We start from the raw sequence: 57,671 nt of genomic DNA, 5'->3' as shown, positions 1-57,671 counted from the left end.
GATGGAGGCGTTCGAATTCGACTATATGCAAGGCACGACACAGATCGTTCACGAACCCGTCGGCGTCGTCGGCATGATCACGCCCTGGAACTGGCCGATCAACCAGATCGCCTGCAAGGTTGCCCCCGCCCTTGCCACCGGTTGCACCATGGTGCTGAAACCGTCGGAAATCGCGCCGCTAAACGCCATTCTCTTCGCAGAGATCCTGCATGAGGCAGGCGTCCCCAAGGGCGTCTTCAACCTCGTCAACGGCGACGGGCCGACCGTCGGCACTGTCCTTGCAAGCCATCCGGACATTGACATGGTCTCGTTCACCGGCTCCACCCGGGCCGGGATCTCCGTGGCGCAAGCCGCAGCGCCTACCGTCAAGCGGGTGCACCAGGAACTCGGCGGTAAATCCCCCAATATCGTGCTCCGTAGCGCCGATATGGAGACTGCCATCAGTGCCGGCGTGCGTCGATGCGTCGACAATTCCGGCCAGTCCTGCAATGCCCCTACCCGTTTGCTGGTGCCGATGGAACGGATGGACGAGGCCATTGGCATCGCCCGCAGGACTGCCGATGCCATCACCGTCGGCGCGCCTGCCGATCCCGCTACCGATATCGGCCCGGTGGTCAACCAGCCGCAATTCGAAAAGATACAGGAATTGATCGGCAAGGGAATCGTGGAAGGCGCCGAACTCGTTGCCGGCGGCCCGGGTCGTCCGGCTCATCTGAATGCCGGCTATTACGTCCGCCCGACCGTGTTTGCGCGCGTCACCAGCGACATGACCATCGCGCGCGAAGAAATCTTCGGGCCTGTACTGGCCATTCTCGGCTACGAGAGCGAGGACGACGCCATTGCCATCGCAAACGACACACCCTATGGGCTCGCCGCCTACATCCAAGGCGATCTCGCCGAGGCGCGCGCCCTGTCGCGCAAGTTGCGCGCCGGCATCGTGCGGATCAACAACTCCGCTTGGGATGGTGCCGCGCCTTTCGGCGGCTACAAGCAATCGGGCAACGGCCGCGAATACGGCAAGTTCGGCCTGCACGAATTCACCGAAATCAAGGGTGTTGTCGGCTACGCCGACAATGAAGCGATTTCTTAACATGAGCAGCCGAGAGACGAGGCAGCGTGCAAAACGGCATCCGCTTGGTCGACGGAAGACTGGACCATTGAGGAAGACGATATGCTGAATTTGAAAGATCCCACCCTGTTCGTCGAAAAGGCGCTGATCGGTGGCGCATGGCTATCGGCAGGGTCCGGCGCCACCGTCGCCGTCGATAATCCTGCCAGCGGAGACGTCATCGGCCAGATTCCCGATTGCGATGCCACCGACACACAGGCCGCCATCGCCGCTGCGGCGGAGTCCCTGCGGACATGGCGTCAGACCACGCCTACCGAACGGTCCCGCCTTCTGGAACGCTGGCACGCTTTGATGCTGGAACATGCCGACGATTTGGCGGCAATCATGACGGCGGAGCAGGGCAAGCCGCTGGCTGAAGCGCGTGGCGAGGTTCTCTACGGTGCGTCCTTTATCAAATGGTTCGCCGAGGAAGCGCGCCGCACCTACGGTATGACATTGCCAGCTCCGTCGGCCGATCGCCGTATTCTGCTGACCAAAGAGCCGGTCGGTGTCGCCGCCATCATCACCCCCTGGAATTTCCCCAATGCCATGATCACCCGCAAATGCGGCCCGGCATTGGCGGCCGGCTGCACCGTCATCATCAAGCCTTCGGAATTTACCCCCTATTCCGCCCTGGCGCTCGGCGTGCTGGCGCAGCGCGCCGGCATTCCGGCCGGCGTCATCAACATCGTCACCGGCCTGCCCAAGGCGATCGGCGCCACGCTGATGGCGAGCCCGGATGTGCGAAAGGTGTCCTTCACCGGTTCCACAGGCGTTGGTTCGATGCTGATGGCGCAAAGCGCGCCGACCGTCAAACGCCTCAGCCTGGAACTGGGTGGCAACGCCCCTTTTATCGTGTTCGACGATGCCGATCTCGATGTCGCTGTCGAGGCGGCGATCGCCTCGAAATTCCGCAATGGCGGCCAGACCTGCGTCTGCGCCAACCGTCTGCTGGTGCAGGACGGCATTTATGATGCCTTCGCCGAAAGGCTGGCGGCGCGGGTCAACGCCATGCAAATCGGCCCGGGCACCACGACTGGCACCGATATCGGGCCGATGATCAACGATGCCGCCGTCGCCAAGATTCGCGCCCATGTCGCCGATGCCCTGGCACTCGGAGCCGAAAATATTACCCCTCGAGAAACCCTGCCTGAAGGTAGCCGCTATGTTGCGCCGATGGTGTTGAAAGGCGCCACCACCGCCATGCGCCTCGCCAGCGAGGAAACATTCGGGCCGGTGGCGCCGCTGTTCCGGTTTCACGATGAGGCCGAAGCGATCGCCATCGCCAATGCCACGCCATTCGGATTGGCCGCCTATTTCTTCACCGAGAACCTGCACCGTTCGTGGCGCGTGGGCGAGGCGTTGGAGTTCGGCATGGTTGGTCTCAATACCGGCAGCGTGTCGATGGAGATCGCCCCGTTCGGCGGCATCAAGCAATCCGGCCTTGGCCGCGAAGGCGGTCCGACCGGAATCGAGGAATATCTCGAAACCAAGGCCTTCCATATGGGCGGCTTGAAAACACGCGCGCAATAAGTCTGCGATTGCCGAGAGGGAGAAAACCATTGGCCGAGAGAACCTACGATATTGCCGTGATCGCCGGCGACGGCATCGGCAAGGAAGTGATGCCCGAAGGTATCCGCGTGCTGGAGGCGGCGACCCGCCGCTACGGCTTCACGCTCAAGCAGAAATGGCATGAGTTCGCCAATTGCGACTACTACGCCCGGCATGGCCGCATGATGCCTGAAAACTGGAAGGAAGAAATAGGCAGGCCCGCGGCGATCTTCTTCGGCGCCGTCGGCTGGCCGGACATCGTACCCGACCACATCTCCCTCTGGGGCTCATTGCTGCAGTTCCGTCGTGAATACGACCAATATGTCAACCTTAGGCCCGTGCGCCTTATGGAAGGCGTGCCCTGCCCGCTCGCTGGCCGCAAGCCGGGCGACATCGACTTCTGGGTGGTGCGGGAGAATACCGAAGGGGAATATTCCTCGGTCGGCGGGCGTATGTTCGAGGGCACAGACCGCGAAATGGTGCTGCAGGAAACGATTATGACCCGTAAGGGCGTCGATCGCATCCTGAAATTCGCTTTCGAGCTGGCGCAGAAGCGGCCGCGCAAGCTGCTGACCTCGGCGACTAAATCCAACGGCATCGCAATTACCATGCCCTACTGGGACGAGCGCGTCGAAGCGATGGCGAAAGCCTATCCGGATGTCGGCTGGAACAAGTTCCACATCGATATGCTGACCGCCAATTTCGTGCTGAAGCCTCAGATTTTCGACGTCGTTGTCGGCTCCAACCTGTTCGGGGATATACTTTCCGACCTTGGCCCTGCCTGCGCCGGCACGATTGGCATTGCCCCATCGGGCAACATCAATCCTGGCGGTGAGCACCCTTCGCTGTTCGAGCCTGTGCACGGCTCTGCGCCTGATATCGCCGGCAAAAACGTCGCCAACCCGATTGGCCAGATCTGGTCGGCAGCGATGATGCTCGAATATCTCGGCGAGACGGAAGCCGCAGCCGGCATCATGACGGCGGTTGAGACGGTGCTGAAGCAACCCGCGCTGCGCACCCGCGATCTTGGCGGATCCGCCAGCACGCAGGCCTGCGGAAAATCGATCGCGGACGCGCTTTCGTGATACAATCGGAGACCAATGAAATGTCGAACATGATCGTCTTCGATCTGAAGAATCCCGGTATCGCTCGGGAAAGCCAAGCCCTTCCCGAACGCCTCGTCGAGGGCAACCCGTCCTACAAGACCTGGGAAAAGGACAATGTGGGAAACGGTCGAATTCGTTCCGGCATTTGGGAGGCGACGCCCGGCGCGACCCGCTCGATCAAGGGCGAGACTTGGGAATATTGCACCATCTTGTCAGGCGTCATCGAGCTTGTCGAAGACGACAAGGTACCGCGCCACCTGGTTGCTGGCGATACGTTCATCCTGCGTCCCGGCTTCACCGGAACGTGGCGAACAATCGAAACGGTGCGCAAACTCTGGGTCATCGTGTCACCATAATCTGGCGCGAGCCAGATCGCTACAGAGCACTGAACGCGTTAACCGTTTGCCTGGCGTCCTTTTATAAAGAAGTTGCGGCGTGGCACCCTGATGGTTCTTGCAGATCGGAGCCTGGCGAGCGCGTGACCAAGACAGGTCGGCTCGGAAGACACCCTGTGTCTGTGATGGTCTGTCCGCCGGTATCAAGATAAACGACACTTGTTTCGATAAAAATGTTCGTCTGCAACAAACGTCGTGGTCGCCTTGAAAGGAATCGAACCGCAACGCTACAATCAACATGAGCACTTGCCAATTAAATCAATGGCTTAACCTTTATCGAGTAACCTCGGTGGCCAGCACAAAAAGTGAGGTCAGACAAACTAAACCCACTTCCGTCTTCGAGGTCGAGCTCCAGAGCAAACATTACCAATAAAAGGTCTCGCCGGCGCGGCTGGTCTCGGCCCCTTGCGGATTAGGTTCAGCCAAGACTTCGACTACTCAAGGCTGTTGCGCTGACCGCATTTTAAGTTAGGTTGCATCAGGTTTTAGGGGGGATTGGCTTGCGCGTTGTACACATACCTTGTGGTCCGTTTGCCAATGCAAGCGAATTAAAGGCCTTCAAAGCAATCGACCAAGAGCTTCGGCGCACGGAAGGGCAGGGAACGGCTTTCGTCTTGACCAATCTCACGCATGCAAATCCGCGTGGCCAGGCCGACGAAATTGACATAGTGATCATTGGCCCGGGCGGCGTTGTGGTCGTCGAGGTTAAGCATTGGGACGCCGCCGCGCTAAAACAAAGCGATCAATCGGATCCTGCGGCCGAACTGATCGTGGCTAAGTCAAAGCGGGTAGCAGGAACTCTACGTTCTGTTGACTCACGCCTCGGATTTGTCCCTGCAGCCTTCTTGTTCACGCGCGAAACCGTCTCGCTTAAGAGTGGAAGCCAGCAGCAGCGACATCGATTGGGCGTTCTTGCTTATGGACTAAAGGACGTGTCCGATCTCATCGCCGGCCCCATCGCGCCGGGGTCAGTGGATGGCAATAAGGTCGCAAATGCTTTGGCGGCGCGATATAACCTTGCCGATGCTGCTCGCCTCAGGCGATTGGGTCGATTCGATGAGCTACGTCTCTTGTCCGACGAGCAGGATCGCTTTCAGCGCATTTTTACCGCCCGTGATCCTTGGACAGGGGACCGTGTTCTTCTTCATACTTACGATCTATCGGCCGCGCCGGCGGGCGAGGCTCTCGCACTGACTGCGCGGCGCGCCCGCCGCGAGTTCGATGTCATCCAGCGGTTTCAGAAATCACCGCATCTGCCGAGCCTAGTCGACACATGGCAAGCGGTCCCGAACTACGCCGGCGAGATGTTCTTTTTCAGCGTCAGTGACAGCGCTGCAGTCCCTATCTCGTTTTTGAAGGAGAAACGAGACTGGACCTTGTCCCAACGGCGAGACTTCGCCCAGCGTGCGTTATATGCACTGGCCGAATTCACTGGATCAACTGATGAAGCTCTCCTCCATCGGGCGCTCGACGCAGAGAGCGTTAGGGTGCGAGCCGATAATAGCCCATTGTTTGCCGGATGGCGGTGGGCGCGGCTCACGCCGGCTCAGACTTTAACCGAAGGCCAGAATGGCGACAACTTTGGTGCATTTGCCGCGCCCGAAATTCGATTGAATGGATTAGCTGCAGCGACTCCATCCTCTGATCTTTTCAGCCTGTGCGCCGTCCTCATCGAACTTTTCTCCGAGAACGAAGCCTCGGACGTTCGCGAGATGCTGCTCTTCGGATGCGATCCTGATGCATCGCGCCGTCCGAGTGCTAGAGACATGGCTGATCTCCTCAAAGAGCGTGATCCCGAACCGAGTGTGCAATCCGTTCAGCCGGAGGGCCTTTCGCCAATGCGATGGGACGAAGGATTTCGCTTCCAATGGAAAGGCTCCAACTATCAAGTGGTCTCAGTGTTAGGCCAAGGTAGTGTCGGCCGGACCTTTAAGCTTGAGCAGCTTGATAGTGAAAATGGGGAGCCTATCGGAACGTTTGTTGGCAAGGCAGTCTTCAATCCTGAGTTGGGCCCCGTTTCGCTTTCGGCCTATCAAAGGCTCCGCCCCTTGTCGTTGCGCAAGGGGCTGTCAAACGTTCTTGAGTGCTCAAGTAGCTGGAACGCGGATGAATTAATGAGCTTGCTCCGTTGGACTCAGGGTGCGCCTCTTAGCACTTGGGTCGGCGATATCGATTTCATCGCGCAGGTAGATGGAGCAGACTCTACCGAAAAGCTGGTAATTCATTGGTTCGAGACGCTGTGCCACGCACTTGATGCTTTCCATAGCCAAGGATGGGTACACGGCGACGTCAGTTTGTCGAACATCCTTGTAGATGAGGCCCAGGTTGTCCTCATCGATTATGATCTCGCGGGTCCAATCGGTCATCGGCCGCATAGCCGAGGTACCGTTCTTTACGCTTCACCTGAGCGTCGCGATGGCGGAGAAAATTTAGCTCGAGACGACGTTTACAGCCTCGCGGCAACGCTGTTCCACGCGATCACCAGTCGTCCACCACTGCTGGCAAGAGATGGGCTTGGATTGGATTGGACAAATGAAGAGCGAGCTGCCTTCCCAGTGCTCATTCCTCTTCTCGATCGAGCGACGGGCCCCGCTGACAGGCGGTTCTTGGACGCGGGAGCCGCGCTGCGGGATGTACGCCAGAGCGCGCACCCCGACAAACAATCTGCGTACACCACCGGTGCAGTAATGGCCGCTATCGAGCCGCTTCGCCCGAACGAAGTTGGGCGGGTGATGGACATTCTCAGCACGTATCCAGGGTCCCGATTCAGCAACGCAGAGACCCGTGGCCTTGACTCCGAATTTGCATTCGACACCTATGTACCGACCGCGCTTGATACGACTTTGCCGGCGGCAATCGTTGCCGGAGACGTGTCGCTAGTAATTCTCTGCGGGAATGCGGGCGACGGAAAGACGGCGTTTCTGCAACGCCTCGTCCAGACGCTCGGCGGTGAACCGCCGAAGTCAAGCGAGCGCGTGTGGAGGGGAAGCCTCGCGGGCCGGGCCGCGATGATTAATCTTGATGGCGCTGCCAGCTGGAAAGGGCAGTCGGCTGATAACCTGCTCGACGAGTTGTTTGGCCCTTTTCTCAAAGGCGCAGTAAACGATCGCAGAATCCATCTAGTTGCGGTCAATGATGGCCGCCTGATGGAATGGATCGAGCATGCCGAAATGAAGTTCGACGAAACGGCCCTTACCATCGAACTCGCAGCGGCGCTTAGTCACCATAGTGAGGGGCTTTCTCCTCATATCCGGCTCGTCGAGTTGAACAACCGTTCCCTCGTCGGCGGGCTCGACGAGGGACGTGGTCTCATCACGACCGACTTCGTCGACGAATTGGTCCGTCGCCTTGTTGGTGGCGATGCAGCCGCAAGCATATGGGCTCCATGTCATACCTGTACCGCTCAGGCCCGCTGTACGATGAAGCGCTCGGCCGACATGATGGGGGCAAGTAATAATCCGAGCATCCTGGCTGAGGGCGCCCGCCTGCGGGCAAGGTTGACCGATGCGTTGCAGACAGTCCACCAGCGTAACGAAATCCATATTACAGCGCGCGAGCTCAAGGCTGCGATCAGCTATATCCTCTTCGGTCTACTCTTTTGCAAGGACCTGCACGAAAATCCTGAGCTAGAACCCCACGATCCCGCAGACTACGCCTTCAATCCCGAGTCGCCAGCCCGACAGGGCGAATTGTTGCGTGAATTAGCGCGGCTTGACCCTGCGCTAGAGGGACATCCTAGAGTAGATCGTTATCTCGTCGGTCGCGGAGGTCCGGATCCCGCCCATGGAGCACAGCGGTTCCGCGACACAGCCGGGCGTCCGCTCCCATTGCGGAGCGCGCGACGTCGCGCTTACTTCGGCTGGTCGGCGGACCAGGTTGAGGCAGTCGGCGGCGATGGGTATGCCCTAACTCTGCGCGATGGTCGTCACGCAGATGAGTTCCGGCGCTTTCCGCTGCTATCAAGTGAGGAGCAGTTCTTGACCAAGCAGCGCCTCTGCAAAGGTCTTTCCCGCCTGGAGGCGTTGCCGGATCTCGCTTACCGTCAAGCCGATCGTGTCCCCATCCGGGTTGTGCCTCGAACTACGACAGAAACTGCTTTCTGGATCGAAAAATCACTCAAGCGGTTCGCGCTAGTTGCCGAGCGCTTTCACGCGACGGACGGGCTGGAGACGCTTCATCGCTATCTCACACTGCGCTACGCATCCGATGAAAGCGGAACCGATGAACTGCGTATACCACTTGAGCTTTATTGTTTGTTGATGGATCTCGATGATGGCGTGCAAATTCTCGATGCATTCTCTGACGACGTCTTTGCAAATTTAGGCGTCTTCACGAGCCGGCTGGCTCAGGAGGATGAGCGGGCGCTCAACGCCTGGAACCCGGCGGACGCCGACAAGGTCCACCATCTTGGTATCGAAAGTCGCCGGGGCCTCCAAACAATCCTCCTAACTACCGAGCGCGTGTAATGGCCAACGAAACCCGTCAGATCGTTGAATCTGTTTTAGGCAGCCAGATGACGACTCAAATTTGGACGAGCACCTACTCACCTGTATTCCCTTTCGTGCCGCAGGACTTTTCGGTTGGTGCGATCCTGCCGATGATGCTCTATCTATTCCGATGGGGAAATCGCCGCGGCAAGGGGAAATTCGCCGAGGCATACGGCGCTGGTTCTCCTCCAACCATCTCAACTACGGTAGCGAAACTGGTCAAGGACTCTACGATTGAAGGCTTTGATACCTCCACGGGTCGCGCGATTTTGGGGGATTTCCTACTGACGTCGATCCTAGAGAACCGGAGGCATTCGGAGTCCCACGACGAGCAAGTTCAGCGCTGTTTTGCCAATCACTATTATGCGTCGTGGATCGACCTTCCGAGCACCTCGGCAAATTTGCGCGGCGTTCCAGAAATGATCACAGCGCTGCTCAGCAACCAAAAGGACGGAGAAACCGTAGAGCCATTCGCGGAGCGTGGACGGTACCGAGTCGGCGCAAGAGTACAGGACAATGACCTTTTGGCATCGCTCGCGCCCGGCACCGAGACGACAGGCCCCCTTAAAAGCGACCTGAGATCGGACGAGCTTAACGAAGGGGTGCCACTTCCACTTGACCAGCTGGTTACGGTTCGTATAGCGCAGGGTTGCGGCGAGGCACCAGCCAAGGCGGTAGGGCGGAATAATCCAGGGCCAATCCCTAATCAGCGCCCGATCGCGGTGCGTGCAGCGGAGATTTTCCGCGAAGACCTCCTCGTTTTTCTCGACTGCTACGCGCGTGGGGGCGCAATGCCGCGAGCCGCACTTCTCCAGATGCTGGAATCTGCGATCGCGATTGGATTGACCACAATTCTGACGGCAACAGTGGAAATCATGAACCGCTGGGGCACATCCGGCGTGCTGCCGGCTGTCGCCGAGGCTCCAAAGTTTCCGCTGTTTGTAGATTGCTCAAGCGGCTCCGATCCAGCGCTTCGCGCCGCGTCCGAAGAGTCTGGGTTCCTTCTGCGACAGGCGCTTAACCGGCTGCCGGCGGTGCTGATGCACGCCCGACTCCTTGACCACTTCGTGCGGAGCGAGTCAGAGATTGACCGCAGAACCTGGCCCCCGACGTCGCCAGACGGAACTGACTGGCTCAATTTGCTCGGCTCCGTCCTAAACGGCACGCATGAGGAGGCACGGGAGGCACGGCGCCACTTTACACGAACGGCGCGAAAGTTACGCGATGCAGCAGAGACCGCCGAAGATCTCGAGCTGCGCGCCTTGCTCGGCGAAGAATCCAGTGCAAGCGATCCTGGACGCGCGCTCGCAGAAGCGTTGAGCGCCGCTTTTACGGGTTCCTCTAACAAAGGGACGGAGCGCCTGAACACGTTCTTGTCTTCGGCATTGATGATCGATGAGGTGAATGGGCTTGCAAAGCGTCGCAAAGTCACCCTTCATCAGACGCGGAAGAAGGGCCAAGGCCGCCGAGGCGATGCCCTTTCCTTTGTTCTGACCAATCCCGTTATCGAATATCTTGTCCATCGACACGTTCGCCGCACTGGCAAGGGGCGTAAAGAGCAACCTCTCTCCTATCCCGACTTTCTCCGTATCCTGCGCGAGCAATACGGGCTTTACATCGACCGGGCGCCGCCGAACCTCGGGGTGCCGAGCGATTTGCTCCAGCGCAATCGGCGGATGCTTGAGCGCCGCTTGCGGGACCTCGGCCTGTTGGTCGGCGTCAATGACGCTGAGCGCATGAAAAAGCTAAAGGCCCGGTACCGGGCTTGCCAGGACAGCCAGAAGATGGAAGACACCGATTGATGGGACCTCGCCACGCCGCCTTTTTGGCCCAAGCTATCGTTAATCGACTTGGAACTCCGAGCTCCGGCGCGGTCGCTTTCCTGCGATGTCTACCGTCGGAGCAAATCGATGCGCTAGCCGACAGCGAAGCGTTCGTCGTACCGGGCTGGACAGTCAATGCCGTGATTGACGTGGATGGCAGCAGACGGATCACAGCTGATCAAGCCGTCGAATATCGCGAGGACAAGGCTGACGCCGCACTGCTGATGGTCGATCCGCTCCGCGCCGGGGCTGGACTCGATGGCATTTATAGCGCAGGCCGCGAAATCGGCGAGGCTGAGCTTTTCGGTGAGGCGCTGAAGCTGGCGCGCAAGCCATTCTTCGGTCGCATGGGAGTGCTAGATGGGGCGGTCTGGCGTGCGGAACGCCTCGGCCGCCGCCGCCGCCTGAGTCCTTGGTCAAAGTTCGACTTCTACGTTAGCGCCAGTGATGATCCAGGCGGTGCCCTCGCTCGACTTGGCCTTTGGCCGGTTGCGAGTAAAGGCGACCCTTCGACAAATGAACTCGATATGTCGGCCGAACTTGCAGATCGCCTGCTCTATGTGAGCGATACGCGTGCGATCGCCGAACGGGTTCGCGCTCTCCAGTTGGAAGATGCAGGTAGCCGAGGCCCCGAGTTGGAGCGAGCGTTGCGTGTCTTGTCGGGTATGAGCCCCGAGGAAGCTGCGCGTCGTATCGAAGATCAGCCCGAACTCTGGCTCGGCAATCTGAAGCCGGGGTATGCTAGTGAGGAGTTACGCCGGATTCGCCTCACGCCCTGGCGTGATACGAAGGGCGGACTTTTAAAATGGTCTGGTTTGGCCAAAGCAGAGGGCGACGATACCACCCCTCGTCTAATCCTTGACCGCGCAGCCACCGCGAAAGATCGCGCACAACTGACCGTCCGATGGTCTAGCGACCCAGAGGATCTCGCGGCAGCCACTATCGACTATCGCGTATCAGTAATTGCCGGCGAAGACATGCTTGCTGAGCGTGTTGTGCTCCATCGCGATCATAGGACCCAACAGGTAGCGATCACGGTCGACGACTTCGAGGATCTCGAGGGTACCGAGAAGTTCGATGCGGTCGTAGAAGTTTCGGCTATCGGCCTGGAGCACGTAGCGCCCGTGCAGAGTGAACCATTCACCCTCGAGTTTGGCGAAACGATCAAGCAACTAACTAGCGCGTCCGGCCAGGAGGTCCGAACGCTCGTTGAAGGTGCGACGAGCGTGAGTGATCGCACAACATTTGAACAACTAGTAGCCGGGCCAGAAGCGGCCAAGCGCACTGTGGAAGATCGAAAGGGCTTTATTACCTGGAAGGGCGAAGCCTCGACAAAGGGAGCACGCGTACACCGACCCGCTTTGTTGCGAGCCATGGAGGTGGATTGGACCGCGCGTACTGGGACAATTGGTCATTGGGTCCAAACTGTTCGCGCTGATGGCTCCCCAATTGGCGATTTGGCGTTCGTAGAGCTAGAACCGGCGGATCGAAGCGCCACGACCGAGCGTGCACGGGAAGCGAGCCGCAAACTCGCCGGTGAACTTGGAAGCACCGGGTTGTTGGGCCGCGTGATAACTAGCGGCTGGTCGGTGGCTGACAATTATGTCAACGCCTGGGAGAAGGCGCTGGATGGTGGATCGCCGAATCTGGCAAGACACGGCACAATCGAAGTTCGAACGCAGTCAGGGCAACTAGTCGGCCTCCTCGTTACGCCGCTTCACCCCGTTCGCTTCGCTTGGCACGCCCATTACGATCAAGTGGTCGCGCATGCTCGATACGAACAAGGAATGTCTCAAAGTCAGATCCAAAAGGCGGTTGTGCCGATTGACTCTTCGTTCTTTCCCTTCGCGTTGCCAGGGACCGGGGAAACGCGCGGTTTCGTCTTTGCCGATGTGATCGGATTTCATACGATCGCGATGACGGTCGATGGAGAGCACGAACCCAAGGCAGCCACGGCCTTGCTCGCGGCTTGTCTCGGCGCTGGCGCAGTCTCAGCGCCTTCGATCGGTGAGGCCAGTGCTGCGGCAATCGCGCGCGAGCTGGGCCATTATCTCGATTGCTATGGTGGTGCGAATGGAGAGCGGCCCGATCTCTTGGCGATCCAGGCATGGCGGGCTGGCGACGGAATGACGGTCGCACGAGCTCTGGGAAGCGCACTCTCGGCGCGTGGATTGAACGGTGACGATGAGGCGGAGTCGCCTTTGTGCTTTAGCCTCGACCTGTTCCATGCCCCACGCTCCTCTGGCGCCGGGCAATTCCTATCGACGGTCGGCCAACGCCGTCGCGCAGGTGGCCAGGTTTTGGATCCACGGGATAGGTGGCTAGCCGAAACTGCCTCGCGGCCTGGCGAGGTACTGGTCCCGCGCCTGCGCTGGGCAAAGCAGGAAGAGCCCGAGCTCGAAGACACGGCGTCTTGGGGTAAAATGCGAGCCGCACATATTAGCTTAGCTTTCGATTTGTTTGAGACAAGCTTGGAAACGGTTCCCACCACAATGATTTCAGATGCTCGGCCCTATCACGGCTGGGGTCTTCTGCGGACGCTTGAGAGACGCGTCGTACCCGATGAGGAAATGGTTTGGATGACATTCGCCGCGCCCGAATTGAGCGGGGAGCCAAGCCCCGACAATCGCAATGCCAGTGATCGCCTACGTCGCGTTGATCGCGCGACTGCACGCTCCACCGCAAGAGCGTTGGGCGGATCCAACGAACATTGGCCCGTTCTTAAAACTCGGTTGTCGGCGGCGGATCGCCTTAGGATCGAGCGCTTGCACGAACATAGCGACTGGGTAGTCACGCTAGATCGTAACGCCGCACTGGACTATTTTGATTCCCCACAAGAGAGTCCTGATGCCTATGAGCGTTTCGTCATCGATACCGTTCCTGAACGCTCTGACCTGACGGCGATTCAACTCGTCACCTCGACGACAAACTTGGGCGCTGTTCGCGACTTGGTAGATGAGGCGCTCGGCGGTATGGGGCTGAGCAGCAGCGAGCGGAACAGCAGATTCCTCGTCAGCCAGCTGAAGGCGCTGAGTGGGAGGCTCGCTATTAGGCTTGCCGATGGCGGTACGAGGACCGGAGAATTGGTCGCTTTGGCGCTAATGTATGCACATTGTGTGGCGGCAGGCGAACAGCGGGGGCCATGGCTAAATATGGAGCAGGGTGTCCTAATCCCTGTGGACGAGATCGCCGACCACGCACCGATAGTCCAGATAGCGATGGAGGAAGGGGACAGCGCCCGCCGCGCAGACTTCATCCACGTGAGCGCGCCAAATCGCGGACCCCTGGAGTTCCGCTTTGTCGAAGTGAAGCATCGACAGCATTTGCGGACGGCACGCCAACCGGATATGCTCTCTCACATGGTCCTCCAGACTAGCGAGCTACGCAATCGCTGGATGGACTGGTTCTTTGGTGAGTCTCTGACCCCACTCGACCGCGTCGTGCGGCGGGCTCAACTTGCGAAATTGATGCGCTTCTACGTTGACCGCGCGGGCCGGCACCGACTGTCGCCTAGGGCCCTTGCGCGGCTAACAGGTGAAATTGATCAGATGGTGCTGAAGGAGAGCTATTTGCCGGGGACAGTCTCCGACCCAGATGTCGGCTATGTCTTCTGCCCAGAACACCGGACGGGTCAGGTCGAGCGCATTTATTCCGATCGCAGCGAGACCGCACTGTGGCTCTTCGGACCGACAATTCTACCAGACGAAATTGGGAATTCCGGCGGGCGCATGATGTTGCCGTTAGTGCCGGAGACCGGCGACCCGGCTGTAGACAGTGTGGTATCCGCTGCCTCCTCGTTGTCGCTAAACGGCTCTGAAGCGACAAGAGATGTGCTTGATTCGAAACCACGAGGTGACGAATTCTATCCCTTGCCGATAAGCGCAGAGGCTGCAGGCGCGATTCCCCTTGATCACGTCGAGGCGAGCGTGATCCGCGCTACCGCTATTCGCCCTGGGAGCCAATCCGACGTCGCAGGAGCCCCGAAGCCGGGAATTGAGACGTCCGACACGCCACCGGTATCCACGTCCGGGATCTCATTACCCGTCAGTGACCCGGCCGAGATATTTCTCGGGGAGACACTGACCCAAGTGCCGGTAGATTGGACGGTCTCGATCCGTACCAACCCGCACCTGATGATGGTGGGGTTGCCAGGCATGGGTAAGACCACCGCCCTAATCAACATATCCAAGCAATTGGAGGCTGCCGGCATAACGCCTGTCATATTCTCCTACCACGACGATATCGACGAGAAGCTCACCGCAGCACTCGGCCCTTTTCGCACAATTGACTTCGATGGATTGGGCTTTAATCCGTTGCGCGTCGATTCGCCCGGTCCTACAGCTTATATCGACGTAGCGGGCACTCTGCGCGACATCTTTGCATCAATCTTTCCGGATCTTGGCGAAATACAGCTTGAGGAACTGCGCGGAGCAATCAAACAAAGCTACGACGATCTCGGCTGGAACGATCGAAATAGTGATCGCCCCAACCCACCGCGGTTTAGAACATTCGTCGATATTCTGAAGTCGCGCCCGAAGCCGAACCACAATCTTCTAGCTCGACTCCAAGAGCTGACGGATTACGGTTTCTTCGATGGAGTAGACGGTGAAGCAAGCATCCTAATGGATCACCGCCCAACGCTCGTTAGAGTGCACCTGAGCACAAATGACATCGTTCAGCGGGCCTTCTCAGCTTTTGTGCTTTACAGCATCTACAAGGATATGTTTCGGCGCGGCGTTCAGAACGGCCTTACCCACGCGATCATTTTCGACGAAGCGCATCGGGCCGCAAAACTCAAACTAATTCCGCGATTTGCAAAGGAATGCCGGAAATATGGTCTGGCGCTTGCACTCGCGTCCCAGGGCGTACGAGATTTTGACGGAGCGCTGTTCGAAGCTGTCGCGAGTTATCTTGTGCTACGCGTCACCGAGGCCGACGCGCGGACCCTCGCACGAAACACCGGATCAACTGCTGAACAGCAGCGTACTACGGACCGCCTAAAGGCACTTGAGCCTTATCACGCGATGTTTTTTACTGCATCAAGCACGAGGCCGAGCATTTTGAGGTTGACCGCGTCCTGACTCAATTCGAGGGAGTGCGCGGGGTCTCCTGAGACTTCATCATGAGTTTCAGCGGTGGCGGACGTTGGGATGGCCGCAGTCGCCGGCAGGCGAAACCTTTGCATTCCCGGCGTCGTCGGAAATCTCTGAACTGTTGCACGCTGTCGGATTACCTCGCACTATTTCTGTACCCCAAGGCGCTTCACTATTGCGATAAAATCATCTATGAGAAGGTAGATAACTATATGCACCTATATGCATTGGCGGACGTGAATGGCTGGTTTGTTGAGCACTGCGGAAGTGGCGGAACGTGTGGGAATTCATCGCGACACGCTTCTGCGCTGGTTGCGCCAAGGTATCGTGCCAGAGCCGTCGCGCGACAGAAATGGCTGGCGCTCGTTTTCAGAATCCGATGCCAATGCCGTCCTCGCCTACGCCACTCAAATCAAGTCATCTAGTGGAGCTGTTACCTCCCCAGAGTTTTCGAAAGCCGACTTTACATTGGATCAACTAGACTGGGACTTCGCTGGCGCGAAGACAAATTACCTCACGCACTCCATCCATCCGTATCCCGCCAAGTTTATCCCGCAGATTCCCAACGCTCTTATTCAGGAGCTCTCCAAAGTGGGAGATACCGTCGGAGATATCTTCTGCGGGAGCGGCACGACTCCTGTGGAGGCACTCACCCTTAAGCGACACGCCGTCTCGCTAGATGCAAATCCTCTCGCTTGTTTGATCACGACCGCCAAGACTAGCGCGCTGACAGACGCGGAATTGGAAATCTTGTCCCGCCTCATCGACAAGGCTCAAATTATGGGTGAGAACTTCTCGACGGCTATCGAGGAGGAGCTGTTTCCCCGTGAGCTTTTCAAGTCTAAAGCGTGGCGGCCATCATTCAATAAGCTCAATTTTTGGTTTGCAGAGCACATCATAGAAGAGCTGGCTGAGATCCTCAGCTGGTGCAGGGAAATAAGAGCATCGGCTGCCCGAAATGCCGCATTAACGGCATTCTCAGCTATCGTTGTTGCGGTCTCGTGGCAGGATTCTGATACTCGATACGTTCGACGCGACAAAAAACTTCCCAATGGGGAGGTGTTCAGAAAATTTGCAAAATCACTGGCGCAGGTTAGGCGAGCTGTTGCTGAGTTGTCTGATTTGATTGAGCCGCGGTTCAACAACGTCATCCAGCAAGCAAACTTACTGGATCGCCCCCACATACCCGTTTTGGATCTTATGGTGTGTTCACCTCCATATCCTAACGCTTTCAGTTACCATCTTTACCACATGACACGCATGATTTGGCTTTCTATGGATCAGCCTACTTTCAAGCAGAATGAGATAGGAAGTCATCGAAAGTACAGCAGTCCGGGAAAAAACGCGGCAACAGCCGACACTTTTCGTACTGAGTTCGCGCGTATTCTTGAATGGCTCGCAGGTTTCCTTAAGCCGGGCGCTCACGCTTGTTTCGTTGTTGGTGATTCCACCCTCAAGGGCGAGATCATTAAGAACGCGGATCTAATATCCGAGATTGGCGCGGCTAGCGGATACCGCGAGGTAGGACGGATAGTCAGAACTATTCAGGCTACAAAGAAGTCGTTCAATCCCGCGATCGGCAAAATTAAACAAGAGGACATCCTGGTCCTTGAGCACACTGGGGGCGCGAGATGAGAACCGTCACATGCCGGATTAAAGAATATATCCAGCCGTTTGAACGGGTTCTCGCTCTGAAAGAGTTAGAGGCGATCACTAAGTCATCAGTAATACCTGTCATCAATAGTGACGTCCCGCTAAGCGTCAACGTGCAGACGGACGTCTCGGTCTCTGAGTTATCGCAAGCGCTCGCGTACTGGGAGATTGTTGAGGATGATGAGGAACAACGCGTGACTGACCAGTCGCTGCGGGAAGCCACCGTGAACGTAGTCCGAAATGGGATTGACCTTGAGCAACTGAGAAAGTCGCTGCCTTTCGGAGATCAGGTTGCTTTGCCAAATCGTCGTTGCCTTCGCTACGGCACCCACGGCATACATGAATATCGGGGGAAGTTTTTCCCGCAGCTTGTCAGGGCGCTCATCAATATCTCTGGCACCTGCAAAGGTGGAGTTGTCCTCGACCCGATGAGCGGGAGCGGAACTACAATCGTAGAAGCTGTCCTTAGCGGCTGTGAAGGCTTGGGGCTTGATATGAACCCCTTGTCTTCACTTTTGGGACAGACGAAAACTGATCTTTTATCAGCCGACCCGCAGCGGATCGTTGTAGAATATCAGAAAATTCGATCTACGTTGCTGGAGCCTGAGCCTCATATCCTGCCTGTCCTTAGCTACCTAAATACACTTCCCGAAGCAGATCAGAAATATCTCAAGCAATGGTTCGCCGAGGAGGTTCTTGCTAGCCTAGATGAAATAGCGGAACTGGTACGAGCGACTGAATACGCTCCAGCACGCAATCTCATGCTGATATCCCTAAGTAACATAGTCCGGTCCATCTCTTGGCAGAAGGATGACGACCTCCGAGTACGGAAAGACATACGTCTTGATGTCGAGATCGATCCCAAAAAGGAGTTTTTGGAAGAGCTTGGTCGTTCGGTCCGAGCTGTCCTAGCATTTCTATATCAGGATGGCGGCCGCCCTAAGCCGAAACACACGATAACGCCGGGCGATGCAAGAAAAGCGGCAGAGATTTTTTCCGGCTACAAGGGGCGGGTCGATGTGGTCATCACATCTCCGCCGTACGCCACCGCGCTACCATACCTCGATACGGATAGGCTGAGCCTATATTATCTGGGTTTGTTGGAGAAGTCCGATCACAGGCGTAGAGACCTAGAGATGATTGGAAACCGAGAAATCGGTGAGCGTAACCGACTCGCATATCTTCAGGATTTTCGTGAACGAAGCGCAGAGCTGCCCGACAGCGTTGTCACGCTCATTAATCGCATTGATACAGCAAATCGAACGAGTAACGCGGGCTTTCGTCGCAAGAACCTATCGGCGCTCTTGGCAAAATATTTCTTTGACATGAGAGAAGTGCTGCAATCGACGCTGGAGCTTCTAAAAACGGGTGGGCACGCGTATCTAGTCGTTGGCAACAACCATACCGTGGCTGGCGGAGAACATGTCGATATCGCTACAGCATCATTGCTTTCAGATATTGGGGTTTCGTTGGGCTTTGTAGCATCCCCCTCTATATCAATGGAGATGCTATCTTCTCGGGATATCTTCAGAAAGAATGCAATGAAAACTGAAGAGATCATCTGCTTGAAGAAGCCAGATTAGAGGTACCCGAATACCTTAAGCGAGTTCCGAACGGTATTGTCGCATCTGGCGAGGTAGTCCACATGCTTGGGGCTGCCCACAGGTACGATATCGACATAGTAGGAGAAGCCAGCCTCTCCGGTGCTACGCTCGATGTACAGAATGTCACCGATAGATCCAGCTGTTCGGAGACTTTCACTACGCAGACGAAGATCTCTTTTCAGGGGATTGTACCACAGGTGGACAGGAATAATTGCCCCGCCCAGACGAACCATTACGCCAGCTCGGTCCATTTTTCCACGACCTTCGCCGTCCTTTGCTTTGTCCCAGTCCGGGTCTGTAACGAACTGATCTGGCCATCCCCAGAATAGGGGATCCATATTGCGAGCGGCAAGTGGAATAAAAATTTCAGGCGATCTTCTTGTGGTGCCTTCCGAGGTCTGACCAACGCCGACATCAGTCTTTTGAAGCGTCATCAGGAAGACGGTGTACTGGCCGGGCTGCGCCGCAACCGGCGGACTGACTTCTACTTTCAAACCCGGTTCGTCTTCTGGCTCGTCTTCTAATTCGTCAAGTGCGTCAGCAGATTTCACGACCGGGGCAGACCGCACGGCGTGGCGGGCAAAAAGCGATTGCTCGCTTGTCGCTAAGCGAGCTTTCCCGGACGAGGACCGGATCTGTAGTTCGTTAGGGACAAAGCCTTCCGCGACCAAGCGCTTCAGTAACTCCGCGGTGAGGACGTAACAGAGTCCCTCGGCCGGTTGGCTCCAGACACTCAGGGTCGCCAAAATCGCATTGTATAGGGCCGCATCAGGTTTCGAATTTAAATCAAGCTTGGTCTTAAGGCTTGCCTCATAGTTTGTGAACAAGCCGCCTTCAGTTAGGTTTCCTGATCCAACGACGACCTCGGCCTCATTTGCATTGGCAAACAGATACACCTTCGGATGAAATGTCGAGCTATTCGCATTCTTAAACGCGAACAGAGAGGTAGATCCCTCCGTCGCTTCAATTAGATCAGCCAGGCCCTCGGACGAGGTGCCTCCAGCGTCAATACCTGCCGTAATCTTTATGGTATGACCCTTCGCATGAAACTTCGCCAAGTCTTCACGGATGTGTTTGGTTCCTGAACGCTTCACAAACGCAACAGCTGCCCGAAACTCTGTCCAGCGCTCATCGCGGAAGCCGTCTCGGAGAAAGTCGCCGATTCTAAATTCGTGATCGGGATGTGCAACAAAAGATGGATTCATATTCCCTGCCCTTCTTGGAGTAGGTTTACTTAGGACTGAATGCTTAAAAAAGCTGCAAGGCTGCGTTGTAAACTTGCCGGCCGAACCGACGTTCTCCCTGTTTGTTGAGCTGTGAGCCAATGGCAGGTGCTTACACATTAGTGCACCCAGGCATTTTAAAAGCGCATTACGCAGAGTCACCGTGAATCAAATGTGCCGACGAACTCGGCCGGTGCGCCGGGATGAGGGTGGAAGCACAACTCGATGGGAACGATCGGCCCGTTGACTTTTGTGACAATCTCAATCGCTCTGGTGATCAGACGTTCTGGAAGTTCGCCATAGAAAAGGTAAATCGCGCGAGGCGACGGTATTCAGATAGCGTTATAATGTCCTTACATATGCCGTTCAGCCGCGCAGAACCAGGTTTCACCTCAATCATGGCATGATTGTTTTCCATCGATCCCGGGATGTGGATCAGCAGATCCGGCGAGGCGAGACGGGCGCCGGTTGCCTTGATCAGAGCTTGTCCTTGTTTATCGACTTCACCGTTCTATATGAACGGAGTGTCCAACGGCCAGATCTGTCGGAGTTGGTGATACAATTCATAGCAATATACGCGTTCGCGGACTATGGGATCGCCTCCATCAGCTGGTAGATGAAAGTAGAGACCTTCGATCGAAGTCGTAGCCTGACAAAAAACTTCGTTGAGTCGCTGCACCTTAACCTCAACGCTGACAATGGAGATTGGCCGACGCCGTGCCGGCGGCCATGGCTTGGCCTTCAGAGATCACGCATCACTGGGAGCCAAGCGAAACAATGTGCCAACTACGGGCATGTGGATCCAGAGTTCCGAGCAGCGTCGTCCGCTAGCTGTTTCAACCGCGCTCGCATAGGCAGCAAGCTGCGGCGCGTGACCAACAGCCCGTTCCTCCCAGAGTTCAAAACGGCCGGGAAAGCTTTTGTGGTCGATAATAGCGAAATCAATCTCGATTTCGACCAGCATGTCGATGCGACCCTTGAGGACTTGAGCGGCTACCGGAGCGATGACTGGCACCTCCGCGGTTCCGCTCCCCGACGGCCATCGCCTGCGGCGCCAATCGGTCAGTCTCTCGCTGGCGATCAGCGCATCATCCGCTTTAAAGCCAGTGGCGTTCCAACGCTTCAAGATAGATGACGCGTCTTCCAGCCGCTGGTCTCGGTCGCGGTCTGGATCATCATAGCCGATGATTGAATGGAGGGCTTCGCCCAAGGCTGCTATATCGGTGATCCCGTCAATCGGGAGCCTTCCGCCGAGATCGACCCTTTCGATGACCTTCCAGCTTCCACCGTCAGCTTCGCTCGGTTTCAGGAACAGGGGCAAGCTGACCGGCGGTTCGGTCGCCCGCGCCCGAACGAAGGTGTGCGGCGTATCACGTTCCATCGCCACTCCACTCGTCGCAAGAACCCTTACATCGACCGTGAAATTCTCGTTGCCGATGCCGAGCTGGTTATCGTCACTCTGGGGAGGAACAAGATATGCAGCGGCCTCGGGTGCATTAAGCAGGCTCAGCCAGTTCAGAGGTCCTTTAGCTGGCGGAGCAAAGATCAGATAGTCGCGGGCGCGGGTCGCGCCGACATAGAGAAGCCTTGTGTCTTCCTCGACAGCGCGTTGCAATGCGCGCCGGCCTGTCTCCGAGTTGGTAACCTCCACGTCGATCGCGCTGCCTTTTCCACTCTGGCCATAAGGCCACGGCCAAAAGCGGATCCACCGCTCCGACAGAGGGTTTCGCCAATCGAGGTCGCCGGTCGTCTCAGCGACCGGCTCGAACAACCGTGCCTTCGATTCCCAGGAAAGGCCGGTTAGGACCGTCATTGGCCATTCGAGGCCTTTCGATCCGTGATAGGTCATGACCTGAATCGCATCACTGGCAAGGCTCGGGGGCCGCTTCGGCTCGGCGCCTTCGAGCGCAAGCAGGAGTCCCTGCAGTGTCGCCGGCGAGCCGGATGCCGCGCACTCCCCCTCATAGGCACGCGAGAAGCCGCGCAAGGCCTCGAGGTCATCGAGGCGCATCGCGGTATCGCCCCAGCTCTCGATATGGCTCAGTACCGCTGGCAAGGCGAGTACGGCATCGACCAGTTCAGCCGGCGTGAAATTGAGCAGTTCACTCGCGAGCCGTACGAGCGCGTCCGATATCGGCACTTCGGCCCGCAGCGCTGCGTCGGCATCGTCAGAGGTAGCAGCCTGCAGCCATACATCGGAGCCGGCATCATCGGCAAAGAAACGGGCGAGCTCGGCGAGGGCTAGGCGATCCGTCGCGTCAGCCACGCGGCGACAGGCGGCGAGTACGAATTCGACATGTGGCGTACGTGTGAGCCCTAGGCGTTCGACTGCGACTGGAAGACCGGCACGGCTGAGGGCGGCAGCAAAACGGCCGACATCCGTGTTGGAACGGCAGAGAATGGCAATGTCGCCCGGCGTGATCGGCCTGTGATCGTGCTCGTCGTTCTCGACAAGCCAGTTGTCGGCCTCTGCCAAGCTTTGCCGGATGCCCTCTGCAAGGGCTTGTGCCTGCTCTTCGACCTTGCCGATCAGCCACCACCAGCCGGCCGAGGGTTTATCGAAGCCAACGTCCGATCGTGCCGCATCCGTAAATGCGTGCTGTGCAGCTGGCAGCCCCATCCGTTCGAAGACCGGCGTGAACATCGCGTTGAAGAGATCGACCAGGCTTTTCCGGCTTCGCCAGGACTTGGACAAGACCGGATTGTCTTCAGGCCTTCCGCCTGCACCGAGGAATGCGGCCTGGGTCAGCTCGGTGTCTGCGCCGCGAAAGCCGTAGATGGCCTGCTTCGGATCACCAACCCAGGTGCTTTCATCGACCAGCTCCCCGAGAAGCGTGAAAACGGCAAGCTGGAGGGGACTCGAGTCCTGGAACTCGTCGACGAAGACACGGCTGACGCGCTCCTTGAGCCTTGCGGCTAAATCCGGCGTCTTCAGGATTTCCAGCGCAAGGGCTTCCTGATCGGTGAAATCGAGCAACCCACGCTCGGCCTTCCAATCCTGATAGGCGATTAACGCCTCGGCTGCGCAATCAAACGTCTCGGTGATAAACTGCTCGCATTCAGATCGGAGCCGAGGATGTTCGCTGTGCCGTCCCGCTGCAGCGATCAGGCGGGTCAGCGTCTGATTGTAAGGCTGCCCGTCCTTGGTGGGCGCGCATTTCACCTTGGTCAAACGCGCCCAAGTCGACCAGCTCAACATTTCGCCGCGCAAAATACGTTCATGCGCCGCTCTGATCGCCTCGACCGAATCCGCTCCCGTGCTGCTCACGACCGCGGGCCGCATGTCGACGGCGTCGTTCAAGGCACTGGCCAATGCGGCATCCAGATCCGCGCCGTCTGCTGCCGGAGGCGGAAAGCATGCCAGAAAGGCCTCAATTGATCGCTGCGCCGACGAGGCCAACTGGTCAGCCTCAATTCCGTTTGCCCGCGCGAGGGTCGCGATACCGCGCACCGTCCGGCGCCAGTCAGCTGGTTCTCCCGTGCCCGGTGCACGAGGATCATTGTAGCCGAAGTGGTCGGCGAGCTCGTTCAGGATCTCGGCACGTGCGGCGATTGCCGCATCCGCGGCCACGCTGAACACCAGCGACATGTTGGATTCGCCGATGACATTGGTCGACGGCGAGCGCCCCAGGTCGATGGCAAATTCGTTGACGATCTGGCTGCAGACCGCGTTGACAGTGCCGAAGCGCGCACCCAGCAACTGGGCAGCTGCGTCCGCCTTGCCTTGCTCGAACAGTTTGGCGCGGGCCCGTTCGACAAGTTCATCTGCCGCCTTGATCGTGAAGGTCGTCGCAAGGATCTGTTCGGGCGTGCGCACCAGGACCTCGTCGGCGATGTCGTTGACGATCCTGGTCGTCTTCCCAGCGCCGGCGGCGGCGGTAATCGTCGTCAGTCGCGACATCAAACAAGCTCCTCGTAGACGCGACAGAGGCCGCGCAAATTGCAGAACCGGCAGGGTTCTTTCACTGCTTCAATGGCAAGTCCAGCGGGTCGCAGATCACCTGTGTCGGGGAAACCGGCTGCGATCAGAGTCCCATTCGTGGCGAGATCGTGCCAGAGACGCCAATCGTTTGTCACATGGCCAAGCGTGGCGAGGTCATCGATATCCGCTTCAATAGGGTTGCCGGTCAGAATGGAGCCCGGACCGGCGACGATGCGCCGCTGGCGCAGCAGAAAATAGCCTCCAGGAGCACCTGTCCCGTCGCCGGCCGAGAGCCCGCGATAGACGGCTAGCTGGATGGCACGCCCGGACGCGACTTCCTCCCTATATCGTCGTTCGGAGCGGGTCCATTTGAGGTCTAGAACTGCGATCCGGTCGCCGCGACGAACCAGGAGGTCGAGCCTGCCCTGAAGCAGGAGCCGCCCCTGGATACCTTCCCGATCGAGTTCCGAACCGACGATCTCCAGACCTTGAGCATGGAGCAGGCGAACAAGCGCCTCCAAGGCACGTGGCACCATTTCGCGAGCGGCCGCGAGTTCGCCGGCATGTTCGGGCTGAAGGAGCGGCGCTGCGATCTCGGGAAGCAGGCTTTCGAAATGCCTGATTGCTTCCGTCCTGATACCGGCTTCGGCCGGTGGTGCGCCCGGAAGGAGCAGCCGGCGGGCGATCTCGTGGGCCAGATTTCCGAAGAGCTGGTCGGTGCCTGGGATTTCCGCAAAACGCCCCGGCCGAAGATTGAGAATATCCTGGGCGAACCAGCTCAATTGACAGCTCAACATCCGTGTCAACGAAGTCGCGCTCTCGCGACGGGTGTCGGCAAGGCGTGTCGTTCCCGGCGGTATCGTCCAGACCGGAACCCCGGCCGGCGGCTGCATTTGGCGTTCGGAAAGCTGTCGGGTGAGCATTCTGCCGGCAAGCACAGCATCAGGTTCACGCAGAAGCCGTTCGGCTTTGAAGCTGATCGTCGAACCGCTTTCCTTCAAAAGAGGCCGCAAACGGTGCGCCATGGGATGAAGCGTCGTGTGCTCGTCACGCGCAAGTGCTGGACGCACGAGGATGACGCTTTCATTCGCACGCCGGATGACGCCGCTATGGGCCGCCTCTATTCGACTCGCGATCGCGGGCGACACTTCTATCTCCACTCCATTGGCAATGAGAGCTTCACGCTCGGCATTGTCCCACGGCGTGATGGCAATCTTCTCGCCAGGACCGACAAAGTTCCACCAGATGACGCGCCGAGCCGAGGACCACAATGCTCCCGGCGTTTTGATGGCACGAACAGCGCCAGCTTCCGCGAAATGGTCCGGATTGGGAACGCCTTCCGACAGGACTTGCAAGACAACCCGCTCGAGAAGGAGGGCGGGAATGACCGAAAGCTCCAGGCGACTCAGGGCGTCAGACACAGCGGCTGCAGCATTCGAGACTGCCATCAGCAAGCGGTGGCCCTCGCCACCGTCCGAACGCATCGCCCAAGCGGCCACTCTCCCGCAGATCGCCATCGCCTCCGACAGTGGAATCCCCTCGCTTCTCGCAAAGCGCCCGACCTCCGTCCATGCTCGCCATTCCGCGAGCGTCGTGTCGGTTTTCCGGCGCGCTGTATCCGCGTCGGATTGCGTATTGATTTCGAGCAGGCGACCCTCGATTTGGGCCCATGCTTCCCGCCAGACGCGGCCACCGATGCCAGGCTCTTCGCCGAGCGCGCGCGCGAGCCGACGCGCTACCCAGGCCGCAACAGGAGGCCGCGGAAGGAGGAAGAGGTTCAGAAGCACGCGGGGGTCGAAGGGCTGCCACGCGGCGGCAAAAGCCAAAGGAAGGACCTGCAGCGCTCCGCGCCAAGGCGATGACGCGGAGAGTCCGAGGGCTGGAACGCCCCTTGCCCGTAAGGCATGGTCGAGGAGCGCGGTATCGCCGTCCGAAGCGAGAATGACCGTTCCGTGGAGGTCCTCCGACGGCACGGCAGCCAACCAGTCCGCGACCGTTTCAGCCGCCATGAGTTCCGTATCGGCTTCAACCATTGTGAAAGTGCCGTCGCCGGCGAGTGGTTGGGCGGGCTCGCCTGACAGGACCCTCTGCACCATGCGCAGGTCAGAGTCCTCTGTCGCCAGCTCAGGCTGCTCGTAGTCAAAGATCGTGATCCCGACGGCCTCGAGAGCCGCAAACATACGAGCCCATAGTGGCGGCAGAAGATCGCGCCGGTCTGCCAGACCGATTTGGCGAATTCTCAGGCCAGGGCGCGTTCCGAGGACTTCGAGCAAAGCAATGGCGCGGTCTTCCAGGCCCGCCGGCAATGTTGGCTCGACTGCCTCTACCGCAGCCAAATCGTCGAGCCGGGTGCTGCCGATCGCTGTACCACGCCAGCTGCCGCCCACCAGCGTGTCGCGCCACTCGAGGATCGTGGCGGCCGTAGACCAGGGATCTTTCGAAAATGACGAGGCCCAGAAACGGTCGCAACCGCAAGAGCGAAGCTTTGCAAGATAAGTCGAAATACGCACCGCCTTCGAAACGCTCGGCGCAAGCATTCCGAGCTGCGTTTCAAGCATCTGGACCAGGCCAAGGGGACCGACAATGTCTTTATCCAGGGATCCGGCCGCCTCGTGCGCATCCGGGTAAATTCGACCATCCACTGCCAAGCCGAAAATGAGTTGCATTTGCTGATTCCCGATTCGCCTACTACAGATTGCACGAGGCCTGCTCGGTAGGCGAGACCTACCGTGGTCTGAAACACAGAAAAAGCGGCGTATTGAAATCCCAACCATGCTTCGACGGAAGATGGCGTCAGTAACGTGAGGTAGCGGATCAATTTCGGCAAATACACCCGAAGTTGGGATTGATTACCTGTCACGATCTCCCGTCAAATATCAAAAGCTCGTTAGGTACACGCAGTCAGGATTTAATAGACTGTATGAAGGATTCACAGGTCAACCGCGTGGTGGTGTCGAAATTGATGGGGCGTCCGGCATGCCGAGCGGCGCGAACCTGGATAGGTGCGTAGAGCCCAGCTTTGGGGCCCCGCTCCGATAGGCGCCGCACCTCTGTTACTCTGCAAGCGCAGGCAGAAGTGATCGCAATCAGGCGCGAGACGGCCACCGCCGCGGCGATGGCACTTACATGCGGTGCGGCCACGCTTGCCCCAGCAACCTCGGCCGTTCCGCAAGTGCCAACCTCGTTTTGAAGTTGATGATAGGCGCTTTCGTCGGGGATGACATTCCCATCGGTCGTATCCGCTTGCCCCTCAAAGTGTCTAGCGATCGATCGCTGAGCGTCGAAGATCGTTACGCGATAGCGATTAAAGTCGGATGCTTTCCGGCCGAGCCCCGCATCAACAATGCACTCAAAGCCGGTTTGTGCCATGAGCCTACGCGATGCAATTTTGTCGACACCGCAAAGCGCGATACGCGGATCATCGTCTTCCAGCACGTCTCCCGCTAGAAGCCTTCGATCAACGCGACGAACAGCGAACCCCCTCGCCTCAGCCCAGGCGGCCGCAACCTTGGTCTTGAGCTCGCCGTAGGCTTCGGACCTGACCAGCACCGAAGTCGCCCAGTTTTCTTCACTGACCTTATCGCGATCCTGCAAAACCAACTCGACGTCAGATGGGTCAGCGTAGGGCAAAGCCGCCAGTGCCCAGAGAAAGGCCTGACCGAGATTGCCGAGGCCGACCAACCATATGGCGCCAGGCAGGAACACGTCGGCGAAGACCGGCGGCACTTCGCCCGCCGCAGTTGGCCATAGGTCGACCTCCTTGGAACCCTCCACGGCACGACCCCGTACTGCATCAAAAGCGGCACCGACAGCGAGCGCCCCTGCAGCAATCCCTGAAAGCGGATTCCGGCCATCGTCGCAAGGAGTGCATCTCGGAGCAACCCCAGCACGCCAGCCACTCCACCACATCCAGATCCAGCCCTCCTCGGGTGGTTGAGGGGTTGCGCCGATCCGGATTCTCTGCGCTGGCGGTCCTGCGAAAGTTGACGCACCGACGAGTTCGGCCGCATCAGAAAGCGTTTGCGCACCGAGCGGCAGCGTCGAATTCAACCGCTGCTCGACCGCCCCGACGAGACGCACACCGCCGACAAAGGTGCGGCTGCCTACCGATACTGCCGTTAGTATCGCAGCGTGGGCCGCTGGTGTCATAGCATCGTCGCCGACCACGATTTCCAGCGTTAGGCGGCGCAGGCGCGCCTGTGCTTCATCGAAGGTAATACCTTCACTATCAACAAGAATTTTGGAGAGTCGTGCAATCTGTCTGTCTAACGCCACGGCCACCACCCGATGTGTAGCGGCGACGGACGTTCGCTACCGCGATCACGCCATTGCCGAGCACCACGATATTCGTATACGCCGATACTTCCGGGCATTGTGGCGCGTCCGGCAAAGTGCGGCAGGATGATCGCGATGTGGCCGATCTCCGCCACAATGGGATTCGCTTTGTCGGAGGCGCTTTGGCCAAAGCCAGCCGGATGAACGTGGACGTCAGCAACGACTTCACGACCTGTATCGCGGCAGTGCGTCCAGAGAGCTCCGAGCCGGCGTCCATCGATTTCAACGATGCCGGTATCCAGCGCATGCGGGTCGATGTCATCATAGAAGACGAACTCTTCGATCCGGCGTTGTTTGTCCCTCCTACCCAGAAGGAAGGCGCCACTTTCGCGCCGGCTGTAGGTCCGGCGGTGGAGTTCCGCGACACCGGCAGTCCAAATTTTGCGGTCACACAGGATTTCAGGCGGTGGCCCGAAGAGGCTGCGCGCGAGCGTTGCTATTAAGGATGCCATAGAGGTCCTCGAAAACGAAAGAGAGGTGACGATCGGGTCGCCAAGCAAGGTGCGGGAACATCCCGGCGTTGTCGCCGTGCGGGCCAGTCATGCGATCCCAGGGGCGGTACACCGTGTCAGAACCCCAGTGCTGAAAAGTTTTCTGCACGCGAGGACCGCCTTTTGGCCGCATGGTGGGCGACAAGGGGCAGTTCCGGGCATGATCCCAGATCTGCACCTGCGGAGCCACCGCCGGGTAGTTGGTGAGTTCGGCGCGAAAACCGTACTCGCTCGTTCGGCCATCCGGCTCGGTCGCCGTGATGGCGAAGTCAAGTGTCGGAAAAGAAAATACGATAATGCGCCAGCGCCCTGCATCGCAACCGCTGAGGAACGCGACTTCCTGAAGGTCGGCCGCAACGCGGGCGGCGCTCGGATCGGCGATCATGTGGAAGCCCCGTTGGCGATATCGCCACGAACGAGATCGAGAGCGAGCTCGCGATGGCGACCGGCCAAATGGCCGACGTGCTCGGAGCCCGGCAACTCCTGTTTCTCTCCGTGGCGCGTCAACTCGAACTCAGTCGCCATGCTCGGGTCGATATTGAACACCTTGATCGCCCAAGCGAGGACGGCTTCGACGGTCGCGGAACGCTTGAAGCCGCGCCTCTCCTCGCGAGCCTGATAGTAGACCGTCACGACGACCTCGCCAGCGTGGTGGACGTGGTGCCGACGCTTGTGCGGATAGTCGGAGTCGACCACCACAACTTCGGTGATCGGCTCTTCATCGCCCTCGCGGATCAGAATCAGTTCTTCAACCGAACAGCCGCGCTCAAAGGCAATGAGATCAAGAATAATAGTTACCCGATCACCAAGGTCGAGTTCGATTACTTTCTCGTCTCCGTGACCAGTCTTCACGGGAACCTTGACCTTCAGCGCCGACGCACTCTGGGTCAGGTCGTCATCAACAATATCCGTCATTGAACAGTCTCCCGAGGCTCGTGGCCTCTTGCTTCGCCATGGAGACCATCCCCATCCGGCACCTCTTAAAGATGGGGCCAACGCCGCCGTTCGTCAATACCACTATCTAATCTTTTACACGTGTTTGTGGTAAACACACATAATGTCAACTTGACAAACACAGCCGATAAGCTGCAGTTTACAGCAATGTCAGACATGGAACTTTATCGCCGTCTTGGTCGGGCGGTTGCCAAGCGTCGCGACGAACTCGGCATGACCCAGGCCGAGGTCGCGACGAAGCTTGGCCTATCGCGAGCGTCGCTCGCCAACCTCGAAAGCGGCAGACAACGGATTATGGTGCACCAGCTCTTTGCACTTGTACATGCGCTCAAGCTGAATTCCATTCTTGAGTTAGTACCTGAAACATGGACACCGGCTGAGCCGCTTCCCGAAATAAAGGTGACTGGTGGCACCGTACTTAGTCCGCAACAGCAGTCGTCCGTGGAGAGCCTTTTAGCCTCTGCATTTGCGGAAGAGGTTCTAAGGAAGCGAAATCCATGACCAGAAGCGCTGAAAAAGAAAAGGCGACGCAAGCCGCGCGGCAATTGCTGACCAAATTTTCAGTCAAATCTGTACCTGTGCCACTGGAGCGGATCGTGAAAGCCCTGGGCATCCGCGTCGAATACGCACCGCTAGACGGCGAACTATCGGGCCTCGTTTATGTGCGCGAAGGCCTGCCGATCGTTGGCATAAATACGCTTCACGCACCAAACCGTCAACGATTCACCCTTGCCCATGAATTGGCCCATGTCCAACTTCACGGACCGGAGCTGGAAAACGCGGTGCACGTGGACCGAGGATCGCTACGGCGCGATGCTATCTCCGCCGCCGGCACCGACCCAATCGAAATTGAAGCGAACACTTTCGCCGCCGAACTTCTCATGCCTCAGGACCTTCTGCTGGCGATCCTGGATGGCCGATCGATTGACCTCGAAGACGACGAAGCAGTCGCCGGGCTTGCTAAGCGGTTTCGCGTGAGCGAGGCTGCAATGCGTTTTCGACTAGATTCCTTGGGAGGGGCCGGGTGAGCTTTGTCCTCTACGACGTCGAAACGACCGGATTGGCGAAACACTTCGACCAAATAGTGCATTTCGCAGGTGTGCGAACCGACGCCGACCTGAGGATCATTGACCGCATACAGCTACGCTGCCGGTTAATGCCTCATATAATTCCGTCTCCTGAAGCGTTACACGTAACGGAGCTCGGAATCGATCAGCTCACTGACCCATCGCTTCCTTCTCATCTGGAAATGGTGACTGAAATCCATCGGGTGCTTCAATCATGGCGCCCGGCACTTTTTCTCGGCTTCAACTCCTTGTCCTTCGATGAGGAGTTTTTACGCCATGCTTTTTACCAGTGCCTCCAGGACCCCTATCTCACCAACACACAAGGTAGCGCACGCGCTGACGTGCTCGGCCTTTGCCGACTAACAGCAGCGCTACGTCCAGACGTCTTGCAGCCTGCGTTGGACGAGCACGGGCGTACTGTGTTCAAGCTGAAGCCCCTGGCGGAGGCAAACGGCCTGACGGTAGCATTGGCACATGACGCAATGGCGGATGTGCTCACGATGCACGCGCTGTGCAATGTTATTCGGACGCGCGCTCCAGAAATCTGGTCGCAATTCATGCGCTTCAGCCAGAAAGCAAGCGTTGAGGCCTTCGTCACCGACGAAGACGCATTCCTAGTGTCGGAGATGGTCGGCAACCAACATCGCACACGCATCGTTACCCGTATTGGACAACATAGCGAGCAAGCGACACGCCAATATTGCCTTGATCTCACTGCCGACCTTGACTTGCTCGGCAGGCTTTCGGACGATGATCTTGTTGTACTGTGCAAGTCACCGCAGCGGCCGATTGTGACGGTACGTACGAATGCCGCGCCAACGCTTTGGGCACTCTACGATGCGCTGCCCGAACACTTTGCGCCCTTTGACGAGGCGGAAGTGCTTGAACGCGTCACTAGCCTCCGGGAAGATCGATCCTTTCAAGATAGACTCCGCCGGGCCGCGCAGGCAGCTCAGAAGGTATATCCACCCTCTCCCCACGTCGAGGAGCAACTCTACCAAGACGGATTTCCGCCGCCGCAGGACAAAGCTCTCATGGCACAGTTTCACAGTGCCCACTGGGAGCAAAAGGCGGCCTTGGCACGCAATTTTCAAGACCAACGATATCGCCGCCTAGCGCTGCGGCTAATCTATTTTGAGCGTCCTGATCTAATGTCTGTCGACCTGCGTCAAACCTGGCAGACTGAACTTCATGATCGCCTAATGGCTCCAGTCGAGGCGAAATCCCGATGGCGTTCAATTCCCGCAGCGCGCCAGGAAGCTGAACGATTGATCTCCGCCGGGCTCGATGGCGAGCAACTGATCCGTCAGCGCCAGTTCCTACACTACCTAGACACCGAAGCCAGACGGATCGCAATGGGCACGGCAGCGTAACGCTTTATCCTGTCACGCATCCCGGAAGGCGGTGAACTGGAGATGGACCGAACCCCAAAACCTCACCCTCCGCTTCGTCTCGCGCATGCCGAGATCGCCGACGATCCGGCACGCAGCCCGCGAGGTGTCATCGAGCGCTTCGTTCGGTAACTGGAGCAAATCTGGTGGCACGGGGGATTCCGATTTTTTGTGAATCATAATTCACTTCCTTTATGACGAAGCGCCGCCTCCCCATGGTCGAGCATGCTGATACGCTGTCGCTGAAGGCGCTGCGGGAATTGGTGACGGGACTTGTGGCGCGGGCCGATCGGGCAGAAATCCGGATTGAGGCGCTCGAGGCTGACAACCGAAAGCTTCGAGAAGAAAACGACCTGCTCAGGGTAGAGAACACGCGGCTGAAGGTCGACAACCAGCTTCTGCGCGATGAGATTGCGCTTAAAAACCTGCCGCCACGCCCACCGTTCAGACCATCGGGCATGGAGCAGGCAACGAGCGACAAGGCGGTGCCGGCGGCCGAAAGCCTGCGCGGCGTCGCGGGCCGAAGGGCGACACGGGAGCGCCACGCGCGAAGAGGTGCTGCCTGCCAGAGCCCCACCTGGGTCGCGGTTTAAAGGCTACAAGGATTGCGTGGTCCGGGATCTGGTTGTGCGGGCCGAAGTGGTGCGGTATCGCCGCGAATGCTGGGTGACACCGGAAGGACGCACGATCATTGCGCCGCTGCCAGCAGGGATAAAGGGCGGCTACGGCGCCAGTCTGCGTCGCTTCTGCCTGATGCTTCATAGCCATGGGCAGGTCACAACGCAGCGATTGACGACCTTGCTGAACGATGTCGGTGTCGAAATTACAGCGTCATCGCTAGCGATGATCGCGACCAAACGCCAGGTCATCCGGTTTTTGACGCAGCGGCTGGATGGCTTTCATGCCGAGGATGCCGCCGTGCTGCATGCGGGCCTGGTCTCGGCTCCCTTTGTCACGGTCGACGATACAGGTGCCCGCCATGCCAATCGCAATTTCCATACGACACAGATCGGAGGCGAACATTTCACCGCCTTCCGCACAACGCCGTCGAAGTCGCGGCTGAACTTTCTGGCCCTGCTGCGCGGCAACTATCAGGACTATGTTCTCAACGATGCCGCCTTCACCTTTCTGGAAACCCGTCAGGTGGACCCCGCCCTTCTGGCGCGTTTGAAGACATGCGAACCGCGGCGGTTTGCCAATCAGGTTCCGTTTCTCGAGTATCTGGCCGCCAATGGTATCGACATCTTCGACAAGGAAATAGTCCGCCCGTTTGCCGAGGCCGGCATCTGGGGCGCTATCCGCCATCATGGTCTGGTCGGCAATGCGGTAATCGTATCCGACGATGCCGGACAATTCCGCGTCGGCACCCATGCGCTGTGCCGGATCCACGCAGAGCGGTTGCTGCACAAGCTGAAGCCGGCGACGCCGCGGCAGGTGAAACACGTCGAAACCCTGCGCGATCTTGTCTGGCACTTTTACAAGGCTCTGAAAGCCTATCAGCGAAGACCTGATCCCCGTGCAGCCCGGGGCCTTCAGGCCCGGTTCGATCGGATCTTTTCGCTGCGAACCGGTTATGGCGACCTCGACAAACTGCTGTTTCGACTGGGTCGCCGCAAGGCCGAACTGCTGCGGGTTCTGGAGCGGCCTGAAACCCCGCTCCATACCAATGCGTCGGAAAGAGATCTGCGCGGACTTGTCATCAAGCGAAAGATTTCCGGCGGCACGCTCAGTAGCAACGGTCGGCAGGCGCGCGATAGCATGCTGATAAAGACCTGCCAAAAGCTCGGCCTGTCGTTCTGGCACTATCTCGGCGATCGGCTGGGTATCAGTGACGAAGATCATACTGTTGCACCCCTCGCCTCCCTGGTTGCAGCAAGCGCCTGAACGCTCTCGGCCCTTCGAGCGCCCTGCTCTACGTCAGAAATGCTGATTGTGTCGGCATAGCCACCAAATCAGCCCCGCTTATCTTCGTTCGCAAATAAAGTTCCCCCGTTTCTGTTCCGTTAACCAAATGAATTAACGCTATTCTTTTTCCATAAGGAACCTAAATCGCCATTTTTTTCCGTAACTCATACAACGTTTTGCGGCGGCTCTAACCATCGATAAGTACTGGTTATCGATGGTAGATTGATTTTGCCCCGCAAATCAGGAAGGATCGGTGCAAATCGCGGTCCTGGAGACCGCCGAAACAGTTTTTTGGAGCGTCCGTGACCAAACTCAAAACATCACTGACCGCCGTCGAGCGTCGCGCCGAGGAGCTCGACACGATCGCCGCCGTGCTGCCGCTGGAACGCCGCGACGAACTCGCCGAGCTGCTCACCGACCACGACGTCGAGACGCTGCGCCATCTCGTCAACCAGGGCATGGGCGACAACACATTGCGGGCCCTGACCTCCGATCTCGCTTACCTCGAAGCCTGGGGATTGGCGGCGACCGGGTGCACCCTTCCCTGGCCGGCGCCCGAAGCACTGCTGTTGAAATTCGTCGCCCATCACCTCTGGGACCCGCAACACCGCGAGACCGATGCCGATCACGGCATGCCGGCCGATGTCGACCAAAACCTTCGAAGCCAGGGGTTTCTCAAGTCCGTCGGCCCGCACGCGCCAGCCACCGTGCGCCGGCGGCTGGCCAACTGGTCGACGCTGAGCAAATGGCGCGGTTTTGACGGCGCCTTCGCCTCGCCTGCCCTTAAATCAGCCATTCGGCTGGCGATCCGAGCCGCGCCAAGACAACGTCTTCGCAAGAGCGCCAAGGCGGTCACCGGCGACGTGCTGGCCAAATTGCTGGCGACCTGCGCGACCGATAGCCTGCGTGATCTGCGCGACCGGGCGATCCTGATGGTGGCCTTTGCCTCCGGCGGCAGAAGGCGGAGCGAAATCGCCGGGCTGCGCAAGGAGCAGTTGACAATCGAGCCGCCGATCCCGGTCGAGAATGGTACCCCCCTCCCCTCCCTCGCCATCCATCTCGGTCGCACCAAAACCAGCAGCGGCGAACAGGACGACGTCGTCTATCTGACGGGCCGGCCGGTAGAGGCACTCAATGCCTGGATGGCGGCGGCGAAGATCGAGAGCGGGAGCGTGTTTCGGGCGATCGGGCGGTGGGGGACGGTTTCGCGGCGGGCGATCGATCCGCAATCGATCAATGCGATCCTCAAGCAGCGGGTCGAGATGGCCGGATTGGATAGTGGAGAGTTTTCGGCGCATGGGTTGCGCTCAGGCTATCTGACCGAGACGGCGAACCGCGGCATTCCCTTGCCCGAGGCGATGGAGCAGTCGCGCCACCGTTCGGTGCAACAGGCATCAAGTTACTATAACAGCGCAACCCGGCGGGAAGGTCAGGCGTCGCGTCTTCTCGCCTAATCGCACATGATCACAGGCATGGCCATCGCGCGCCTTCGCCTTAATACGCAAGCAATGCATTGGCGGCTTGGTCTAGCGGGGATCGCGCTAGCCATGTTGGGCTATGGAGTGTCTTGGCTCGCGCTGCTTTTTCTGCCTGATGTACCCACCGCTTTGCGGGAGTCTCCCGGGTTGTTGTGGGATCTCGACTGTCCCTGGTCGCTATCGGTTGCCGCACCTCACAGCGAGACGACGTTCTCGATCCTGGGCAACACCGGTTGCGCAATGATTGTCTTGGCGGCTTGCTGGCTTGCTATGGATTCGCTCCCGCGTTTGCGAAAGATGTTTCGGCCAGTAGTCGCGGTCGGCTCGATGTCGTTGACGGTCTATGTGCTGCACATTGTGGGAATAGCCTATCTCCTGCGCGTTATGGGAATAGATTCGGCTGGAGAAGACGGGAGCCTGTCTATGCTCCTTGGCTTCGTCGTGGCTACAAGCACTTTCGCGGTGCTTTGGCTGCGCGCCTTCCAACGAGGACCGATGGAAGTACTGATGGGTAGGATCACAGATCTCGCGCGTCACATCCTCTAAGCACCACGTCGCCCCGACTCCGATCTACCCTTGTAGGGTGCTGTGATACCGACCTGCCTTCGTGCCCGACGCGCGCAGTGACGGTCAAGTGGGCCGACGATCAATCGCGACGCGACCTGCCCTTGACCGTCACGAGTACAGCGCCAGAGTGTTCTGGTCGGAGGCGCCTTAAACCGTGCCGACATTAGATTCCGGGGAGGAGCTCGCCACCAGCAGGCGCGCGCCCGGCTTAGATCGATTGGCGAAAAGCCGGCCGCGAAGCCACGAGAACGGCGAGCCCGACAACTGTGTAGAGCCCAACCGCCTCCGCGGCTTGTGCTACAGTCCGGTTTTCCACCGGCGGATCGCATATGGCGTAGGCTGCCGATCCTGCCAGTACAGGCATGGCGAGCAGCCATGTGCCGATGATACCCGGGCTGAATAGCGCGAATATTAGTGGTGCCGAAGAGCGCCTTCGCTGCCGTCAGCGCGAGCTGCGGGATCACCGTTCGAAACCGCGACGCCGGTCCAGTGAAAAGGGACAGCACCACCTGGAGGATCCGGGAACTTACCGCGACCAGCAGTGGGAATACCTGGCGGCCCGGACCCGGTACCAACTCCGCCGCCTCGCCCATAGCTGCGAGATCGCCGCCGATGTTGATCGTGTTTGCGCTGAACAGCAGCGCCACGAAGGTTGTTACGGCCCAGGTCGGATAGATCCGGCACATGCTGCCCGCAATTCCGCGTCCCGTGCGACCCGTCCTGGCTCTACCGCAGCGAGTAGAGGAACAACATCGTCTATAGCATGTCAAGCAAGCGCCCACCTGCTAGCAGGTAGCTATCCCGCTGGGATTATCGTCGGTTTCGCCAATGATCCGCCCTGACCCAACTTCTCGAACAGTGTACTGCGCGGCTGTACCCGCCTATGCCCCACAACCAATGGGCTCCGAGTTTCGACCCAATTCGACTGGGATGACGGAGATTCGTTTAGACAAAGCTGACAAATCTCAGTGGGATGGGCCTGTCTCTGCCTCAAATGATATGCGCGCATAGCCTCGATGGGGACGGCTGGCGATCAGGCCCACAAGGAGCCCGCGGCGAAGGGACGCGTCTTCGCGAACTCTGAAGTCTCAATTTGGCTCTCTCGCGAGCTGAATGTTTGCGCTCTGCCTCGAGGCGAGACTTGTTCCACGCGGCGCATATGTAACTCCGACATAAACTAACTTCGAAAAACCATTAAATTCCCGTAACTTAGGTCGGTGGTCAGTTGACCACCGAAGAAAACTAGTCTCGGCGTCGCGAAAACTTTTGAGTAGCACTATCAATGACGATGAGCAAAGCTTTACCCGACCTTCAACCTGCCCTGTCCGTTCGCCTTTAGCAACGCCATCAGCATCGGCCCAATCGCGAATTCGCCCTTTTCGCTTCGCCGCGTCAGGTCACGAAGATAGCCCCCGGCCGAATTAATGTGGCCGCCTCGCTCCAGGATGCATGCCATCACGGTCGCGGCGTTTTCCGGACCCATCATATTGGCGGCCTCTTCGTAGGCCGATGGACTGACGCCTAGCATCGATCGAACGATGACGGCTGCGGCCATCAGATCGCGCCAGTTGCCGATTAAGCCATCTGGCCCATAGGCAAGGATTTCCGGGCAGGCTTGCAGAACCAGGCCGAGCGGGAAGGACTTCAGTCCGCCACCATCATTGCGGACCCCCGGCCGTCGACTTTGCTCTTCCTCCTTCTGCGCGAAGGGATGGCCTGTCTCACCCCTTCCCTTCGCGGCCGTCAGAGACCCTCGGTCGTTGTCTGGCTCAGCTATCGCCCCCTGCTTCGTTTCGAAGCTTGGTTCAAGTTCAGAAATAGATTCGGGTTTTGAACTCTGTATGTGACGCTCTATATAATTGGCATTGCCGCGCTGTTTTGTTGATTTAACCTGGTTTTCCAGCCGGTTAAGAATATCTGTGCGCAAGGCCGTCAATTCATCCAGCAACAGTTCAAGCTGAGCTGTCGTCGGCGATCGCGGCAGGCCTTCGATCAGGTCCCGGAATTCGCGGTGTAGGCCTTGCCAATCCCCGGGGATCTCCTCTTCAACTGCCGCTTCGATCAGTTTTGCAATGTCACGGCGGCAAAGGGTGATGCGTTCACGCAGACGCTGGACATGCAGCCGCTCGGCCATCACTGCGGCCGCAAGCTGTTCGATCTCCTCGGCACGAGCAAGCAGTGGCGCGAGCGAGAAGCCAAAAGCTTCATCGATCTCCCCTGCGCTGTCCCTGCGGACATAGCGCTTGCCATTGGGGCTATCCTTACGCACCAGAAGACCTGCCTCGACGAGGGCGGCAAGATGGCGCCGAACGGTCTGTTCGGCCATGCCATGCGTTCTGAGCGAAAGCTGGATATTCGACGGGAAGACGACCAAGCCGTTTTCCTGGGCCAGTTCATTCTTCGGATAAAAGGTCAAAAGCGAGTTGAGCACGGCAAGCGCCCGATCGCCGATGCCAAGCAGCGCCTTTGCCTCGCATAGCGCGCGAAACAATTTCCACTTATCGACCGACTGATCGGGTTTGATCTCCCTTGCCATGACCTGATTTGCAAGCATGCCAAGCGTCATCGACCGCCGCCCGAAGGGCGTTACACTTCCCGTGTGCATTGTCTTCACCTCTCAAAAAGGCAAAAGAAATCCACTCACCAACACGGCGCTAAAATCTCTTGACGAGGATTCGAGGAAATGCGATTCTATTCTTGCTACAGAGACAGAAGGGCTTCCGCGACGGCGACGTTGAGGGGGCTCTTTTCTTTTGCGGTTTATTCTCCGTGTTTCAGTTGGTTCTCAACCTTGTACGCTTGATACAGCGCTGGCACATGCTCGAGCACGAACTTCGCAAAATCAGGCATCGCCTTCCTGTCAATCGTGATTTCCAGTTTGACCTTGCTCTGCATCACCTGTGCAATTCTGGTGCCATCTGGGGTGGCCATGACCTCAGGTAATCCGCGCGCAATTCGACTGGGCTTCAAACTAAGGATGACCGCCTTGAACCGTTCTGCCGATGGCAGCGCTTGAACTTCCTCCGACATCGCATATTTCGACACGTCGGCCGGAGAAGGCGCTTTCTCGATCAGTTCCGCAAGTTGTTGCCAACTCGGCCGCCCAACACCAGGAGCCGCACCAATAGCATCAATCAGTTCAGAGGGGAGGGCGTCCACGAGCAGAAGCATCTTCGACAAATTGCTCTTGTCGATCGACATCGCGGCGATGACAATCTCTCTTGAAAACTGCCTATTCAGGTGATGTGCGAAGCGCGCCTTTTCGATGAAGGTAAGATCTTCGCGCTGATTGTTTTCCTGACCCTGCGCTACGACCAGTTGCTCGTCTGTCAGTTCGCGAACAACCGCCTTGACCGGGATTCCGAGCTCTGAAACTGCGCGCAGCCGGCGGTGGCCGAAAGCAATCTGATATCGGGCGGGCTGGTCCGGATGAGGTCGTACAAGGATAGGGACCTGCTGTCCTTGCTCGCGGATCGAAGCAACGAGCCCTTCGATGTCCCCAGGCATACGATCCTGCACGAAAGACGGCTCAATTGACGAGGCATCCAACTCTATCACTACCTGCCCTTCAGCAAGACGCCGCTCGATCTCTTCGGCACGGCTAAGACGATCGTTTTGCTCTCGCAGCGCGTTTCCGATGTTCGCTGTGAGCTTCGTTGCGGGATCGCGCTCCTTCCTTGCCACCCCGAGAAGCGGCATGGATCGATTCTTTGCTGCCCTGTAGTCTGCGGACGACGTTTCGGGCGCGTCTGTTGAGACGCCAAGGATGTGCTTCCGGCTCATGTGGGTCTACCCCATGCTTTTTTGATCAGTGTTTCGATTTCGTCGTTGACGGCATTCATCGCCTCCAACGCTCGGTCATAGGTCGAACGGGTGAACTGGCCACGCTCGATTTCAAATAGGGTCTGGTTTGTCAGACCAGCATCCGAAACCGCGGTGGTTTTAAGCATTGGAAAATTTAGAACATTTTCGCCGAAAATAGACCGCAGATAACCGACCATCTGATTTTGCGGTCCATCGCTCGGTTCGAAACGGGTTATCAAGTAGCGCATCCAATTAAACTTGAACTCTGCGCCAGCGTTCTCGATTTCGCGCAGAAGGTTTGATGTCATTGCCAGAAACTGGTTCATCGACATCACGTCCAGCATCTGAGGATGGACAGTGACTAGGATCGATGTTGCGGCAGTCAGAGCCGAAAGCGTGAGGTAACCAAGTTGGGGAGGGCAGTCGATCACCACGACGTCGTAGTTGTCAGCGATATCTTCGATCACCTGACTGATACGACCGTAAAAGAGCGTGTCGCCTTCCTTGCGCTTCATCAGCGCACGCGGCGTGTCGTGCTCGAATTCCATCAGCTCAAGATTGCCCGGGATCAGGTGGAGATCAGGGATATACGTTGCTCGGACAACCTGCTCGATAGGAACCTGCTCTTCATCGTATCTGATGGCGCCGTAAAGCGTCTGGTTCGGACCAACGTCGGTTTCCGGTTGGCTGCCGAAGAGCGCGGAAAGACTCGCCTGGGGATCCAGATCTATGGCCAGGACGCGATATCCGCGCATAGCGAGATACTGTGCCAAATGCGCGGCGGTGGTGGTCTTGCCAGATCCACCTTTGAAATTCATGACAGATATAACTTGGAGCTGCTCGCCGTTTCGACGATGCGGCAGGTAGCGACGGTTCCCGCGTCCGACCCGGTCCATATGCTTTCGAATCGCATGGATATCTTCAATTGAGAACATTCGCCTGCCACCGGGGCTCATGCTAAGATTCAACTCTGGCATCTCCGACGCGGTCTGGCGCAAATAGGACTCGCCAACGCCCAGCAGCTTAGACGCCTCGGACGGCCCGAATGTTCGAATGCCCTTCTCGGAATGCGGTGGGAAGACCTTAAGATGATGTGCTTGAAGTTGGCTGGAGAGAGCGTTGGCATGACGCTCCATCAAGGCTGTCAATCCTTCAATTACAGGTACTTCTTTTTCGGCGGCCTTCGCCATATCAAAACCCATTTGTTGCCACTGGCGGTATTTTTCGCGAAACTAGTAAAGTTCCGCCACCGGCAATAAGCGCCGATTCGAATTTTTGAGCAAGGGCTTTTAGGTTAACGAAAGGTTAACGCGAAACCCCGGTACACGCCAAACACGAGAACTTTTACGTTCTTTATCTATGGTTTAGCAAGGCCGATATCCCGGTAAGTTCATGATCTGTTTTACTGTGAATCCTGCAACCTTCCCTGTCGTTTCGGCGCATAGGGAGAGCATGACCCACCGTTCGCACGGCGGAGACTCCATCCGCCTCGAAGAGCTTAGCCGGTTCGTACAACATTTGAGCGTATGCGCTGCGTACGGGGCTCATTTGCTCCGCTCCCTGGATTGGGGGTTCGCCTCACCTGCAGTCGTCGATCGCGGAGTCTGCGACACAAAGATCGGGGGACGGCACCCCCGCGCCTGCATGCGTTCCCAGACTTCCTTGGCATGGCGCTGAATGCGCTTCGAAGTGGTTTCCATGTGATTCTTCACAACGTTACAGGGTGGCTCTGATTTCCATCGTGACGGTTTTTATACCACATGGTGGATATCTTCCGTCGCTGTGTAACCGTCTTGCGTCGACGAGTCAAATACAAAGGACATTTCCCAAGCTATGAAACACCAAATCCATCGGCGCAGGCCGGTCGTGGCCCTCAATTGGCCTTGCCAAGTTGTCGCTTGGGACGGTAACGCATTTCCAGTCCAATCCCGCGAACAGCACTGAGAACTGTGCTGCCGTCAGATGCATCGCGCCGTCCTGCACTCGAGGCCAATGGAACTCGCCATCCTCAAGCCGCTTGGCAACCCGGCACACGCCGCTGCCATCCCAGAAGATCAGCATGCATTGCGGAAGTCGACTGGATTAGTGGCGATCATCACCTTTACCACACCCGACGTACCAACATTGAGCCTTCAACGCCCGGATAGCGCGAGACAATCGTTGCGTCATCGGTGCCAGAGGCGATGCGCAACGTGGCTCCATCAATTTGCAAGTTGATAGCCGCCTCCGGAGAAGCCTTTCTTGGCGAAAGTGCCTGCCGCGCCTTCTTTGGCTCCGGCTTCTCGGGCGGCACGACGACCGCTGGCGCAAACATCGGACCTTCCCAGCACAGAATCTCCGCTGGCTTTCACGGCGAGCCGCCGCCATCTGAACAATTGCTTAGGCGTCAACCCATGCCGGCGTGCCACAGAGCACGCCGTCACGCCAAGGCTCGCAACTCTCCGCAATAATCCGCGCCTTCTGATCGTCGCCCCATTCTCGACGACAGCAATTGCCAGTGAACACCTCAATCCGGCGTACCAGCTCACCTTGGATTTAAGCGTAAGCTCGGGAATCGACACATGTTTAAACCCTCTCACGAGGCTGAACATGAATGATCAAGCGATGAGCCAGACGATGGGGGATCAGGATAGTGTTTACCGGCATTCTCCAGGGGCGATATGGCTGCATTCGACAAATTTGGAATATGTCGAAGCGCGACCCTCTCCCAGCGAGTTTGTAGGATTCTACAACTTCCCCTCAATTCCAGTCTGTGCTGATTTCCAGCCGCCCAACAATGACGGAGAAAATCATGCAGATTCTCGCGCTCTCGACACCACGGACGACCCTAGAGGCGCATCTCCTACACATCCACTACCAACTTCGTGCTCGGATCTTTTCCGATCGCCTGGGTTGGGAAGTGGACGTAATGGCCGGGTGCGAGTCCGATCGTTTCGACGCGCTTCGGCCGACCTATGTGCTCGCAGTCGCAGAGACGGGCGAATTGGCGGGGTGCGCGAGGCTTCTTCCTGCGCTCGGACCGACAATGGTGGCCGACGTTTTCCCGTCGCTGCTCCCCGACGGCCAACTCAAGGGGCATGCCGCGATGGTTGAGAGTTCTCGCTTCTGCGTCGACACGAGAATTACGGAAGGGAGGGGCGACGGTTCGGTTCATGAAGCGACGCTCACCATGTTCGCTGGCATCATCGAATGGTGCATCGCTAGTGGCTATACGGAGATTGTCACGGTGACCGATCTTAGGTTTGAGCGAATCCTCGCTCGCGTCGGATGGCCGCTGCAGCGTTTGGGCGAACCCAAGAAGATTGGCGTGACGATGGCCGTCGCGGGGACACTGGCCGCCGACGCAGACACCTTCCTCAGGCTTTGCCCCTCCAACTACCATTCTGAATTCGCCCCCTGTCAGCCAGGCGGCCTAAGGAGAAATCCGTGAACCAGCTTCGCTCTCACCCTCGGCTCGTCCGCAAACTTCAGGAGGCGCTCGGCGATCAGCTTTGTGTTGCCCTGGACGACGCGAACGTAGTCGAAATCATGCTCAATCCGGACGGCAAATTATTCATTGAACGGCTAGGTCACGGTGTTGCGCCTGCGGGCGAGATGTCATCCGCTGCAGCGGAGATGGTGATCGGTACAGTGGCGCACGCGCTTCAGTCAGAGGTCGGCACGGAACAGCCAATCATCTCCGGGGAGCTGCCAATCGGTGGCCACCGCTTCGAGGGACTGTTGCCTCCCGTTGTCACCAAGCCTGCCTTCATAATCCGTCGCAGGGCGTCGCGCCTCATTCCGCTCGAAGACTATGTTCGCACCGGCGTGATGACAGAATACCACGCCGCAACGATACGCAGTGCCATTTCCACGAGGCTGAACATCATCATTTCTGGGGGGACGGGCTCGGGCAAGACGACGCTTGCGAATGCGGTGATCGACGAGATCGTCAAGTCTGCGCCGGAGGATCGACTCGTCATTCTTGAGGATACCGCGGAAATCCAATGCGCGGCCGAGAACGCCGTTCTCCTCCACACCAGCGATTCGATCGACATGGCCCGGCTCTTGAAGAGCACTATGCGCTTGCGCCCCGACCGGATAGTCGTTGGCGAAGTTCGCGACGGCGCGGCCCTGACGTTGCTCAAGGCCTGGAACACCGGCCACCCGGGCGGCGTGGCGACCATTCACTCGAACACCGCCATGTCGGCGCTGCGTCGGCTTGAACAGCTGACCGCCGAGGCAAGCCAGCAGCCGATGCACGAGGTGATCGGAGAGGCCGTCGACCTGGTCATCTCGATCGAGCGGACGCCGCGTGGCCGGCTTGTTCGCGACATCATCCAAGTCGAGCGGTTCATCAACGGACGGTACGAGATCGAATCCGATCAGTTCACCGAAGAACAGGAGGCGCGCCATGTCGCGTGAGCATACCCTCATCGCCGCCGCGCTCTGGGCCGCGCCAATCGTATTTGCCTCGGTCGCGCCGGCGCTTGCCAGCTCCGGCGGCAGCCTCCCATGGGAAGGACCGCTGCAACAGATCCAGGAGTCGATCACAGGCCCGGTCGCGGGTGCAATCGCGCTGGCAGCCGTGGCCATAGCCGGCGGCATGCTCATCTTCGGCGGCGAGCTCAACGATTTCGCGCGGCGACTTGTGTATGTCGTTCTCGTCGCCGGCATCCTGCTCGGCGCTACCAACATCGTCGGCCTGTTCGGTGCGACCGGCGCTTCGATCGGGCTAACCGATGCGCAGATCACGTCAATTGGTGCGAACGGAGGAGGGGAGGGAGATCATGGCTGAATCCCTTTCCGGCCTGCGGCGCAATCGCATCCACCGCGCGCTGTCGCGCCCGAACCTGCTGATGGGCGCCGACCGGGAGCTGGTTCTGATCACCGGCCTTGCGGCCGTGATCCTGATCTTCGTCGTGCTTACGGCCTATTCGGCACTCTTCGGCGTCGCTGTCTGGGTCGTGATCGTCGGGCTGCTCAGGATGATGGCGAAGTCCGACCCACTGATGCGGCAAGTCTACATCAGGCACATTTCCTACAAGCCCTATTACAAGGCGACCACTTCGCCGTGGCGACGGTACTGAGAAGGCGGCCATGGTAGCTCTCAAACGCTTCCGGGTGACCGGCCCGTCCTTCGCCGATCTCGTTCCTTATGCCGGCCTGGTCGACAATGGTGTCCTCCTCCTGAAGGACGGAAGCCTGATGGCAGGCTGGTACTTCGCTGGCCCGGACTCCGAAAGCGCGACCGACCTCGAGCGCAACGAGCTGTCGAGGCAGATCAATGCCGTTCTGTCTCGGCTCGGAAGCGGCTGGATGATCCAGGTCGAGGCCATCCGTATTCCGACAGTCGACTATCCATCAGAAGATCGATGCCATTTCCCCGACCCGGTAACCCTCGCAATCGATGCCGAGCGTCGGGCGCATTTCGCGCGCGAGCAGGGGCATTTCGAGAGCAAGCATGCGCTAATCCTGACCTACCGGCCCCTCGAGTCCAAGAAGACTGCTCTCAGCAAATACATCTATTCGGACGAGGAAAGTCGGAAGAAGTCCTACGCGGACACGGTGCTATTCGTGTTCAAGAACGCGGTGCGAGAGCTTGAGCAGTATTTTGCCAACACTCTTTCGATCCGGCGAATGGAAACCCGCGAAACGGTCGAAAGGGGAGGGGAGCGAATCGCCCGATACGACGAGCTGCTGCAGTTCGCGCGGTTCTGCACCACCGGGGAAAGCCATCCAATCCGGCTTCCCGATGTTCCCATGTATCTCGACTGGATCGCCACTGCGGAGCTTGAGCACGGACTGACGCCAAAGGTCGAAAACCGTTTCCTCGGCGTCGTTGCGATCGACGGTCTGCCGGCCGAAAGCTGGCCCGGTATTCTGAACAGCCTAGACCTGATGCCGCTGACCTATCGGTGGTCATCGCGTTTCATTTTCCTTGATGCCGAGGAGGCCCGGCAAAAGCTCGAACGCACCCGCAAGAAGTGGCAGCAAAAGGTCCGGCCGTTCTTCGACCAGATATTCCAGACACAAAGCCGGTCAGTGGATCAGGACGCCATGAGCATGGTGGTCGAGACTGAGGATGCGATCGCGCAGGCCTCGTCGCAGCTGGTTGCTTATGGCTATTACACGCCAGTCGTCGTGCTGTTCGACAGCGATCGCGAGGCACTCCAGGAGAAAGCGGAAGCGGTCCGCCGGCTGATCCAGGCGGAAGGTTTCGGGGCGCGGATTGAAACGCTCAACGCCACTGACGCCTATCTCGGCAGCCTGCCGGGCAACTGGTATTGCAACATCCGTGAGCCGCTGATCAACACCAGCAATCTCGCCGACTTGATCCCGCTGAACTCGGTCTGGTCCGGAAGCCCGATCTCCCCATGCCCGTTTTACCCACCGAATGCCCCGCCCTTGATGCAGGTTGCGAGCGGATCGACGGCGTTCCGTCTGAACCTGCATGTCGATGATGTCGGCCACACACTGATCTTCGGTCCGACCGGTTCGGGTAAGTCGACGCTTCTGGCTCTGATCGCTGCGCAGTTTCGCCGGTACGAAAATGCGCAGATCTTCGCCTTTGACAAAGGCAGTTCACTTCTGCCCCTGACGCTCGCAGCCGGCGGCGATCACTATGAGATCGGCGGCGACAATGCCGAAGAGGGGAGGGCGTTGGCCTTTTGCCCATTGTCCGAACTTAAAAGTGATGCCGACCGGGCTTGGGCGACGGAATGGATCGAGATGCTGGTCGGCCTGCAGGGCGTCACCATCACCCCAGATCATCGCAACGCCATCTCTCGGCAGATCGGCCTGATGGCGAGTGCATCCGGTCGCTCGCTCTCGGATTTCGTCAGTGGCGTGCAGCTTCGCGAGATCAAGGACGCGCTGCATCACTATACCGTCGATGGCCCAATGGGCCAGCTCCTCGATGCGGAAGAAGACGGCCTCACACTCGGCGCCTTCCAGACCTTCGAGATCGAGCAGCTGATGAATATGGGCGAGCGCAATCTCGTGCCAGTGCTCACCTACCTGTTCCGCCGGATCGAAAAACGTTTGGATGGGTCGCCGAGCCTGATCGTGCTCGACGAGGCGTGGCTGATGCTCGGCCACCCTGTATTCCGCGACAAGATTCGCGAGTGGCTCAAGGTGCTCCGCAAGGCGAATTGCGCCGTCGTTCTCGCGACCCAATCAATCTCCGATGCAGAACGATCCGGGATTATCGACGTGCTGAAGGAATCCTGCCCTACCAAGATTTGCCTTCCGAACGGCGCCGCCCGCGAGTCTGGGACGCGTGAATTCTACGAGCGCATCGGCTTCAACGAGCGGCAGATCGAGATCGTCGCTACCGCCATGCCGAAGCGCGAATACTACGTCGCCACGTCAGAAGGCCGGCGGCTCTTCAACATGTCGCTTGGGCCAGTCGCGCTGAGCTTTGTCGGCGCGTCGGGCAAAGAGGACCTCAAACGCATCCGCGCACTGAAATCCGAACATGGCCGCGACTGGCCGATCCACTGGCTTGAAACGAGAGGAGTTCACGATGCCGCATCGCTACTCAAGTACGTATAGATGGTTTGCATGCCTAGCGGCCGCCACGCTCACGATCGTAACCGCAGGTCCGGTGCAAGCCGGGACAGCCACCGGCGCTGCGACGGAATGGACGCAGCTCGCCAACAATGCGCAGCTCGTAGATCTCATGAAAAGCTCCGGCATCCAGGTCGACAATCAGCTGACTCAGATCAGCCAGCTTGCAGAGCAGATCCAGAACCAGCTGAAGATCTACGAGAACATGGTGCAAAACACTGCGCAGCTTCCTGACCATGTCTGGGGTCAGGTCGAAAGCGATCTCAACCAGCTGCGCAGCATCGTCGACCAGGGACAGGGCATCGCCTTTTCGATGGGGAATGCGGATGACGTTCTTCAGCAGCGGTTTCAGAGTTATGCCGATCTCAAGACGAATTTGCCTGACAACGCGACGTTCTCCTCGACCTACCAGTCCTGGTCGAACACCAACCGCGACACGATCGCCAGCTCGCTGAAAGCGGCGAGCCTCACGGCCGACCAGTTCGATAGCGAGGAAGACACGATGTCCTCGCTGCGGTCGATGTCCGAAACAGCTGACGGGCAGATGAAGGCTCTGCAGGTCGGGCACGAGATCGCAGCGCAACAGGTCGCACAAATGCAGAAGCTTCGCGGTCTCGTCTCCCAACAGATGACAATGATGGGAACCTGGCTTCAGACGGAACAGACCGACAAAGACCTGGCGCAGGCGCGGCGGGAAAAGTTCTTCAACGCCGAGGTCAAAAGCGTTCCGGAAGGCCAGAAAATGGAACCGCGATGGTGAGCCGCTCCGTTCTGATTGCCTTGCTGTTGGCTGTCGCCGCTGCATCGTCTGCAGCGACAGTGCTGATCGTCAATTCCCGAAACACCGGAATACCTGCGCTCACCGAGGAGCAGCGCGCCGTCCGGGAAAAATTCTTCGGCTCCGACAAGGATCTGCCGCCGATCAAGGAAGGCCAGGAGATGCGCCCGAGATGGTGAATGTAACTGTTGCGCGTTCTTTCCTGATTACAGGTCTCTTTTTCCTCGCCTATGCTGTTCCCGCATTCGCGCAGGAGGGGCAGGTCCTCACGGAACTGGAAAATCAGGTCTCCTCCGCTGCGAAGGGGTGGGAGACCACCATCATGGAGGCGGCGAAATCCCTATTCTGGATTCTCGCAACGATCGAGATCGGAATTGCGGCCGTCTGGCTGGCGATCCAATCGGCCTCGCTGGACAGCTGGTTCGCCGAACTGGTGCGGCGGATCATGTTCATCGGGTTCTTCGCATTCGTTCTGAGCCAAGGTCCGACCTTTGCGCGAGCGGTGGTTGATAGTCTTTTCCAGATTGGCGCCGGTGCTGGTTCAGCGTCGCCCGCGGAAGTGTTCGATGCAGGCATCCGGGTCGCCTCGCAGATGTCGGAGCAGGCACAGTTCGGGGTGTTCGAAGACAATGCGCTTGCGATCGCGGCGGTGTTGGCGATGGGCATCGTCGTTATCTGCTTCTCACTGGTCGCAGCGATTTTCGTGTCGGTCATGGTTGAGATGTATGTCGGCCTGCTCGCCGGCATGATCATGCTCGGACTGGGCGGCTCTTCCTTCACGAAGGACTTTGCCATTCGCTACCTCGTCTATGCCTTCGGCGTCGGCATGAAGCTGATGGCCTTAGTGATGATCGCCAAGATCGGATCGAACGTCCTGCTTGGCCTTGCCCAAGCGCCCACCGCGTCGTCCGATCAGTTCGTCACGACCTTGGCCATCGCCGGTATCTCCGTCGTCGTCTTCATCATCGCGATGTATGTCCCGAACATCATCCAGGGCGTTGTCCAGGGCGCATCGGTGTCCGGAGGAATGGAAGCGATCCGCCACGGCGGGCAAGTGGCGTCTTTTGCGGCCGGTGCTGGCTTCCTCGCCACCGGCGCTGCCGGCGCGGGATTTGCTGCGGCCCAAGCAGCACGAGCTGGCGGTTCATCCGTTGCAGGTGCTGCTCTTCGCGGCGTGGGCGCGAGCTTCTCTTCCGGCGCGCAAGCAGCCGGAGCTGCCGCGAAGGAAAAGGCAATTGGCTCTCCCGGCGCTTATGCCGGGTCCATTCTCGGACTGGCCAATGCGAAGCTCGATGAACAGCGCGCCGGTCATAGCGGACCGAAACCTCCTCCCGAACGCAACGACAAACCATAATCGAGACAAGGGAAGAATAAATGGCAGCGAACCGCGCCCCGGAAAACCCGTATCTCGCCGCCCGCCAGGAATGGAGCGAACGCTATGGCTCCTATGTGAAGGCCGCAGCCGCATGGCGCATTGTTGGTGTCCTCAGCCTGGTCATGGCCGTCATCGGCTTCAGCTACGCGATGTATCTGAGCACGCAAGTGAGGCTCGTGCCTTACATCGTCGAGGTCGACAAGCTCGGAACCGCAGTCACGGCAGGCTTTCCGGAGCAGATCGAGTATGCCGATGTCCGCGTGGTGCGCGCCACACTCGGTAACTTCGTCACGAGCTTTCGCTCGATCACGCCGGATGCGGTGGTGCAGAAGCAATATATCGACCGCACCTATGCGCTTCTTCGCACCTCCGACCCGTCGACGGAGAAGGTCAACGCCTGGTTCCGAGGCAATTCTCCGTTCGAGAAGGCGAAGACTTCGGCGGTTGCCATCGAGGTCAACAACATCGTGGCGCTCTCGAACCAGACCTATCAGATCGACTGGACGGAATACGAGCGGGACCGCAAGGGCAAGGAAACCGGCACGCGGCGGTTCCGCGGGATCGCAACGGTGACGCTCACCGCGCCACAGGATGAGGCGACGATCCGCCTCAATCCGATCGGCCTCTACGTCCGAGATTTTGACTGGACGGCACAGCTTTAAGGGCAGGGATTCTTTCAATGAAAAAAACGGGATTGATCGCAGCCGCCGGCTGCATAGCCGGACTCTTGCTTGCGGCGGGCGCGCAGGCGCAAAGCATGACGAGCAACGAGGTGAAGGGAACAAATCTTTCCAGGAAGTGGCGTGGCACGCCGGGACTGGTCACGACAGGTCCGGACGGAAAGGTGATCTTCCTGTTCGGCGAAACGCAACCTTCCGTCGTCTGCTCGCCGCTTCAGGTCTGCGACATCGAACTTCAGGGTGGCGAGATCGTTCGCGACGTCCTCGTCGGCGACACCGTGCGCTGGAAGGTGGAGCCTGCCACTTCGGGGGCCGCAGGCGGACAGGCCATCCATCTGATCGTCAAACCGTCGGAGCCAGGCCTTCTCACCTCGATGGTCGTGACCACATCACGGCGCACCTATCATATCCAGCTCAAGTCCCATCCCAGCCAGTACATGGCCCGCATTGGTTTCGAATATCCGGAAGACGTGTCGACCAAGCTCGCCGACATCAACGCCCGTCTCGAAACCGGCGGCATTCCTGGCACCGCGCCGGACAAGCTGAACTTTTCCTATTCAATCAGCGGCGGTGCTTCGTGGAAACCGAAGCGGGTCTATTCGGACGGGGTGAAGACCTACATCCAGTTCCCGAAATCGATCTCCGGACAAGACGCGCCGGTGCTCTTCGTCGTCTCCGGCGGTCAAAATCGTATCGTCAATTACCGGATGAAGAACGACATGATGACTATCGACTATGCGATCGACAGGGCAATCCTCGTTTCCGGAGTCGGTTGGCGGCAGCAGAAGATTACCCTTCGGCGGGGAGGCTGAACCATGCGGAAGCTATTCGCATTCTTCATCGCGGTCGCGCTGCTCTCCAGCTGCCAAACGGCCGACGACGCGCTCACCACCAGCTCGACCCCTGTGGCCGTCACCGGACCGGCTGCAAGCGCCATCGCCGGCGACATGGCAAGTCGTCTGGCTGAACAGATCGGCCCGGCAGGGGCTACGACCACGATCAAAATGGAGACGGACCCGTCAGAGTTCGCGACCGCCCTTAAGGCGGCCCTGAAAGGGTGGGGCTACACGGTCGTCACGGACGGCAAAGTCGCCAAAGACGTCAAGCCGGTCGAGCTTGCTTATGCAATCGAGGGCTTCGACGGAGAGGTGCTAGTGCAGGTCACGACGCCTTCCATCGCTCTTGGCCGCGCTTACACGCCGACGGCGGCCGGCGCGACGCCGGCCAGTCCCCTTTCGATCATGCAGCGCAACTGACGGAGTTTAATATGGTCCAGTCGCTCCAGCTTGGCACCTCCAGCCAAGCCGACGATCACCAGGGCATGCGGCGGCTCAACCGCCTGCCGATCATCGTCGCCATTATTTTCATCGTGCTGTTCGTCGGCGTCGTTGTGATTGGTCTGTCGCTGCGCGGGCTTTCCTTCAATCGTGGCGACATCGAGAGCGCTTCCAACAGCCCTGCGACCAGTTTCGGCGACCAGCTTAAGCGGGGTGTCACGGACGGCATTATCGGTGACCCAGAAAAGCAGGAGGTGTTTCAGCCAACACCCCTCGTCATGGAGAAAGAGGAAAAGCACGGGCCGGTCGTCGAGCGCCGACCAGAGGAGCGACAAGACCGTCGACAAAGGCTCGAATCCGAAGAGGAGTGGAAGGCTCGGCTGAAGCGAGAGCAGGATGAGCAATACATCCGGGAAGCGCAGCGCCAGCGAATGGCGCGTCTTCAGGCTCGTTCCACGGCGCTCGATTCGCCGCTGAAGGTCGACATGTCCGATGTCGAGAAATCCGCAAACTCCACCAACGACACCAGCCGTCAGCCGACAAATGTCGCAGCAAACAGTGCATCAGACCTTTTTGCCGGCGCCATGAAATCCGGCCTGATGGGCCTGAACGTCGATCAGAACGGGCAGACCTCGAAAGAAGATTTCTTCAATCAGGACATCAAGGATCTCGGCTACCTGCCGAACCAGGTCGTGCGGCAAATCTCGCCCTACGAATTGAAGCGCGGCTCAGTCATTCCCGCCACCTTGATCACAGGCCTTAATTCCGATCTACCAGGGCGCATTACCGCTCAGGTCAGCCAGAATGTCTTCGACAGCACGACCGGCTATTGGCTTCTGATCCCACAGGGTGCAAAGCTCTTTGGCCGCTACGACTCCAAAGTGTTATTCGGCCAGGAACGTGTTCTCGTCGTCTGGACGGACCTCATTTTCCCGAATGGGTCTACCCTTCAAATCGGCGGCATGGCTGGCACGGACGCCGAAGGATATGGGGGCTTCGAGGATAAGGTCGACCGCCATCTCTGGAGGACTTTCGGTTCGGCGGCGCTGGTGGCAATCATCGGGACCGGGATCGATATGTCGATGCCCGAAAGTTCGACGCTGGCGACGCAGGACACCGCCTCGGATGCAGCACAGCGAAAATTTGCCGAATCATTCGGTCGAGTAGCGGAAGAGACGATCTCGAAGAATCTGAACGTTCCGCCGACGGTTCGGATCCGGCCGGGCTACAAGTTCAACGTCATGGTCGATCAGGATATTGTTTTTCCATCTGTCTATGGCGACCGCTAACCAGTTAAGGACCTCATATTTTCGATTGTAGCTGAACGTCGCAAGTGCATTCCGCGCTGCGGCGCAGGTGTGACTAAAAATCTCTACAAAAATCATCTTCTTTAGATCAGAAAGAGTTGAATACTTGGCAGAGGTCAATAGACCTAAGCGATGCAACGAACGTGGATCTGCTACGCGTAGAAGCAACTGCCGTATCGTCCAATATCCCATGTGGTTCCGGCTGGCCGAACGGTGGCAACCGGTACCTCGCGGCGTCAGAACGGCGCGACGAGTGGGAGGCTTGCACTGTCGAAAAAGGAGAAATGTTAGTGGACGGTGACCTTCGCTCTCTCATCGATATGACAGAAGCTGCGCATGATGAGCGTATGATCAAAAGTGCTTTGAAGACATTTGCGCACGCATGCGGCCTCGACCGTTTTGCTTATCTGCAAACTGAGGGTTTGGAAATCCGCACATTCAACACCTATCCGGAGGAATGGCAGGGCGTTTATCTCGAAGGCCAGTATTCCCGAATCGACCCGGTCGTTACTGAAGCCAAGCGTCGCATGGAGATGTTTTCCTGGACGGCCGACGATTGGCCCGCTCGTGGAACCTCCGAACTCAGGCGCTTTCGGGACCAGGCGATCGACTACGGCATTCGGAGTGGGGTGACAATCCCCGTCGAAGGCAGTTTCGGCTCCACGATGATGCTGACGTTTGCATCCTCAGCCCAAACGGCAGACGTTTCAAAACTGCAGGATTCGCAAAAAGCGATCCGGGCGGTTCTGGCGATCCACTACCGCCTGAAGATCATCGCTGCGACGACGATTGTGGCCCCGAAACGGTTGCTTTCACCAAGAGAAGCAATGTGCCTCATGTGGGCGGCAAAGGGCAAAAGCGCTCCGGAAACTGCAATGTTGACAGGGATCAATCCGAGGACAGTGCAGCACTATCTCGATAAAGCGCGCGAAAAGCTCGAAGCGGCAACCGTTCCGCAACTTGTCGCAATTGCTAAAGATCACGGTTTGGTTTGACCGTCATTCATGTTATCGAGTGGAACCTCGGGGACGTAGCCTAACGCATCGATGATTTCCGAAAGTTCTTCTTGCTGGACTTCGGATTTCCTTTGGCGCGCGACATACTCCTCCTGCAGGCTCTTGAGCACGTCGGCGGAGATTGATGGGTCTTCCGTCGCGCGAGTCCATTCCTGATAGACAGCTTCGTCGGCGGCGATCAGGCGGCGGTGTTCGAGAATTGCCGAGACAGCCAACGCCTCCAGCTCCGACTGTTGCATCGAGCTGAAGCGCGATTTTCTATCCGTTTCTCGACCATTTGCATCGGATGAGCTCGCTTTGTTCACCCGCTTCTCCCAAAATTTCATTCTCTCACCAAGTGGCGCCGCGAAGGTTCGCCTACATCAAATGGGACACCGTTACATCCGAAATCTCTGAGTTGAAAAAAGCGCTGATGCTTATGTCGACAACCAAACCCATTACCCGCCTCGCATTGGCGGGCATTTGCGGCAAAGACTTTTACATACTTTAGTTGATAAACTCCCAGTGTGTAAACGGCGATCTTTCGGCGCATGGACATGCGCAAACTGGTCGGCTCGAATTTCGCCCGCCTGCGTCGGGAGAAAGGCCTGACACAGGAAGAGGTCGAGGCGCGTTCTGGTTTCAGCCAACAATATCTTAGTAGCCTCGAGCGAGGTCGGCGCAACCCTACTGTGATTACGCTTTATGAACTGGCTCAAGCCTTGGATGTCAGCCACATCGAATTAGTTCGACCGATTGGTGAGACCCGAGTTGGTCCGCAAGCACGCGCATAATCTCGCAGGCAACAGCCTCAATCCGCCCGGAGACAACGAGAAATCGTCGGAGCTAGCTTCCGGCATTGAGATTTGTGCACCCATCGTATATATTCTCCCTAAGGAGAATAATTATGAGTAACGCTCTTCGTGAATACACCCCCGCCGAAGCTGCAGCCGTCAGCGAGATCGCTGTGAAGGCGGTACACAATGCCATCGACAAACGCATCCTCTCAAATCGACTGTCCCGCACTTCTGGCCGAGCGCTCACCGACGAAGATCTGCTTCGTTTGAAACTCTGGTACGGTGTCGGCTCGATCCTTTCAGCAGAGCGTCGCAAGCGTTTGTTCGATACGATTGACCAGAACCCCCATGCAGATACTGTGAGGGCCGACGACTATCTGATCGTTGATGTCGCGAGAGCGAGGGAGCACTTGGCCGCGCGCGGGGAAGCGCTTAGGGAAGCTGACAAGATCATCCATAGCGTGAAAGGCCTGGTTGGCGGCGAGCCGGTCTTCAAAGGTACGCGCGTTCCGGTCCGAACAATCGCTGCAATGAAACTGCAAGGCGCTGCCACGGACGAGATCGTCGAAGGCTATCCGGCTCTCACCGCGCGCATGGTGGACCTCGCCGAAATCTGGGTAGCGGCTCATCCTGCCCGTGGGCGGCCACGAAAGTTGTCGGAACAGGGATTGAAAGTAAAGTCGGTGAAGCGCTTGCCTCTGGGAAAGGCCGGTACCGAAAAGCCCTCGGGCACGGTTTCGTGAAGTTTCTCGTCGATGAATGCCTTCACACATCGCTCGTGGCCGTGGCTCGAGATTACGGCCACGATTGCTTTCACGTTAATTGGCTAGGCCTGAGCGGAGAGACCGACTGGGATCTAATGCCACGGATCGTCGCGGAAGATTTTACCTTCGTGACGAACAACGCTCGTGACTTCAGGAAACTGTATGCGAGAGAGGCCCTGCATGCGGGCTTGGTAATCATCGTTCCGCAAGTTCTGCCGGGACAGCAGCGGGAATTGTTCGCGTTCGTTCTGCAGGAACTCGCCTGTTCTCCGGACCTAGTGAACGAGGTGATCGAGATCGAGATCGAAGAGCACGAGGTCCTGCTGACGCGTTATGCGCTGCCAGAGTGAAGGTCAATTCCCGCCTATGGGCGGTTTGATTGGAATTCCCGCTCACCCAACGCCTCCATCGTCCCTTTTTCTCGGCAGGACGGGGCTTGGACATATGTCGATTTCAGAGCTGCAGGCTCTGCGGTGCGATTAAACCGACAAGGCCTTTGAAAAGGAGTATGATGACCAGTGTGCGAAAACGAACCATCGCCCAATCATCTTCAATCCCCAGATTGTTCCGCACTGGCAATGGTTTAGTCGACTTATGTCGAAACCGCACAGACTGCCTGTGCGTGTGGCCAACCCCGGTTTCGCGCCGTAGTTTCAGCAAACAATCTGGCGTTTGGTAATACCCAGGCTCCGCGGATGGAGCCGCCATGACGAGCTTCGAACAGTCCAAGATTTATAACACCCTCCTGAGGACCGTCAGTCCGCAAAGCTTCGCTCGCCTCGTCGACGAAATGGAGCGGGTGGACCTGCCCGTAAGATACGTGTTGGTCGAAGACGGCGTCGCGCCGGATTCATCGAGTCCGGATTGGGTTCAGTCGTCGCGACGAGTTCTGACGGCGAGTCCATCGAGGTCGGACACGTCGGACGGGAAGGCGCGTCAGGCATGCACGTCATGCTCGCGGTTCCGGCGACGCCGGGGCGAACCTTCATGCAAGTCTCCGGCTCGGGTATTCGAGTGCCCATCGGCGTTTTCACCGATGCCGTTGCGTCGGACGCCGAGACTCGCGACTTCGTTCTCCGTTACGTCCACACGACCGTTCTGCAACTCGCCCATTCGGCACTCGCTAACGCCCGATACAGCATGCAGGAACGCCTCGCCCGCTGGATTCTGATGTGTCATGACCGCCTCGATGGCGACGATCTTCCTGTGACCCATGAGTTCCTGTCGCTGATGCTCGGTGTTCGGCGCTCAGGAGTGACTGATCAGCTTCATATTCTTGAAGGCCGGCATGCGGTTCGATCAACGCGCGGAAACCTCCGAGTTCTCAGCCGGCAGAAGCTTCTCGACATCGCCGGTGGCTGCTACGGCGTTCCGGAGCGGGAATATGAAAAGGTGCTTGGCCTGCCGTTGCGGATGAAGTAGCTCAAGCAATCGGCTTAATTGCGTCCTTGAATGGCAGCGTCAGCAACAATACGCGGATTGGGAAGATGGATTCTAAGCACTCGTACGGTGCGACCAACTCGAAAAATAGCCGCATTTCTTGTCTGCTCGCGAATGGCTGCAACGCTATTGCTGACCACCAATGCGAGATAGATCGACCCTTATCCCCGCAGTGCCAATTTTCTTTTCGTCCGAAGGTTCTGCCTCTGTCTGCGGCGGAGCCCCGGCATCCACTGTACCTGCCTCCGATTTATCGGCCCGCGCTTGCTTTTGATTGGCGAGTGCCCCGCCGGGGTCTTCCGCCTGAAACACGCTCACGCCCTCGAACTCACCACTCTTCCATGCGTAAATCGCATCCTCGAAAATCTGTGGGAAGACGTCTTTGTTCGTGGGGTTGCCATACCATTTCGCAACGATCCTGTGGACCTTGGCGAACATTGCCGTGCCTTTGCGGAGGTTCTGGCATGCATCGACAAGGTCCGGTTTCAGATCCGCCGGTTCCTTGACGCCAACGCCTGCGGGAAACTGTGTCAGGCCGACGCGGACGACCGCCTGACCAGCATATTGGCGCACGATCGCCATCGCCTCGTCTGCCGTTCTGGCTTTCGGCACGAGGATCAGTCGGCCGCCCGATTTGACGGTGACGGCGAGGGGATCATCCGAGCCCGCTGCCATCACGAATTGCTCGACGATCGCGAGCTCGAGGGAAGGGTCGGCACATTCTTTGATCAGGGCGGCGTCGAGCATAGG

The 57,671-nt window shown here is 58.3% G+C and carries 46 protein-coding genes and 3 pseudogenes (1 of these 49 cut by a window edge); 34 read left to right on the top strand and 15 right to left on the bottom strand.

Features of this window, described 5'->3' with window-relative positions:
• The 9 genes from NE851_RS08000 to NE851_RS07960 form a co-directional block, all read left to right on the top strand.
• A protein-coding gene (locus NE851_RS08000) for an aldehyde dehydrogenase family protein (RefSeq protein WP_254956455.1) crosses the window boundary here: on the top strand, positions 1 to 1,090 show its 3' portion. Its footprint begins 350 nt before the window's first position; 1,090 of the gene's 1,440 nt are visible here — the last part of the coding sequence; its start codon lies off the left edge, out of view; its stop codon occupies positions 1,088 to 1,090.
• A gap of 81 nt (positions 1,091 to 1,171) precedes the next feature.
• Positions 1,172 to 2,641 carry an NAD-dependent succinate-semialdehyde dehydrogenase gene (locus NE851_RS07995; protein ID WP_064653357.1) on the top strand — a complete coding sequence of 490 codons (1,470 nt, stop codon included), beginning with the start codon at positions 1,172 to 1,174 and terminating at the stop codon, positions 2,639 to 2,641.
• An 89-nt stretch (positions 2,642 to 2,730) separates the two neighbouring features.
• Positions 2,731 to 3,744, top strand: a complete 1,014-nt coding sequence (locus tag NE851_RS07990) for a tartrate dehydrogenase (RefSeq protein ID WP_254956991.1) — start codon at positions 2,731 to 2,733, stop codon at positions 3,742 to 3,744.
• Positions 3,745 to 3,764: 20 nt separating this feature from the next.
• Positions 3,765 to 4,121, top strand: coding sequence for a cupin domain-containing protein (locus NE851_RS07985; RefSeq protein ID WP_064653359.1), 357 nt, complete (start codon positions 3,765 to 3,767; stop codon positions 4,119 to 4,121).
• 512 nt (positions 4,122 to 4,633) lie between these two features.
• Positions 4,634 to 8,626, top strand: a complete 3,993-nt coding sequence (locus NE851_RS07980) for a protein kinase domain-containing protein (protein ID WP_254956428.1) — start codon at positions 4,634 to 4,636, stop codon at positions 8,624 to 8,626.
• Complete coding sequence (locus tag NE851_RS07975) at positions 8,626 to 10,449, top strand: methylation-associated defense system protein MAD7 family protein (RefSeq protein WP_246647855.1); 1,824 nt, start codon at positions 8,626 to 8,628, stop codon at positions 10,447 to 10,449. Before NE851_RS07980 ends, NE851_RS07975 begins: the two co-directional genes overlap by 1 nt.
• 161 nt (positions 10,450 to 10,610) lie before the next feature.
• Positions 10,611 to 15,551 (top strand): ATP-binding protein, encoded by a 4,941-nt coding sequence (locus tag NE851_RS07970; RefSeq protein ID WP_254956423.1) that lies wholly within the window; start codon positions 10,611 to 10,613, stop codon positions 15,549 to 15,551.
• 252 nt (positions 15,552 to 15,803) lie between these two features.
• A complete protein-coding gene (locus NE851_RS07965) occupies positions 15,804 to 17,198 on the top strand; it encodes a DNA methyltransferase (protein ID WP_254956421.1) in 1,395 nt (464 codons plus the stop codon).
• Positions 17,195 to 18,799 (top strand): TRM11 family methyltransferase, encoded by a 1,605-nt coding sequence (locus tag NE851_RS07960; protein ID WP_254956419.1) that lies wholly within the window; start codon positions 17,195 to 17,197, stop codon positions 18,797 to 18,799. The genes NE851_RS07965 and NE851_RS07960 overlap by 4 nt, the downstream gene beginning before the upstream one ends.
• On the opposite strand, the gene NE851_RS07955 is transcribed toward NE851_RS07960, so the two are convergent.
• The 4 genes from NE851_RS07955 to NE851_RS07940 all read right to left on the bottom strand — a co-directional run bounded on the left by NE851_RS07955 (position 18,796) and on the right by NE851_RS07940 (position 28,240).
• Positions 18,796 to 20,025 (bottom strand): phospholipase D family protein, encoded by a 1,230-nt coding sequence (locus tag NE851_RS07955; RefSeq protein ID WP_254956417.1) that lies wholly within the window; start codon positions 20,023 to 20,025, stop codon positions 18,796 to 18,798. The genes NE851_RS07960 and NE851_RS07955 overlap by 4 nt on opposite strands.
• A 766-nt stretch (positions 20,026 to 20,791) precedes the next feature.
• The gene (locus tag NE851_RS07950) at positions 20,792 to 23,944 is read right to left on the bottom strand and encodes a UvrD-helicase domain-containing protein (RefSeq protein WP_254956415.1); all 3,153 of its coding nucleotides are present in this window, start codon (positions 23,942 to 23,944) and stop codon (positions 20,792 to 20,794) included.
• Positions 23,944 to 26,739, bottom strand: a complete 2,796-nt coding sequence (locus tag NE851_RS07945) for a PD-(D/E)XK nuclease family protein (protein WP_254956412.1) — start codon at positions 26,737 to 26,739, stop codon at positions 23,944 to 23,946. Before NE851_RS07945 ends, NE851_RS07950 begins: the two co-directional genes overlap by 1 nt.
• A gap of 127 nt (positions 26,740 to 26,866) precedes the next feature.
• Complete coding sequence (locus NE851_RS07940) at positions 26,867 to 28,240, bottom strand: BilD N-terminal domain-containing protein (RefSeq protein ID WP_254956411.1); 1,374 nt, start codon at positions 28,238 to 28,240, stop codon at positions 26,867 to 26,869.
• Positions 28,241 to 28,377: 137 nt separating this feature from the next.
• Between NE851_RS07940 and NE851_RS07935 the strand changes: the two genes are divergently transcribed.
• Entirely contained in the window at positions 28,378 to 28,743 is a 366-nt protein-coding gene (locus tag NE851_RS07935) for a hypothetical protein (RefSeq protein ID WP_254956409.1), read from the top strand.
• Here the strand turns inward: NE851_RS07935 and NE851_RS07930 are convergent.
• Both NE851_RS07930 and NE851_RS07925 read right to left on the bottom strand, forming a co-directional pair.
• Entirely contained in the window at positions 28,700 to 29,176 is a 477-nt protein-coding gene (locus tag NE851_RS07930; protein ID WP_254956407.1) for a DUF7665 family protein, read from the bottom strand. The genes NE851_RS07935 and NE851_RS07930 overlap by 44 nt on opposite strands.
• The gene (locus NE851_RS07925) at positions 29,173 to 29,706 is read right to left on the bottom strand and encodes a hypothetical protein (RefSeq protein WP_254956406.1); all 534 of its coding nucleotides are present in this window, start codon (positions 29,704 to 29,706) and stop codon (positions 29,173 to 29,175) included. The genes NE851_RS07930 and NE851_RS07925 overlap by 4 nt, the downstream gene beginning before the upstream one ends.
• Before the next feature lie 195 nt (positions 29,707 to 29,901).
• On the opposite strand from NE851_RS07925, the gene NE851_RS07920 reads away from it, so the two are divergent.
• Genes NE851_RS07920 through NE851_RS07910 form a run of 3 tightly spaced genes read left to right on the top strand, consistent with a single transcriptional unit; the run spans position 29,902 to position 32,185 of the window.
• Positions 29,902 to 30,246 (top strand): helix-turn-helix domain-containing protein, encoded by a 345-nt coding sequence (locus NE851_RS07920; protein ID WP_254956405.1) that lies wholly within the window; start codon positions 29,902 to 29,904, stop codon positions 30,244 to 30,246.
• Positions 30,243 to 30,773, top strand: a complete 531-nt coding sequence (locus tag NE851_RS07915; RefSeq protein ID WP_097614791.1) for an ImmA/IrrE family metallo-endopeptidase — start codon at positions 30,243 to 30,245, stop codon at positions 30,771 to 30,773. Before NE851_RS07920 ends, NE851_RS07915 begins: the two co-directional genes overlap by 4 nt.
• Positions 30,770 to 32,185, top strand: coding sequence for an exonuclease domain-containing protein (locus NE851_RS07910; protein ID WP_254956403.1), 1,416 nt, complete (start codon positions 30,770 to 30,772; stop codon positions 32,183 to 32,185). Before NE851_RS07915 ends, NE851_RS07910 begins: the two co-directional genes overlap by 4 nt.
• Before the next feature lie 12 nt (positions 32,186 to 32,197).
• On the opposite strand, the gene NE851_RS07905 is transcribed toward NE851_RS07910, so the two are convergent.
• Positions 32,198 to 32,383 (bottom strand): hypothetical protein, encoded by a 186-nt coding sequence (locus tag NE851_RS07905; protein ID WP_254956402.1) that lies wholly within the window; start codon positions 32,381 to 32,383, stop codon positions 32,198 to 32,200.
• A gap of 35 nt (positions 32,384 to 32,418) precedes the next feature.
• Between NE851_RS07905 and NE851_RS07900 the strand changes: the two genes are divergently transcribed.
• The 4 genes from NE851_RS07900 (at position 32,419) to NE851_RS07885 (ending at position 36,132) form a co-directional block, all read left to right on the top strand.
• Positions 32,419 to 32,796, top strand: a complete 378-nt coding sequence (locus NE851_RS07900; protein WP_254956400.1) for a hypothetical protein — start codon at positions 32,419 to 32,421, stop codon at positions 32,794 to 32,796.
• Between the two features lie 16 nt (positions 32,797 to 32,812).
• On the top strand, positions 32,813 to 34,087 hold the full coding sequence (locus NE851_RS07895; RefSeq protein WP_254956398.1) for an IS66 family transposase: 1,275 nt from the start codon (positions 32,813 to 32,815) through the stop codon (positions 34,085 to 34,087).
• Positions 34,088 to 34,410: 323 nt separating this feature from the next.
• Entirely contained in the window at positions 34,411 to 35,562 is a 1,152-nt protein-coding gene (locus NE851_RS07890) for a site-specific integrase (RefSeq protein ID WP_254956396.1), read from the top strand.
• An 18-nt stretch (positions 35,563 to 35,580) separates the two neighbouring features.
• Positions 35,581 to 36,132 (top strand): DUF418 domain-containing protein, encoded by a 552-nt coding sequence (locus NE851_RS07885; RefSeq protein ID WP_254956394.1) that lies wholly within the window; start codon positions 35,581 to 35,583, stop codon positions 36,130 to 36,132.
• Between the two features lie 1,321 nt (positions 36,133 to 37,453).
• Here the strand turns inward: NE851_RS07885 and repC are convergent.
• From repC to NE851_RS35310, 6 genes and pseudogenes are all read right to left on the bottom strand, one after another.
• Positions 37,454 to 38,758: a plasmid replication protein RepC gene (gene repC / locus NE851_RS07880; protein ID WP_254956392.1), complete on the bottom strand. Its 1,305-nt coding sequence runs from the start codon at positions 38,756 to 38,758 to the stop codon at positions 37,454 to 37,456.
• A 155-nt stretch (positions 38,759 to 38,913) separates the two neighbouring features.
• On the bottom strand, positions 38,914 to 39,936 hold the full coding sequence (repB, locus tag NE851_RS07875) for a plasmid partitioning protein RepB (protein WP_128408794.1): 1,023 nt from the start codon (positions 39,934 to 39,936) through the stop codon (positions 38,914 to 38,916).
• Positions 39,933 to 41,147: a plasmid partitioning protein RepA gene (gene repA, locus NE851_RS07870; protein ID WP_027691186.1), complete on the bottom strand. Its 1,215-nt coding sequence runs from the start codon at positions 41,145 to 41,147 to the stop codon at positions 39,933 to 39,935. Before repA ends, repB begins: the two co-directional genes overlap by 4 nt.
• Before the next feature lie 727 nt (positions 41,148 to 41,874).
• A pseudogene (tnpB, locus tag NE851_RS35455) lies at positions 41,875 to 42,053 on the bottom strand (IS66 family insertion sequence element accessory protein TnpB); the annotation flags it as partial.
• A gap of 5 nt (positions 42,054 to 42,058) precedes the next feature.
• Positions 42,059 to 42,271 carry a hypothetical protein gene (locus NE851_RS07865; RefSeq protein ID WP_245458276.1) on the bottom strand — a complete coding sequence of 71 codons (213 nt, stop codon included), beginning with the start codon at positions 42,269 to 42,271 and terminating at the stop codon, positions 42,059 to 42,061.
• Positions 42,272 to 42,353: 82 nt separating this feature from the next.
• Positions 42,354 to 42,548, bottom strand: a pseudogene (locus tag NE851_RS35310) (hypothetical protein); the annotation flags it as partial.
• Between the two features lie 200 nt (positions 42,549 to 42,748).
• On the opposite strand from NE851_RS35310, the gene traI reads away from it, so the two are divergent.
• From traI to NE851_RS07800, 13 genes are all read left to right on the top strand, one after another.
• Complete coding sequence (gene traI, locus NE851_RS07860) at positions 42,749 to 43,387, top strand: acyl-homoserine-lactone synthase (RefSeq protein ID WP_063473646.1); 639 nt, start codon at positions 42,749 to 42,751, stop codon at positions 43,385 to 43,387.
• The gene (trbB, locus tag NE851_RS07855) at positions 43,384 to 44,361 is read left to right on the top strand and encodes a P-type conjugative transfer ATPase TrbB (RefSeq protein WP_130692274.1); all 978 of its coding nucleotides are present in this window, start codon (positions 43,384 to 43,386) and stop codon (positions 44,359 to 44,361) included. The genes traI and trbB overlap by 4 nt, the downstream gene beginning before the upstream one ends.
• On the top strand, positions 44,351 to 44,734 hold the full coding sequence (locus NE851_RS07850; protein WP_128408797.1) for a TrbC/VirB2 family protein: 384 nt from the start codon (positions 44,351 to 44,353) through the stop codon (positions 44,732 to 44,734). Before trbB ends, NE851_RS07850 begins: the two co-directional genes overlap by 11 nt.
• Positions 44,727 to 45,026 (top strand): conjugal transfer protein TrbD, encoded by a 300-nt coding sequence (locus NE851_RS07845; RefSeq protein WP_027681723.1) that lies wholly within the window; start codon positions 44,727 to 44,729, stop codon positions 45,024 to 45,026. The genes NE851_RS07850 and NE851_RS07845 overlap by 8 nt, the downstream gene beginning before the upstream one ends.
• A gap of 10 nt (positions 45,027 to 45,036) precedes the next feature.
• Positions 45,037 to 47,493, top strand: a complete 2,457-nt coding sequence (locus NE851_RS07840) for a conjugal transfer protein TrbE (protein ID WP_164015671.1) — start codon at positions 45,037 to 45,039, stop codon at positions 47,491 to 47,493.
• Positions 47,465 to 48,268 (top strand): P-type conjugative transfer protein TrbJ, encoded by an 804-nt coding sequence (gene trbJ / locus NE851_RS07835; RefSeq protein WP_128408799.1) that lies wholly within the window; start codon positions 47,465 to 47,467, stop codon positions 48,266 to 48,268. The genes NE851_RS07840 and trbJ overlap by 29 nt, the downstream gene beginning before the upstream one ends.
• Positions 48,265 to 48,465, top strand: coding sequence for an entry exclusion protein TrbK (trbK, locus tag NE851_RS07830; protein WP_128408800.1), 201 nt, complete (start codon positions 48,265 to 48,267; stop codon positions 48,463 to 48,465). The genes trbJ and trbK overlap by 4 nt, the downstream gene beginning before the upstream one ends.
• Positions 48,459 to 49,640: a P-type conjugative transfer protein TrbL gene (gene trbL, locus NE851_RS07825; protein ID WP_254956963.1), complete on the top strand. Its 1,182-nt coding sequence runs from the start codon at positions 48,459 to 48,461 to the stop codon at positions 49,638 to 49,640. Before trbK ends, trbL begins: the two co-directional genes overlap by 7 nt.
• A 20-nt stretch (positions 49,641 to 49,660) precedes the next feature.
• Complete coding sequence (locus NE851_RS07820) at positions 49,661 to 50,323, top strand: conjugal transfer protein TrbF (protein ID WP_254956961.1); 663 nt, start codon at positions 49,661 to 49,663, stop codon at positions 50,321 to 50,323.
• Positions 50,324 to 50,340: 17 nt separating this feature from the next.
• Complete coding sequence (gene trbG / locus NE851_RS07815; protein ID WP_128408803.1) at positions 50,341 to 51,153, top strand: P-type conjugative transfer protein TrbG; 813 nt, start codon at positions 50,341 to 50,343, stop codon at positions 51,151 to 51,153.
• Between the two features lie 3 nt (positions 51,154 to 51,156).
• A complete protein-coding gene (gene trbH / locus NE851_RS07810; protein WP_128408804.1) occupies positions 51,157 to 51,597 on the top strand; it encodes a conjugal transfer protein TrbH in 441 nt (146 codons plus the stop codon).
• Between the two features lie 11 nt (positions 51,598 to 51,608).
• Positions 51,609 to 52,907: an IncP-type conjugal transfer protein TrbI gene (trbI, locus tag NE851_RS07805; RefSeq protein ID WP_254956957.1), complete on the top strand. Its 1,299-nt coding sequence runs from the start codon at positions 51,609 to 51,611 to the stop codon at positions 52,905 to 52,907.
• A gap of 308 nt (positions 52,908 to 53,215) precedes the next feature.
• Entirely contained in the window at positions 53,216 to 53,920 is a 705-nt protein-coding gene (locus NE851_RS07800) for an autoinducer binding domain-containing protein (RefSeq protein WP_128408806.1), read from the top strand.
• Here NE851_RS07800 and NE851_RS07795 read toward each other — a convergent pair.
• Positions 53,905 to 54,246, bottom strand: a complete 342-nt coding sequence (locus tag NE851_RS07795) for a transcriptional repressor TraM (RefSeq protein ID WP_128408807.1) — start codon at positions 54,244 to 54,246, stop codon at positions 53,905 to 53,907. The genes NE851_RS07800 and NE851_RS07795 overlap by 16 nt on opposite strands.
• A gap of 225 nt (positions 54,247 to 54,471) precedes the next feature.
• Here NE851_RS07795 and NE851_RS07790 point away from each other — a divergent pair, with 225 nt between their 5' ends.
• The 4 genes and pseudogenes from NE851_RS07790 (at position 54,472) to NE851_RS07775 (ending at position 56,903) form a co-directional block, all read left to right on the top strand.
• On the top strand, positions 54,472 to 54,714 hold the full coding sequence (locus NE851_RS07790; RefSeq protein ID WP_128408808.1) for a helix-turn-helix domain-containing protein: 243 nt from the start codon (positions 54,472 to 54,474) through the stop codon (positions 54,712 to 54,714).
• Positions 54,715 to 54,827: 113 nt separating this feature from the next.
• On the top strand, positions 54,828 to 55,460 hold the full coding sequence (locus tag NE851_RS07785; protein ID WP_128408809.1) for a DUF433 domain-containing protein: 633 nt from the start codon (positions 54,828 to 54,830) through the stop codon (positions 55,458 to 55,460).
• Complete coding sequence (locus NE851_RS07780; RefSeq protein ID WP_128408810.1) at positions 55,457 to 55,831, top strand: DUF5615 family PIN-like protein; 375 nt, start codon at positions 55,457 to 55,459, stop codon at positions 55,829 to 55,831. Before NE851_RS07785 ends, NE851_RS07780 begins: the two co-directional genes overlap by 4 nt.
• Positions 55,832 to 56,187: 356 nt before the next feature.
• Positions 56,188 to 56,903, top strand: a pseudogene (locus tag NE851_RS07775) (Crp/Fnr family transcriptional regulator).
• A gap of 144 nt (positions 56,904 to 57,047) precedes the next feature.
• Here NE851_RS07775 and NE851_RS07770 read toward each other — a convergent pair.
• A complete protein-coding gene (locus NE851_RS07770) occupies positions 57,048 to 57,668 on the bottom strand; it encodes a TraH family protein (protein ID WP_128408811.1) in 621 nt (206 codons plus the stop codon).
• Positions 57,669 to 57,671 lie beyond the last annotated feature (3 nt).

Source organism: Rhizobium anhuiense bv. trifolii (genome assembly GCF_024346605.1).
Classification (GTDB): domain Bacteria; phylum Pseudomonadota; class Alphaproteobacteria; order Rhizobiales; family Rhizobiaceae; genus Rhizobium; species Rhizobium anhuiense.
Note: the sequence above shows the minus strand (reverse complement) of the source record. Positions and strands in the feature narration are given on the sequence as shown.

What these genes read in the sequence shown, in the direction of transcription:
- NE851_RS07995 (WP_064653357.1), top strand. Translation starts at nt 1,172, where the DNA reads ATGCTGAATTTGAAAGATCCCACCCTGTTCGTCGAAAAGGCGCTGATC.
- NE851_RS07990 (WP_254956991.1), top strand. Translation starts at nt 2,731, where the DNA reads ATGCCCGAAGGTATCCGCGTGCTGGAGGCGGCGACCCGCCGCTACGGC.
- NE851_RS07985 (WP_064653359.1), top strand. Translation starts at nt 3,765, where the DNA reads ATGTCGAACATGATCGTCTTCGATCTGAAGAATCCCGGTATCGCTCGG.
- NE851_RS07975 (WP_246647855.1), top strand. Translation starts at nt 8,626, where the DNA reads ATGGCCAACGAAACCCGTCAGATCGTTGAATCTGTTTTAGGCAGCCAG.
- NE851_RS07965 (WP_254956421.1), top strand. Translation starts at nt 15,804, where the DNA reads ATGGCTGGTTTGTTGAGCACTGCGGAAGTGGCGGAACGTGTGGGAATT.
- NE851_RS07960 (WP_254956419.1), top strand. Translation starts at nt 17,195, where the DNA reads ATGAGAACCGTCACATGCCGGATTAAAGAATATATCCAGCCGTTTGAA.
- NE851_RS07955 (WP_254956417.1), bottom strand. Translation starts at nt 20,025, where the DNA reads ATGAATCCATCTTTTGTTGCACATCCCGATCACGAATTTAGAATCGGC.
- NE851_RS07950 (WP_254956415.1), bottom strand. Translation starts at nt 23,944, where the DNA reads ATGTCGCGACTGACGACGATTACCGCCGCCGCCGGCGCTGGGAAGACG.
- NE851_RS07945 (WP_254956412.1), bottom strand. Translation starts at nt 26,739, where the DNA reads ATGGTTGGGATTTCAATACGCCGCTTTTTCTGTGTTTCAGACCACGGT.
- NE851_RS07930 (WP_254956407.1), bottom strand. Translation starts at nt 29,176, where the DNA reads ATGATCGCCGATCCGAGCGCCGCCCGCGTTGCGGCCGACCTTCAGGAA.
- NE851_RS07925 (WP_254956406.1), bottom strand. Translation starts at nt 29,706, where the DNA reads ATGACGGATATTGTTGATGACGACCTGACCCAGAGTGCGTCGGCGCTG.
- NE851_RS07920 (WP_254956405.1), top strand. Translation starts at nt 29,902, where the DNA reads ATGGAACTTTATCGCCGTCTTGGTCGGGCGGTTGCCAAGCGTCGCGAC.
- NE851_RS07915 (WP_097614791.1), top strand. Translation starts at nt 30,243, where the DNA reads ATGACCAGAAGCGCTGAAAAAGAAAAGGCGACGCAAGCCGCGCGGCAA.
- NE851_RS07905 (WP_254956402.1), bottom strand. Translation starts at nt 32,383, where the DNA reads ATGATTCACAAAAAATCGGAATCCCCCGTGCCACCAGATTTGCTCCAG.
- NE851_RS07900 (WP_254956400.1), top strand. Translation starts at nt 32,419, where the DNA reads ATGGTCGAGCATGCTGATACGCTGTCGCTGAAGGCGCTGCGGGAATTG.
- NE851_RS07885 (WP_254956394.1), top strand. Translation starts at nt 35,581, where the DNA reads ATGGCCATCGCGCGCCTTCGCCTTAATACGCAAGCAATGCATTGGCGG.
- repC (WP_254956392.1), bottom strand. Translation starts at nt 38,758, where the DNA reads ATGCACACGGGAAGTGTAACGCCCTTCGGGCGGCGGTCGATGACGCTT.
- repB (WP_128408794.1), bottom strand. Translation starts at nt 39,936, where the DNA reads ATGAGCCGGAAGCACATCCTTGGCGTCTCAACAGACGCGCCCGAAACG.
- repA (WP_027691186.1), bottom strand. Translation starts at nt 41,147, where the DNA reads ATGGCGAAGGCCGCCGAAAAAGAAGTACCTGTAATTGAAGGATTGACA.
- NE851_RS07865 (WP_245458276.1), bottom strand. Translation starts at nt 42,271, where the DNA reads ATGTTTGCGCCAGCGGTCGTCGTGCCGCCCGAGAAGCCGGAGCCAAAG.
- traI (WP_063473646.1), top strand. Translation starts at nt 42,749, where the DNA reads ATGCAGATTCTCGCGCTCTCGACACCACGGACGACCCTAGAGGCGCAT.
- NE851_RS07850 (WP_128408797.1), top strand. Translation starts at nt 44,351, where the DNA reads ATGTCGCGTGAGCATACCCTCATCGCCGCCGCGCTCTGGGCCGCGCCA.
- NE851_RS07845 (WP_027681723.1), top strand. Translation starts at nt 44,727, where the DNA reads ATGGCTGAATCCCTTTCCGGCCTGCGGCGCAATCGCATCCACCGCGCG.
- NE851_RS07840 (WP_164015671.1), top strand. Translation starts at nt 45,037, where the DNA reads ATGGTAGCTCTCAAACGCTTCCGGGTGACCGGCCCGTCCTTCGCCGAT.
- trbJ (WP_128408799.1), top strand. Translation starts at nt 47,465, where the DNA reads ATGCCGCATCGCTACTCAAGTACGTATAGATGGTTTGCATGCCTAGCG.
- trbL (WP_254956963.1), top strand. Translation starts at nt 48,459, where the DNA reads ATGGTGAATGTAACTGTTGCGCGTTCTTTCCTGATTACAGGTCTCTTT.
- NE851_RS07820 (WP_254956961.1), top strand. Translation starts at nt 49,661, where the DNA reads ATGGCAGCGAACCGCGCCCCGGAAAACCCGTATCTCGCCGCCCGCCAG.
- trbG (WP_128408803.1), top strand. Translation starts at nt 50,341, where the DNA reads ATGAAAAAAACGGGATTGATCGCAGCCGCCGGCTGCATAGCCGGACTC.
- trbH (WP_128408804.1), top strand. Translation starts at nt 51,157, where the DNA reads ATGCGGAAGCTATTCGCATTCTTCATCGCGGTCGCGCTGCTCTCCAGC.
- trbI (WP_254956957.1), top strand. Translation starts at nt 51,609, where the DNA reads ATGGTCCAGTCGCTCCAGCTTGGCACCTCCAGCCAAGCCGACGATCAC.
- NE851_RS07790 (WP_128408808.1), top strand. Translation starts at nt 54,472, where the DNA reads ATGGACATGCGCAAACTGGTCGGCTCGAATTTCGCCCGCCTGCGTCGG.
- NE851_RS07785 (WP_128408809.1), top strand. Translation starts at nt 54,828, where the DNA reads ATGAGTAACGCTCTTCGTGAATACACCCCCGCCGAAGCTGCAGCCGTC.
- NE851_RS07770 (WP_128408811.1), bottom strand. Translation starts at nt 57,668, where the DNA reads ATGCTCGACGCCGCCCTGATCAAAGAATGTGCCGACCCTTCCCTCGAG.